Origin of the sequence: Treponema primitia ZAS-1 (genome assembly GCF_000297095.1) — a bacterium.
Taxonomy (GTDB): Bacteria; Spirochaetota; Spirochaetia; order Treponematales; family Breznakiellaceae; genus Termitinema; species Termitinema primitia_A.
Genome location: NZ_AEEA01000058.1, coordinates 171,181 through 227,377, shown reverse-complemented (window position 1 = coordinate 227,377; position 56,197 = coordinate 171,181). Strand labels below are relative to the sequence as shown.

Genomic DNA, 56,197 nt, shown 5'->3' with positions numbered 1-56,197 from the left:
CCCCTGGAGGCCCTTTTTAAACAGAGCGGGGCCTTCATGGACCCCGGCGCCCGGGAAGATCCCCTGGACACCGCGAAGCTTTGGTCCTTCGTTCCCGATCCCGCCCTGGCTGCGAAGATTGCCGCCGGAGAAAAGCCGGTCCCGGTTCCGGGGCTGATCCTTGGGACGGTTCAGGAGACCCCGAGCATAGTCTGCAAGATCATGGTTCCCCCAAACATCCACGGGGAGGGCCTTACGGAACTGGTTAAGGCCGGCGACTACAACTGTAACACCGTTATTGCGCGGACCGATCACGGTGAAGAGATCCCCATGGCCCAGTGGTGGCCCGTGCGTATCCCCAGGCCCAGTGCGAAACGGCTGCCCCAGGATCAGCCCCTGGTTACGGGTCTGCGGGTCATCGATGTGTTTTTCCCCCTCTCCAAGGGCGGCACATCCGCCATACCCGGGGGCTTCGGTACCGGCAAGACCATGACCCAGCACGCCATTGCCAAGTGGTGCGACGCCGACGTGATCATCTACATCGGCTGCGGTGAGCGGGGCAACGAGATGACCGATGTGCTCACCGAGTTCCCCCACTTAACCGATCCCCGCAGCGGTCGTTCTCTGATGGAACGCACCATCCTTATCGCCAATACTTCTAACATGCCCGTGGCTGCCCGGGAGGTTTCCATTTACACCGGGGTAACCCTGGCGGAATTTTACCGGGACATGGGGTACCATGTGGCGATCATGGCGGATTCCACCAGCCGCTGGGCGGAGGCTCTGCGGGAACTGTCGGGGCGCATGGAAGAAATGCCCGCCGAGGAAGGCTTCCCCGCATATCTCCCCACCAGGCTTGCGGAATTTTACGAGCGGGCCGGCCGGGTACAGACCCTCTCTGGCGTTGAAGGTTCGGTCTCCATCATCGGCGCGGTGTCTCCCCCGGGGGGCGATTTTTCCGAGCCCGTAACCCAGCACACCAAGCGTTTCATCCGCTGCTTCTGGGCCCTGGATCGGGACCTGGCCAACGCCCGGCATTACCCGGCCATCAGTTGGATAGACAGTTATTCTGAGTACGCCGAGGAAGTTGGCCCCTGGTGGGAAAAGGTAAACCCCCTCTGGGCTAGGGTACGCCAGGAAGCCCTGGACCTGCTTAAAAAGGAACAGCGGCTTTCAGAAATAGTGCGGCTCATCGGCCCCGACGCTCTGCCGGACGATCAGCGGCTCGTCCTGGTAACGGCGGATATCATTAAGGACGGGTTCCTTCAGCAGAATTCTTTTGACGAAGTGGATATGTACTGTATTCCCGCAAAACAGGTGCGGCTCCTGGAACTGGTCATGGACTTTTTTGAAAAAGCCCAGGTCTGTATCAAGCTGGGCGCCCCGTTGATTAAAATTAGTTCCCTTACCGGCGGGGATAATCCCATGCCCCTCCGGGAACGGCTTTCCCGGCTTAAGGGTGATGTAAAAAACGAAGACAGCGGTAAGCTGTCGGATTTTGAACAGGAAATGCGGAGCGCCCTGGAAAACCTGGAACGGAGCTACCGGACAAAGGAGACGCTGTGAGAGGTGTTGAATACCGGGGCTTAACCCGGATAGAGGGCCCCGTGGTGATCACCGAGCGGAGCCGTGACGTGGGCTTTAACGAGGTGGTGGCGGTTTACGACCGTGACGAAGGCCGCCGTTTAGGCCGTGTGGTAGACATGAGCGAAGACTGGACGGCTATCCAGATATTCGGCAGTAATACTGGCCTTTCCGCCGCGGACTCCCGGGTAGAATTCCTGGGGAAGCCCATGCAGCTGCGGGTAGGGCCGGGGCTCCTGGGGCGCATCTTTAACGGCCTGGGTGAACCCATAGACGGCTACGGAAACATTTTCTCCTCCACCTGCCTGGATGTGAACGGTCTCCCCATCAACCCCTACGCCCGGACCTATCCCCGGGACTTTATCCAGACCGGGATTTCGTCCATCGATGGCATGAACACCCTGATCCGCGGGCAGAAGCTTCCGATTTTTTCCGGCAACGGACTCCCCCATAACCGCTTGGCCGCACAAATAGTGCGTCAGGCAAAGATCCTGAACCTCGGCGGCGGCGGCGCTCCGGAGCCCTTCGTGGTAGTCTTCTGCGCCATGGGTGTTAAGTACGATGTGGCCCGGTTCTTCCTGGACGACTTTGAGCGTACCGGTGTTCTTGCCAACGTAGCAGTATTCCTGTCATTGGCGGACGCCCCCTCCCTGGAGCGGCTCGTGGCCCCCAAGTGCGCCCTTACCGCCGCGGAATATCTAGCCTACGACCGGAACATGCACGTTCTGGTGGTGATGACCGACATGACCAACTACTGCGAAGCCCTCCGTGAGGTAAGTTCCATCCGTGGTGAAGTTCCCAGCCGCAAAGGCTACCCGGGCTATCTCTACTCCGATTTGGCGAGCCTCTACGAGCGGGCAGGAAAGATAAGCGGTTCCTCCGGCTCCATCACCCAGATCCCCATCCTCACCATGCCAAACGATGATATCAGCCACCCCATTCCGGATCTTTCGGGGTACATCACCGAAGGGCAGATCGTGCTGGACCGGGAACTCACCCAGCGGGGGGTCTATCCGCCGGTGGCGGGGCTCCCCAGCCTTTCCCGGCTCATGAAGGACGGCATCGGCCCTGGCATGACCCGGGAGGATCACAAGGATGTGTCCAGCCAGCTCTTCGCCGCCTATTCCAAGGTCAAGCAGGTCCGCAATCTTTCGTCGATCATCGGCGAAGAAGAACTATCCGACGCGGACAAACGCTACCTTCAGTTTGGTGAACGGCTGGAACAGGATTTCCTCACCCAGGGCGAATTCGAGGACCGCAGCATCGATCAGACCCTGGACCTTGGCTGGAAAGTATTAGCCAGCCTGCCTCGGGAGGACCTCCTGCGGATAAAAAAGGAATACATCGAAAAGTATATGAACCCCTTCACCGCCGGCGCCGTGCTTTCCCCCGCCTCCGAAGACTGGGGCAGCGGGGGGCTGTAGAAGTATCCACCTGCTTCTTGATGATTCCCTGGCTAAGCGGTATAATCTGATATGCAGGTTTTCGATAATATCAATAAGGCTGTCAAAGATGACTTAGCCGTTACAATCGAAAAAGGCAGCCGTCTTTCGATAGCCGCCGCCTGTTTCTCTATCTATGCCTACCAAGTCCTGAAGAAACAGCTTGATGCTGTTGATGAAATGCGCTTTATTTTCACCTCCCCCGCCTTTGTGACCGAAAAGGCAGCAAAAACGAAGCGGGAGTTTTATATACCCCGTCTTAACCGCGAGCGCAGCCTCTACGGCACTGAATTTGAAGTAAAGCTCCGCAATGAATTATCCCAAAAAGCTATTGCCCGTGAATGTGCCGATTGGATTCGCCAAAAAGTTACTTTTATGTCCAATACCACGAACGAGAATATGGGCGGTTTTTTGAATATCGCCTCAGATTCCGCAGCGTTGACCTATATGCCGCTCTCCGGTTTTACAACCGTAGACATTGGCTGTGAGCGCGGTAATAACGCCTATAATATGGTAACCCGCCTGGATGCGCCTGCAAGCACCCAGTTTATCAGCCTTTTTGATCAGATATGGAATGACAAATCAAAAATGCAGGATGTAACCGAAGAAGTAATCGACAGCATCACCGCTGCGTATAACGAAAACTCCGCAGACTTTTTGTATTTTTTTACCCTCTATAATATTTTTAATGAGTTCCTCGAAGATGTCTCCGAAGACATATTGCCAAACGAAGCGACGGGTTTTAAAAATAGCAAAATATGGAATATGCTGTATAGCTTCCAAAAAGACGCTGCTCTTGCCATAATCAGCAAACTCGAAAAATACAATGGCTGTATCCTTGCGGATAGCGTTGGACTTGGCAAAACCTTTTCCGCTCTCGCGGTTATTAAATACTATGAAAACCGCAATCGTTCCGTCCTGGTGCTTTGTCCCAAAAAGCTTGCGGATAACTGGAATACCTTTAAAGACAACTATGTAAATAACCCTATCGCCGCAGACCGTCTGCGCTATGATGTGCTGTACCATACCGACCTTTCCCGTACCCACGGGAAATCAAATGGCCTGGATTTGGACAGGCTGAATTGGGGCAATTACGACCTTGTGGTAATTGATGAATCCCACAACTTTAGAAACGGCGGTGAAGTCTACGGCGAAGACGAAAAAGATAATCGCTACAACCATTTATTGAAACAGGTAATTCGCGCCGGTATCAAGACCAAGGTACTCATGCTGTCGGCAACCCCGGTAAATAACCGCTTTACCGATTTACGCAATCAACTACAGCTGGCTTATGAAGGCAATCCAGCCCTGATTAATGAAAAACTCGCCACCTCAAAACCAATTGACGATATTTTCCGTCATGCCCAGGCCATGTTCAATCAATGGAGCAAAATGGATCCCGGACAAAGGACGACGACCACACTCCTGCGTATGCTTGATTTTGACTTCTTTGAGGTACTTGACAGCGTAACCATAGCCCGTTCCCGGAAGCATATCGAAAAGTATTACGACATGGCCGAAATCGGCCGCTTCCCTGAAAGGCTTAAGCCCATATCCCTGCGTCCTAATTTGACCGACCTGCCCAGCGCAATCAATTACAACCAGATTTATGCGGAATTGATGAAACTTAAGCTCTCCGTCTATGTTCCCACCGGTTTTATACTTGAAAGCAAACTCAGCAAATATGTTAACGCCGATATCAATATTAACCGTGCCGGACGCGAACAGGGTATCCGCCGCCTGATGAGTATCAACCTGCTCAAACGCCTTGAAAGTTCCGTTTATGCATTCCGCCTTACCCTTGGCCGTATTAGAAAATTGATTGAAAACACCATTGCGGAAATTGACAACTACAAAAATGGCGAAAGTAAAATCATTGAAACAATCGAAATTGAAGTTGATTCTGATTTTGATGCGGATGACCAGAACACAGACTATTTTAACGGAGAGCGCAAACAAAAAATTGACCTTGCCGATATGGACTATATTACCTGGCGCACGGAAATTGTTAAGGATGCGGAGATTTTAGAATTACTTGGGTTGATGATCGCAGATATCACGCCTGAACACGACACAAAACTACAAACCCTCCTGAGCATAATTTCAGACAAGATTGAGCAGCCCATAAACGACGGCAACAAAAAAATTCTGATTTTCTCTGCCTTTTCCGATACAACGGATTATCTCTATGATAATGTAAGCGTTTATATTAAGAACAAATTCGGCCTTGATACCGCCATGATAACCGGGTCTATTGATGGCAAGACAACAATTCCAAAATTTCGTGCTACGCTGAATAATGTGCTTACCTGTTTCTCCCCCTTATCAAAGGATAAGCATTTACTCATGCCGAAGGACGTCACCGCAATTGACGTGCTTATCGGCACGGACTGTATCTCCGAAGGCCAGAACTTACAGGACTGCGACTATTGTGTAAATTACGACATACACTGGAATCCTGTCCGCATTATTCAGCGTTTTGGCCGCATTGACCGTATCGGCAGTCACAATGCGGTTATTCAGCTTGTGAACTTCTGGCCCGACCTGGATTTGGACGAATACCTCAGCCTTAAAAGCCGTGTGGAAACCCGTATGCGAATTTCTGTAATGACCTCCACCGGTGACGACGACTTAATCAACGCCGAAGAAAAAGGGGATCTCGAATACCGCAAGGCACAATTAAAGCGTTTACAGGAAGAAGTTGTTGACATTGAAGAAATGCAGGACGGTATCTCCATTATGGACTTGGGGCTGAACGAGTTCCGCCTTGACCTGCTTGAATACATCAAAAACCACGGCGATTTGGATAAAACCCCCTTCGGTCTCCATGCCGTTGTTCCTTCATCACCGGACGCGCCGACAGGGGTAGTGTACGTTTTAAAAAACATCAACGGCGGCGTAAATATAGGCAATCAAAACCGCCTCCACCCCTTCTATATGGTGTATATCGCCGATGATGGCGGGATTGTTTGTGACCACCTTTCCCCCAAAGAAATGCTCGACAAAATGCGCTGCCTATGTAAAGGTAAAGACAAGCCCCTGGAAACTTTGTGCAAAGCCTTCAATAAAGATACCAAAGACGGCAAGGATATGCGGCGATACTCCGAACTGTTAGGCGATGCGATAAAGTCCATCATTGATGTAAAAGACATGAGTGAACTGGATAGTTTTTTGAACGGTGAACAGGTAAGTTTTCTGTCCAATAAAATTAACGGGCTGGACGACTTTGAGCTGATATGTTTTCTGGTGGTGAGGTAACGTTATGTTAGGATTACCCAAAACCACCGAGATGAACCGCCAATTGCCAAAGAAAGCAATTTTTGACAAGTTCAAGCCGAACACCCAGGACAGACAGCGCTTCGATGCTGAAATCAGGCGGCTCGCTATTATCCACGAAATATCACCCACAACGGTGAATATAGCAGCCGGAGAAGCGGTCAGTGCATTTTATGTGGTTTTGGTAAGCTTAAGAAATTCGGTGTGTGATAATAAGAACCTGGTTTTACTCTCAAAATTGATACCGCAGAATATGCTGTTTGTGCTGGAATATGATGATAAAGCGCAGCTTGCGGTATTCCGGGCTGGCAAGGTGCTTGAATCAGAGGAGAAGCCGCTTGGGGAATGGGATATTAAGCTTTCAGGGCTGAATCTTGACAGTGTATGGGATAACATTATCGTGCAAATCGGAGGGCTTGAGGTTTCCGATGGTAAGACACTTGATGAACAGATAGCCGCTGATGAGGAGCGTACAAAATTAACCCGGCGTATAGAGCAGATTGAAAAGCAGGCGCGGAGCGAGATGCAGCCGAGGCGCAAATGGGAACTGGCGGAGGAAGTGAAGAGGATGAAAGAAGGGATGGAAAGAATAAACATCACGCCTTCCGCAGTATTGCGGAAGGCGTTTGCGGGGGAGAGTAGGGATGCGGATTACTGAAATTGATATTCCAAAATCAGCAGAAGATGGACTTGAGGCAATAAAAATGTCTCGGTTGGAAAGTCTTGTCCTGATTGCCGGCAAAAACGGCGCAGGAAAAACACGAATACTGGACAAAATATTTTCTGTGTTTTCACAAAAACCAACTCGTGCGGCAATTGAACAATCGTTGATTAATCAAAAAAATCATGAGAGGGATATTCAGTATTACCAAAGCCAAATTGCGCTGATTGAAAATCAAATAAAATCAGTAACTAATGACACGCAACAAATAGAACTACAAGAAAGCATTGAAAACCATGAAAAGGAAATTGGACGATTAAACATAGCGATAAAAAACTGTAACGCCATTCAAAAATGGTGTCTTATAAAAACGAATACAGAAGCAGAAATATATATGCATATACCATTTGTACCTAAAAGTCTTGCAATAGCAGATAGCAATACATTCTCAAAAGCAGATTTGATCAATAATGCAATAAGTGTTACTGCTGTTGGTGTATCTACTTTGCCCCAAGGTGCATTTGCAAAAATACAAGTGATTCAAGATGTGCGCTTTAATACATCACACCCTGAATCAGACACATCAGAGGAAGAAAAGAAAAAAGCTAACGATGATTATGACAGACTTAAAGAAACAATATTTGTATTTTTGGGAACAGATATTAGCAGAACAATTAATGGTGAGGCAACCCTTTTTGGATTTCCATTAGGGCAATCTAAATTATCAGATGGGCAAAAAATACTGTTGCAACTCTGCATTGCCATTTATAGTCAAGAAGTTGCGCTCAATGAATTAATATTAGTTCTTGATGAACCTGAAAATCATTTACATCCATCTGTTATTATTGAAACCATTGAAAAAATACAAAAGTGTGTTTCAAATGGACAAATCTGGATTGCAACACATTCGGTGCCATTGCTTGCACATTTTGGCACGTCTGACTTATGGTATATAGAATCGGGAAAAGAAATAACTTATGCAGGGAAAACGCCGGAAACTGTTCTTAGAAGTTTGTTGGGAAATGAAGAAGAAATCGCAAAACTCCAAGATTTTATAAGTTTACCTGCGCAATTTGCAACAAGTAAATATGCCTTTGAAAGTCTTTTAGAGCCTCTGGCGACTATGACAAGTTTTAACGACCCGCAGTCTCGGCAGATAAAAAACGAGTTGTTATCGCTTACTACAACCGGAAAAATAAGGGTATTGGATTATGGAGCGGGTAAAGGAAGACTAATTTCCAACATCTCGGATTTGGATGTTGAGAACCAAAATAAAATAATTAAAAACCTTGATTATATTGCATATGATAAATACGATAGAGATAAAGCACTATGTGAAGAATCAATAAAACGAGTATTCGGAACATCTGATAAAAAGTATTATAATGATTTTGATGCTTTGTTTTCTGAGTTTGATAAAGAAAGTTTTGACATCGTTATCATGTGTAACGTATTGCATGAAGTTGATCCAAAAGATTGGCTAAAGTTGTTTCAGAAAGATGGTGAAATATCAAGCCTATTAAAAAAAACAGGAATTTTGGTACTTGTTGAAGACTGTCAGATGCCGGTTGGTGAAATGGCATATCAAAACGGATTTTTAGTATTAGATACGTCGCACTTAAAGGATTTGTTTTGTATAAAAGAACAAGACACAGGTTTTACTCATTCCGTGTCCCCTGAAAATGCACGACTAAAAATTCATCAGATACCTAAAAATCTATTAGTCAGGATAACTGCGGGTTCAAGAATAAAAGCAATAGAATCCGTATCCACTACGGCAAAGACAAATATTCTTGATATCCGCAAAAAAGATAAGGATTACAAGAATGGAATCTTTCATGGATTCTGGACACAGCAGTTTGCTAATGCACAACTTGATTTAGCAGAATTGGTTGGTAAAATGTGAAAGATAACATGGACAGACAATGCTTAAAAACCACAAACCTGTAAAAGGAAAACGCTGTAATGAAAGACATTAACCGGGACAATAAAAGGAGCCCAAAAAAATGACTAAATCCGAGCGCCTAAAACTACAAACTCCAGACCGTACTGACCGCAACTTCGCCGCCCTTGCGGCTTTATTCCCCAATGCCGTCACGGAAACTGTGGATGAAAACGGCGCGGTTATTCGCGCCATTGATGCGGATGTATTGCGGCAAGAAATAAATACCCATGTTGTAGAGGGCAAAGAAGAACGCTATCAGTTTACCTGGCCCGATAAAAGGAAGTCTGTCCTGCTTGCCAACGCTCCTATTGCCGCAACTTTGCGCCCCTGCTGCGAAGAAAGCGTAAATTTTGACATAACCGAAAACATTTACATTGAAGGCGATAACCTTGATGTGCTAAAACTGTTGCAGGAAACTTACCTCAATCGTGTGAAAATGATATATATCGACCCGCCATACAATACGGGTAATGATTTTGTATATGAGGACGATTTTGCCGGGGAAGCAAACGATTTTTTGATCCAAGACGGACAATACGATGATGACGGAAACCGCATGGTGAGAAATCTCGACAGCAATGGGCGCTTCCACACCGATTGGCTGAATATGATTTATCCGCGATTGCGTCTTGCTCGTGACTTATTAACGGATGATGGTGTAATATTTATTAGTATTGATGATAATGAAGTTGAAAATTTGAAGAAGATTTGTAATGAAGTGTTTGGGGCAGAAAATTTTGTAGCAAATATTGTTTGGAAACACACTCAACAGAGTAAAAATGACGAACGACATTTTTCGCGCCAATATAACTACAATGTTGTATATGCAAAGAACATTGCCAATCTCAGCAATTTCTTTTTTGAAAGAACGGAGGAAGATAATAAAAACTATTCAAATCCAGATGATGACCCTAAGGGACTATGGCGTTCTGGTGATGTTCGTAGCCCAAATTATAGAAGGACTTTATGTTTTGATATTATTGCACCTAATGGTAATATTATAAAAGCACCTGAAATTGGTTGGAGATGGTCTGAAGATACATTAAAAGAAAAGCTGGCATCAGGTGAAATAGTTTTCAAAAATGATTTTTCTGGAATAATAAGGAAAATATACCTTTGCGAGCAAAATGGACGCACACCTGAAAATCTTTGGGACGGTGATAAGTTCAGCACAACGCGTCGTGCAGCGGCAATGATTAAACAGTTATTTGACGGAAAACAAATATTTGATACACCAAAACCTGTTGAATTAGTGAAGTGTATGTTGCAATTAGTAACGGGCGAAGGCGACGTAATCCTCGACTTCTTCTCCGGCTCCGCCACAACCGCCCACGCCGTAATGCAACTCAACGCAGAAGATGACGGTAAACGAAAGTTCATCATGGTACAACTCCCCGAAGTCTGCGCCCCCGACAGCGAAGCAGCAAAAGCTGGTTACAAAAACATCTGCGAAATAGGCAAGGAGCGCATTCGCCGTGCTGGGGCAAAAATCAAATCTGATAGCCCTCTGACAACGACCGACTTAGACATCGGTTTCCGTGTCCTAAAACTCGACAGTACCAATATGAAAGATATATACTACACACCGCAGGAAATCGTTCAGCGTGACCTTGATGGTTTCGTTGACAATATCAAAAGCGACCGCACCCCGGAGGACCTGCTGTTTCAGGTAATGCTCGACTTGGGCGTTCCGCTTTCTGCCAAAATAGAGAAACGGGGCACGGTATTCTATGTCAATGATAATTATCTTGTTGCATGTTTTGAGCCCGTGGATGAAGCCCTTGTGATGGAAATTGCCCATGCAAAACCATACTATGCGGTATTCCGCGACAGCAGTTTTAAAAATGACTCAACACTGGTCAATTTTGAGCAGATTTTTAAAACCTACAGCCCAACGACTATCCGCAAGGTATTGTAATGATTGAGAAACCTCCGTATACAATCACGGAAAAGGCCGCTGATTATTTGGCTAAAATAGTGGAAACCGTAACGCGTCTTGAGTTCGGGACAGGATTCAAACGGGATATAAAACTACACAGAGAGAACCGTGTGCGCACCATCCATTCTTCCCTTGCCATCGAGGGCAATTCCCTTTCACTGGGCGAAGTAAGCGCCGTGATCGAAGGAAAAGTAGTCGCAGGAAAACAGGAAGAAATCAAAGAAGTAAAAAACGCATACGAGGCCTACGATAAGATTATGACCTTCGATCCCTATGTCATCAGTGACTTCCTGAAAGCCCATGATCTGATGACCCAGGGACTTGTCAAAGAGTCAGGTAGATTCCGCAGCGGTGATGTTGGTGTTTTTGATGGGAACAAGCCGGTGCATATTGGCGCGCGTCCGCAATTTGTCCCTCAGTTGATGGAAGAATTATTTGGATGGGCTAAAGAGTCAGAATTGCATCCCGTACTCAAGAGTGCAATCCTGCATTATGAAATCGAAACCATTCATCCCTTTGCTGACGGTAACGGGCGTATGGGGCGCTTATGGCAAACGCTTTTGCTTGCCAAATGGAACACGATTTTTGCATGGATACCCATGGAATCTGTCTTATATCAAAACAGACCGCAGTATTATCAGGCAATTGAGGATGCAAGGGAAGCCAACGATTCCGCCGTTTTCATCGAATTTACCCTTTCGGCCATTTTAGACATAATTGGCATTCAGGCAAAACGTCAATTGGATGACCCTGTAAATGACCCTGTAAATGACCCTGCAAAAGCGCTTTTGACCTGTATTAAAATGAATCCGACCTATACCTACCAGCAATATGCCGACAAACTCGGCAAATCCAATGCCACGATAAAACGGCTTGTCCAAAAACTGAAAACAGAAGGCCTCATAGTCCGTGTTGGCTCAGATAAAACCGGCCACTGGGAGATAAAGTGATAAACTTGATATTTATGCAAGTTTTACATATAATATGAGCAGTAAAATCAAGGTGGAGGAGAATGGTTTGACAATGCCCGATGAACTACAATCAATCTTGGTACAAAACGGCGGCACGGTTACCACTGCCCAGGCTAACGCCGTTGGTATCTCGAACGAGCGATTGCGGCTGCTTATAAAGTCAGGCATTCTGGAGCGAGTATCATTCGGCGTTTATGTCTTACCGAATGAATTCATTGATAAAATGTATATTGCTCAATTACAGCGGTCAAAGATCATTTACTCTCACGAGACTGCATTGTTTTTGCACGATTTAACTGACCGGGACCCTCTGAACTATTCGGTAACAGTGCCGACCGGTTATAACGCCGCAAGACTGCGGAATGACGGATTTACCGTTTTCACTATAAAACGGGAATTGCACGGACTTGGAAAAATGGAACTCACCACCATGTTTGGGCATACCGTTGCCACCTACAGCATGGAGCGGACAATCTGTGATTGCTTGCGAAGCCGCAATCAGATGGATATAGCCGTGGTGACCAATGCAGTCAAACGCTACTCATTGCGGAAAGACAAGAATCTAAACACACTGATGCGAATGGCCGAAACATTCCAGGTTGCAAAACCGCTTCAAAACTATTTGGAGGTTCTCCTATGAAAACATCCACACAGTTAAAAGCGCTTGTACGCAACCTCTCCAGGGATTCGAACATTGAAGCAGAAGTTCTTTTGCGAAACTTTATGCTTGAGCGGTTCCTGGAACGCATAGCCATTTCCGATTACAAGCAAAATTTCATTCTAAAAGGCGGAATGCTCATTGCCGCCCTTGTTGGTATAGATACGAGAACCACGATAGATATGGATGCCACCATAAAAGGGCAGACACTGACCATAACTGAGATAAACACCATTGTTGAAACTATACTCCGTATACCCATAAACGATGGGGTTGAATTTACTGTGCTCGGCATCGAAGAAATTCGGGAAGGAGCCGACTATCCCGGATACCGCGTTTCCATTAAAGCAATATTTGATAAAACACGCCAAACGTTGAAAGTTGATATTACCACCGGGGATTACATCACGCCAAAGGAAATTGAATACCAATACAAGCTGATGTTCGAAGACCGGACAATCAATATCATGACCTACAACTTGGAATCGATTTTGGCTGAAAAATTTGAAACCATAATCACGCGTGGCATTACCAATACCCGCATGAGAGATTTTTACGATGTTTATATCTTGACTACCACACGCACATTTAACAAGGCGATATTTAGGACAGCCCTCAACAAGACAGTGGAAACACGCGGCACAAAAAAACAAATGTCAGAAATCAACGAAGTTATTAAAATGATAACAGAAAGCTCTGTTATGATTAGCCTTTGGCAGAAATACCGGAAAAAATATCTTTATGCAGCAGATGTTACCTGGGAGATGACTATTATTGCAGTAAAAAATTTAGCTGGCGGCATGGAAAGCGATTATATATTGGGAGATAAAAAATGAAATTTAATTTTAAGATACAGCCCTTCCAAACAGAAGCAGTAGATAGCGTTGTGAGAGTATTCTCAGGTCAGCATAAACAAGACCGCATTAGTTATCGTCGCGATCTCGGTGTAAAGGAACAGCAGCTTCAAGGAGCGCTCTCTTACGAAACAGATGATGAAGCCGAAACGGGCTATCGTAATGCAGTAATAGAACTAAACGACTCCCAGCTTTTGCAGAATATTCGTAAAATACAGACTGAAAGCAATATTAAGCTGTCACCCTCACTCGTTAAAGAACTCGGCGCAGTGTCCCTTGATGTGGAGATGGAAACCGGTACAGGAAAAACGTATGTCTACATCAAGACCATGTTTGAACTGAACGAGCGGTATGGCTGGAGTAAGTTTATCGTCGTGGTGCCAAGTATCGCTATACGGGAGGGGGTGAACAAGTCCTTTGAAATCACTCAGGAACATTTCATGGAATTGTACAGCAAAAAAGCCAGGTTTTTTATTTATAATTCTTCAAACCTCCATCAGCTTGATGAATTTTCACAAAATTCCGGAATCAACGTGATGATAATCAATATTCAGGCCTTTGCCTCATCATTAAAGGAGGGCGCAAATAATAAAGAAAGCCGTATTATCTATTCCAAGCGCGATGAGTTCGGTTCTCGTAAGCCCATTGATGTTATTAAGGCCAATCGCCCGATAATTATTCTCGATGAACCGCAGAAAATGGGTGGAGCCGCTACACAAAATGCATTAAAAAGCAATTTCAATCCTCTGTTCTCACTGAACTATTCGGCGACCCACAAAACTTCCCATAATCTTATATATGTCCTTGACGCGCTCGACGCCTTTCAAAAGCGGCTTGTGAAAAAGATTCAGGTTAAAGGCTTTGATATTAAGAATCTACGCGGCACAGACAAATATCTGTATCTTGGCGAGATTGTTGTAGACAGCAAAAAGCCGCCACGCGCACGTTTAGAATTTGAAGTCAAGCATAGCGGCGGTATCAAGCGCGAAACCCATCTGCTGAACGCCGGTGACAGTCTTTATGTGGAATCAAAAAACCTGGAACAGTACAAGGGCTTGTCCCTCGTTGAAATTGACCCCCTTCGTGGTATAGTAACTTTCTCAAGCGGCGACACCCTTGCGGTAGGCGAAGCCTCAGGCAACGTTAATGAAAACGACATCCGCCGCATTCAAATACGCGAAACGATTCTTTCTCATTTTGAGAAAGAAGAGCAGCTTTTCCAAAGCGGAATTAAATGCTTATCCCTGTTTTTTATCGACGAAGTTGCAAAATACCGCCAGTATGATGATGACGGAAAGGAAATTCTCGGCGAGTATGGTAAAATCTTTGAAGAAGAATATCTCTCGTGCCTCAATGATCATTTGGGATTATTCCCCCCGGAATATCAGGATTATTTGCGGGGGATTACAAAGTCAGATACCCATAATGGATATTTTTCCATTGATAAGCAAGGACACTGCGTAGACAGCGCTGCTAAACGAGGCAGTGAATTTTCTGATGATATTTCTGCCTATGATCTCATCCTAAAAAATAAAGAGCGCTTACTGTCCTTTGATGAGCCCACACGGTTTATTTTTTCCCATTCTGCATTACGCGAAGGCTGGGACAACCCAAATGTATTTCAAATTTGTACGCTAAAACATTCCGATAATGCAGCCGCAAAACGCCAGGAAGTAGGGCGGGGTCTGCGATTATGCGTCAACCAATCCGGCGACAGGCAGGATATTGATGTATGCGGTGAAACCCTGGTCAAAGAAAATCCGCTTAACAACAATTTTTACAAGCAGGAGTTTCAGGATTTATGGCGGGCAATCAACCTCCGCTACGCCTATACGGTTGATTTTGATACCCCGGAGCTTATCGCAAAATCTGTTGCCGCGCTTAATGCATACCTTTATGTTACGGAACTTATGTACACGACAACCACAGGCGAGCAGACCGGGGGTGTTGATATTGCGATCACCGGAACAAGGACAAGCAAACTAAAAAGTGCCCAAGTCAGTTCCGTGAGTTATGATCTTATCGGAAAAATAGCTGAGGGTACGACACTCACTCGCCATAGTGTTGCCGCTATTCTTAAAAAACTGTCTCCGGATAAATTATACTTGTTCAGAGCGAACCCCGAGGAGTTTATCCAAAAAGTTACAGAAGAAATAAACAAACAAAAAGCAGCAGTTGTTGTGGAACATATATCGTATCAACCAAGCGCGGAACAGCCCTATACCCAGGATATTTTTAATATTAGCAAATCTTCTCAGGAATATGCAAAAGCATTTTCCGCAAAACATTCTATTCAGGATTTTGTATTTACCGACGGGACTGCCGAGCAAAGCACGGAACGCAAATTTGCAGAGAGCCTGGATACCGCCAATGAGGTCGTTGTTTATGCAAAGCTACCCCGAGGCCCAAAAGGATTTTACATACCCACACCCGTAGGCAATTATTCCCCTGATTGGGCAATCGCCTTCAAGCGCAATTCCGTAAAGCATATTTTTTTTATTGCCGAAACGAAAGGCACCATGGATAGCCTTAATTTACGCCCAATTGAACAGGCAAAAATATTCTGTGCACGAAAGCTATTCAACGAGATCTCAACCACCGGAGTGAAGTATCATGATGTTGATAGTTATCAGAGTTTGCTGGAAGTAATGCAGATGCTGTAGGGTAATCCCCAGCGCATGAGGGAGCGCCTAGCCGCAGAACTGGAGGCGGTATCCAATAAATAAGCCATAGCTGTCTCTGTTTACCGGAATTGATTTATGTGCGTTTCCTGGATAGCGGAAACTGCCTATCTTAGTATAAGCGCATTGTTTAATTGACAAGGGCGGGGGGAGGGAGGGGCATCCCCGACCGAGCACATAAGGAATTCCCTGCTGGAGGAGACCCGAAGGGGCTCCGCAAGCAGACTCTACTTGCGTGCGAGCGCCGGGGATGCCCCTCCCTCCCCCCGTCTTTGCCGATAAACTTATCTCCCCTGCTTTTTTACAAAGTCCCTAACTATTTCTCTCCCCACACTAAAGCATTTTTTCCAATCGCCTCATAACAAGACATAAATCGGGGCATCTATGTCCGAAATGCCAAAATGTGCTATACTAGGAGGTGGATGCATGGCGATTGTCTGGGATGATAATAAAAACCGGATAAACATCCAAAAGCATGGGATTGACTTCGAGCTTGCTCAGGATGTTTTTCTTGATCCCGATTGTCTACAGCGCCGTGACGACGATCACAGTGATGAGGAAGAACGCTGGCAAATCATGGGGATGGCCCAGCAGGTGTTATTTGTTGTTTGTACTGAACGTGGGGATGATACCCTACTAATAACGGCTCGTAAGGCAGAGCCAAAAGAACGGAGGATTTACTATGGCGATCGTACGAAGTACCCGAAAGGCTGGAAGTCCATTAACCCCTGAACAGATTGCGCAGCTAGACGCTCTCGCAGATCGTCCCATCTTTTATGACGATGACTGCCCGGAATTAACCGACGAGCAGCTTGCCGAGTTTCAGCCGGTCAATGGTACCTGGGAAGAACGAAATGAGCGCATGAGGAAGCGCATGGCCGCAGAACTGGGTGCGGTATCCAATAAATAAGCCATAGCTGTCTCTGTTTTCCGGAATTGTTTTATGCACATTTCCTGGATAACGAAAAATGCCTATCTTCGTATAAGCGCATTGTTTAATTGACATCGGCGGGGGGAGGGAGGGGCATCCCCGACCGAGCACATTGCGGACCTACGGTCCGAGGAATTCCCTGCCGGAGGAGACCCGAAGGGGCTCCATAGGCAGACTCTACCTGCGTGCGAGCGCCGGGGATGCCCCTCCCTCCCCCCGTCTTTGCCAATAAGGCATCTTCCCCACTTTTTCACAAAATCCCCCACTTCCCTTGTTAAAATCCCCCCAATATTATAGATTAGATTTATGAGTGATCTCCCATGGCCCGTGAACAGATAGCTCCCACCAAAAGCAACCTCCTGCGGACCAAGGAGCGTCTTGTTACCGCCGAAGAGGGCTACGATCTCCTGGAGCAGAAGCGGGAAATCCTGGTTATGGAGCTTATGCGGAAGGTGGAGCAGGTAAAGATCCTGGAACGGGATATGGACCACCGGGTAGAGACCGCCTACCCCTGCCTTAAGCGGATGTTAGTGGTTGTTGGCCGGGAACGGGCGGATCGGCTCTCCCGGAGCATTAAATATAAGTTTGATCTTCGGGAAAAACGGGTTGCGGTGGCGGGAATGAACCTTCCCAGCCTGGAAGTGTACCTTCCGGGGGCGGAATTAAAGTATTCTCCGGCGAATTCATTTGCCGAATGTGATGAAACTGTGCTAGAATTCTTCGATCTGCTGAAGATCCTTACGGAACTGGCGGCGGTTAGGACCATAGCCTGGCGTTTGGCCCGGGAGGTTCGGAAGACCCAGCGGCGGGTCAATGCCCTGGAAAAGATGGTGATCCCCACGGCAAGGGATACCAGAAAATACATCGAAGCGGCGCTTGAAGAAAAGGATCGGGATGCCTTCTTCTCAAGCAAGCTCTTAAAAAGGAAGGCCGGCAAGGAATGATAAAGCCACTCATCTCCAATCTCGTCGTAGCAGTCTCGGGTTCGGATGCGTCCATATTGGCGGCAAAGTATGCGATCATCATGGCAAAACAGTACCGATGCCATTTATGCGCGGTCTATGTGGTGGATACCGCCACTATCCGGCAGCTCACCCTGAGTAAGATTTTTATCCAGGAAGAAAGCCTGGATTATGAACGGAGCCTGGAGACTAACGGGGAACGGTACCTTTCCTTCGTGGAAGAACTGGCACGGGCCAAGGGAGTCAAGATCGAGCGGGCGATCCGCAAGGGGGCGGTGTATACCGAAATCCTTACGGTGGCGGATGAGAAAAAAGCGGATCTCATCATTTTAGGGGGCTGGGAGAAGGAGCGGAGCGCCAGGGATATCATTTCCCATTCTCACCGGGAAATCATGGTCAACGCCAAGTGTTCCGTATTTTTGGTCAAGGAACCGCTGGTGGATCAACTTTACAAGCAGGCTTAAAAATGCGAATTGTGGTTATTTCTGTACCGGCGCAAAGGAAGGGGATTCCCGATTATGTAACAGCCCTGGCTAAGGGCATGGAAGCCATGGGACACCGGGTGGACATATTGGATGCCTGGACCGGGGACGCGTACCGCCTGCCGGCCTATGAGTATATCGCCGTAGTTGCCGAAGCGGTTTCTTTGTTCGGCGGGAAAATGCCCGAAGCCCTCCACCGGGTGCTTGCCTCGGGAACCCTGGTGGGGAAAAAAAGCGCCGCCTTCCTTAAAAAAACCGGCCCCTTTACGGATAAAGCCTTGACCAACCTGATGCGGGGTATGGAAAAAGAGGGTATGTATATCAACTGGAGCGATATTATCCTCTCCGCAGCCCATGCGGAAGAATTGGGTAAGCGCATTGGATAACTATTATTCCCTCCTTGGCGTAAATCATACCGCTTCCTTTCAGGATATAAAGAAGGCTTTTCGGGAAAAGGCGAAACAGATCCACCCGGATATAGCGGGGACGGTTACTGCCCAGGGGATCCTTGCGGAAGATGAGATGCGCAGGCTCCTCAATGCCTATGAGGTGCTGTCGGACCAGAACCGCCGCAGCGAGTATGACCAGGCCTATGGTCGCTTTGTGGGGACCTACCGTTTCGATTACCGGACCTTTCTTCGGGAACAGCCCGAGGACGGTGCATCCCAGGCAAAACTTATTTTTTTCGAGCTCCTCCATTTGGAATACGAGGAGGCCCTGAAGATATGGGAAGCCCGGGGTGGCCTGGATTTTCCCTTGGAACAATACCTTGAGCGGGAAGATTGGATGGACTGCGCCTTTATCCTGGCGGAGGAACTGGACAAGCGGCAGCGGTATTACGAGGCCTTTATGCTTCTGGTGACCCTGGTCCGGGAAGAACGCCGACGGCCCTATTTTCGCCACTTCATGCCCGATGTGGAGACCTTCCTCAAGGAACTGGTCCGGCTGCGTCTGAAAACTGCGGTGGACGCCGAAACCTACCTGGAATGTATGGAGATCCTTATGGAGCTGCGTTTTCCCCCTAAGGACGAAGCCCGGTGGCTGCGTTCCATGGCGGAAACCCTGGTCCATATGGGGGATCTGCAGACTGCCCAGGGGATTTTCCGGGAAGCGCTGAGACGGGATCCCGCCCTGTCCAATGTGATGCAGCTCCGGCGGAAGCTCAACGTATAGCGAATCTAAGGACTAAATATGATTAGGTTAAAAAACGAACAACAAATCGCCGGGATACGGACATCCTGCAAACTGCTCAGTACCATGTATACGGAACTGCTGCCCCTGGTTAAGCCTGGGGTTGAGACCCTGGAAATTGACCGGTGGGTCCGGAACTGGATCAAAAAAGCCGGGGGTAAGCCTGCCTTTTTGGGGGTTGGGACAAAGAAAAACCCCTATCCTGCGGCTATCTGCATTTCCATTAACGAAGAAGTGATCCATGGTATCCCCTCCAAGCGGAAGATAGCCGAAGGGGACCTGGTATCCCTGGATTGCGGCATAGACCTGGATGGCTTTATCAGCGACCAGGCGATCACCGTGGAGGCGGGGAAGGTGAGCGATGCCGCCCATGCCCTGAACGTGACCACCCGGGAGTGCCTTTACAAAGGGATTGCCGCGGCAAAGGCGGGGGATAGGCTCCTGCAGATAGCCCGGGCGGTTCAGGGACACGCGGTGGAGCATAACTATGGGGTGGTGCAGGAATTCTGCGGCCATGGCGTAGGGCTGGCCCTCCACGAGGACCCCCAGGTGCCTAACTACCCCCACGGCCCCAACCCCCGTCTGAGCGGAGGCATGGTTATCGCCATAGAACCGATGATCAACCTGGGGACCTCCGATGTGGAGATCCTGGAAGATGGCTGGACCGTGGTAACAACTGATGGCAAGCTGTCATCCCATTGGGAGCATACCATCGCCATTTTCAGTGATCATACGGAAATTCTTACCGAGTATAACCCCGCAGCGAGCCCCAAAAAATTGTAACCATTAATGAAAAAAAAGATTATATTATTAAGAGGATCTAATAAAACATGCAATTCCATTCAACCATAGTTTATTAAAAAGGAGTATATGTATATGAACTTTTCTCAACGCTTATCATCGAAGAATTTTTTTATCTTTAACCTTGTCCTTCTGGGGGCGATCTTCGGATTTTCCCTGGCTTTTCTCTCCTTTTCCTGTTCCACCCGGTTTTCATCAAAAACCGTTAAGGCACAGGGTAATCCGGGCTATTCCGATGTGGTTATCCCCGAGGATGCCCTGAAAATTGCCGAGGGACTCCAGACGGTGTTCCGATCTGTGGCGGATAAGGTGCTGCCATCGGTGGTGGAGCTTAAGACGGTTTCCATACGCCGCCAGCAGGTTCCCAATTTTAACGGCATACCCTGGGAATTTTTCTTTGGCCCCCGGGACGGCGGCAACCAGGAACGGGAATACCGGTCCGGCGGCTTGGGTTCGGGGATCGTGGTCCGGAGGAACGGTGACACCTACTATGTGCTGACCAATAACCATGTGGTGGGGGATGCCAATGAGATCGTGGTGGCCCTCAACGACGGTAAGGAGATCCCCGCCGTATTGGTTGGAAAGGACGAGCGGAAGGATCTGGCCCTGGTGTCCTTCAGCTCCGCCGACCCGATTCCCCTGGCGGAGCTGGGGGATTCCGATGCGGTCCGTGTGGGGGACTGGTCCATCGCCGTGGGTAATCCCCTGGGCTTTATGTCCTCCGTAACCCTGGGTATCGTGAGCGCCGTGGGGCGCACCGGCGGTCCCGGCGGCAATATCAACGATTTTATCCAGACCGACACTTCCATCAACCAGGGGAATTCCGGGGGCGCCCTGGTGAATATCCGGGGGGAGGTTATTGGGATCAACACCTGGATAGCCAGCAATAGCTCCGGCGGATCCGTAGGGCTTGGGTTTGCCATTCCCATCAACAACGCGAAACGTACTATCGATGATTTCATCAATTCCGGTGAGGTTAGCTACGGTTGGCTGGGGGTTTCCCTTGCCGAAGCGGACCGGGAGACAGTCCAGGCGCTGGGCCTGGAGGGAAAGCGGGGCGCCCTGGCTACCCAGGTTTTCCTGGGTTCTCCGGCGGATAAAGCGGGCATCCAGCCCGGCGATTTTATTACCCATATCAACGGCAGGGAAATGCGGGGAGTAAACCCCCTGATGCTGGCCGTGGGGGATCTTAAACCCGGCGAGCGGGCTGACTTTACGATTTTCAGGGCCGGCGCCGCCCAGGATCTAACGGTCCGCATTGAGGCCCGGAACAACGAAACTGCGGCGGAGAACAGCAAACTTTGGCCCGGGCTTGTGGTGGCCGCCATTAACGATGCTATCAGGACCGCCTTTAACATGGATAAGGATATTCAGGGTCTGGTGGTGGTCCAGCTTGTCGACAAGAGCCCCGCCTCGGTGGTGGGTCTCCAGCGGGGGGACCGGATCATCGGCGTCAATGGCGAGAAGGTAAGTAACCTGGCCGCCTTCTACCGTACCCTTCGGGAAAAGGCCGGCAAGGAACTCTGGTTTGAGGTTATCCGGGGGGACAATACCCTGGAGACCCTGAAGTATAAGCGGTAGGAAAACGGTGAAGGGAGAACAGTAAAAAGATGGTTCGTGATTTTTTGCAGATACTTTTTACGGTTCTCCTGGTCATGGACCCCATAGGGATTATTCCGCAGTTTATTTCTTTTACCGCCGGCCTGGATAAAAAGGACAGGAATTCAATCATTACCAAATCGGTACTGATTGCCTCGATAGTAATACTCATATTTCTGTTGGCGGGAAAATTCCTGCTCCTTTTTTTCGGTATCATGCCCGGGTCCTTTTACATATCCGGCGGCATACTGTTCTTCCTGATTTCCTTTGAGATGATCTACAACAAACCGGGGACCCGCAAAATGCCCGATGATGACAGCCACGGCACTTACATCGCCCTCTTTCCCCTGGCCATACCGCTTATCGCCGGTCCCGGTCTATTGACCGTAATAATGGTGTTCATGACCAATGGGCATAGTTGGCTGTACTCCTTCACCCTTTTGTTTCCCGCAGTTATTATCGGCCTGCTCTGTACCTACCTGTCCCTCCGGGGCAGCCTCCTGATCCTGAAGCTTCTGGGAACCATGGGCATATTCGTGCTGGAAAAAATCATGGGCCTTATCCTTGCGGGTTTTGCGGTACAGTTTATCTACAACGGACTGACCGCCCTGGGAATACTGAAAGGGCCATGATCGAAAAAAATTTTACCCTCGGCAATGCAAGTTACGGGCCCGATCATGTACTTATCATCGCCGAGTTGGGGACCTCCCATGGGGGGTCCCTGGGAAAGGCCCGGGAACTGATCGATGCGGCGGCGGATTCCGGGGCGGACTGTGTCAAATTCCAGATTGTCTATGCCGATGAAATCCTCCACCCAAACACCGGTGAGGTGTCCCTCCCCGGGGGCCGCATACGGCTCTACGACCGCTTTAAGAAACTTGAACTTGATATCGGCTTTTACGGTGAGCTGAAGGACTACGCCGAGTCCCTGGGCCTCCTATTCCTGGCCAGTCCCTTCGGTATTCGGAGCGCCCGGGAACTGCGGAGCCTTAAGCCCCGTCTGTTGAAAATCGCCTCCCCGGAGCTGAACTACACGGGGCTTCTCGCGGAGCTTGCCTCCTACGGTCTCCCCGCCCTGCTTTCCACCGGTGTTTCCCGGCTTTCTGATATAGAGGCTGCCCTGGAGATTTTTCCCCCAAGCCTTGCCTGCCTCCTCCACTGCGTTACCGCCTATCCCGCTCCGGAGCGGGACTACAATCTCCGTGTTCTGCCCAATCTGGCGGCAATATTCGGCTGCCCCGTGGGTGTCAGCGACCACAGTGCGGATCCGGAACTGGTTCCCTCCCTGGCAGCGGCCATGGGCGCGGCGGTAATTGAAAAGCATTTCTGCCTGAGCCGGGATGACCCGGGCCTTGACGACCCCATAGCCCAGACTCCGGCGGACTTCAAGCGCATGGTCCGGGCGGTACGCCGGGTATCGGTTCTGGGACAAGAAGCCCTGGAGGCGATAAGCCGGGAGCGGGGGAAGGATACCGTGGAGGCCATCCTGGGGGATGGCGTTAAACAGCTGGCCCCATCGGAGCAGGCAAACTACGAGCGGACTAACCGATCCATCCACGCACTCCGGGACATACAGGCCGGGGAAACCCTGGTCCCCGGAGACTTCGCCGTCCTCCGTACCGAGAAAATACTCCGCCCGGGTCTGCACCCATGCTGGGAAACAAAGCTTGGGGGCAGAAAAACTACCCGGTTCATCCCCGCCGGGGAAGGGATTGTGTTTGAGGATCTGATCCCCTAAGAAATCCATACATTTTTTTCTTGTCCGGTTCTAAAAATATGCTATACTGGTAGGGTATGTATCGGGGAGTGCGGCAATGACGGACAAGGGATTTACCCATTTCGACGCCGGCGGTAATGCCATCATGGTTGATGTTTCCGAGAAGGATGTAAGATCCCGGACGGCCATAGCTAAGGGGGATATCACCATAAGCGGGGAAACCCTGGAGGCCATCCGCGGGGGGACCGCCAAAAAAGGTGATGTCCTGGGGGTAGCCCGTATCGCCGGGATCATGGCCGCCAAAAAGACCGCCGATATCATTCCCCTCTGCCACCCCTTAAATTTTGACCAGTGTACCATCGACTTTACTATTGTGGATGCCCCCGTTACCAGGATAGAGGCTGTTTGTTCGGTAAAGCTTTCCGGCAAAACCGGGGCGGAAATGGAAGCCCTTATGGGGGTATCGGCGGCGCTCCTTACGATTTACGATATGTGCAAAGCCCTGGACCGGGCTATGGTTATCGGCAATATCCGTCTTTGGGAAAAGTCGGGGGGCAAAAGCGGGCATTTTAAGCGGGCAGAAGGGACGGAGATCGGATCATGAACACTCAACGGATATCCGCAGTTCCTCCCATGATAGACCGGTATGGCAGGATCATCGATTATCTCCGTATCTCCGTAACGGACCGGTGCAATCTGCGCTGCGTGTACTGTATGCCCGCCGAGGGGGTGGAGTGGAAGCCCCACGGGGATATGCTTTCCTTTGAGGAGATACTCCGGCTCTGCGGGATCATGGCAGGTATGGGGATCCGCAAGGTCAAGGTTACCGGCGGGGAGCCCCTGGTACGCAAAGGGGTGGCGGGGTTTATCGCGAAGCTCAAGACTATCCCCGGGATCGAGCAGGTTACGATTACCACCAACGGCATTCTCCTGGAGGAGTTTTTCGACGAAGCCGCCGCAGACGGCGCCGGGCGCCCGGTGGACGGCGTTAATATCAGCCTGGACACCCTGGACCCGGAGCGGTTTAGCAGGCTTACCCGTACCGCCTCCGATGCATTTGTCCGCGGCCAGGGGCTTCCCGCCATACTGCGCGCCCTGGATCGCGCCCAAACCCTGGGCATCCCGGTCAAGCTGAACTGCGTGCCCCTCCGGGGCTTCAACGAGACGGATCTCGCCGGTATAGCCGCCCTGGCCCGTAACGTGAACCGGGCGGTTCGTTTTATCGAGCTCATGCCCCTGGGTTCCGCCGGTTCCCTGGAACCCATCCCCGGGGCCGAGGTGGCGGCTATGCTGGAACAGGCCTACGGCAAGCTGATCCCTTATACCGGCAGACTGGGTAACGGCCCGGCGGAGTATTATTCCCTGCCGGACTTTGCCGGTAAGATCGGCTTTATCAACGCGGTGAGCGAAGGTTTCTGCGAAACCTGTAACCGGCTGCGGCTCAGTTCCGGCGGCATCCTCAAGCCCTGCCTTTCCAGCGATACCGGCAAGGATCTCCGGGCTCTGCTCCGGGGCGGCGCTCCCGATGCGGATCTTGCGGCGGCGGTGGCGGAACTGGTGGCTCAGAAACCCCCATCCCACAATTTTTCGGCGGTTTATGAACGGGAGCGGACAAACCATGTAAGCGGCATGTACCACATCGGAGGATAGATATGGGAAAAGTATTAGCGGTGTGCATGAGCCCCGCCAAGGGGACGGCCAAGCGGAATGTAGGTCAGGCGGAACTGGTGGAAAACCACGGACTCAAGGGGGATGCCCACGCCGGCAACTGGCACCGGCAGGTAAGCCTTCTTTCCCACCAGAAGATCGAGGCCTTCCGGGCCCGGGGCGCAAAGGTGGTAGACGGCGACTTTGGGGAGAATCTCGTGGTGGACGGCATCGATTTTTCAAGCCTCCCCGTGGGAACCATTTTTCATTCCGGGGACGTTATTCTGGAAATGACCCAGATCGGAAAGGAATGTCACAATGGCTGCCAGATTTTCCAGACCATGGGGGATTGTATCATGCCCCGGGAAGGGGTTTTTGCCCGGGTTATCCACGGAGGCGTGATCAGCGCCGGGGACGAACTCAATGTCCGGTAAAGAGGGCTCCCAATATACATACCGCGCGGCAATCATCACCTCCAGCGACCGCTCTTCCCGGGGTGAGCAGGAGGACCTGAGCGGCCCCTTGATCCGGGAAATGGCTGAAGCCGCAGGTTTCCGGGTGGTGAGCTACACCCTCCTGCCGGACGAGCAGCCCCTCCTGGAGGATGAGTTAAAGCGCCTCTGCGACACCCATACTGCGGACCTGATCCTCACCACCGGGGGTACCGGGTTTTCCCCCCGAGACCTGATGCCCGAAGCCACCTTAGCGGTAGCCGAACGTCTGGTCCCCGGTATCAGCGAGGCCATGCGCTGGAACAGTCTCAGCATCACCCCCCGGGCCATGCTCAGCCGGGCCGTTTCTGCGATCCGCGCCGATACCCTGATCGTCAACCTCCCCGGCAGCCCCAAGGCGGTACGGGAGAATCTGGGGTTCATCATCGGTACACTGCGTCACGGGCTGGATATGCTGACCGGCCGGTGATTCCGTCCGATTCGTTCAGCAAATCTTCCTGCAGCTTCCCCGTTCGATCAGTTGTTGTTTTATCTTTAAAACATGATTACTTTCCTGGGCGCTTTCCAGAATATTAAAGATCATCTCCGCACTGAACTTCCCCAGGAGCGCCGGGTTTGTCCGCATGGTGGTAATGGGGGCCACAAAGGGTTCGTTATAGTCCAGGACTTCACCGGCGGCGATGATACTGATATCAGCGGGGCTGGAAAACCCTAAATCCTTCAGGATAGCCAGACAGTGGGCGGAAAGATAATCATCGATAAAAAATACGGCGGTGGGCCGTTCGCCCTGGGGTTTTGTAAGCAGGGACCGGAAGCTGTTTTTTATTCCCTCTGAATCCTGGATATCCAGATGCAGCCTGTTCTCTTCGGGAAAGGTAACGCCGAATTCCTGTATGGCCTTGTAAAATCCCAAAAACCGGTCACTCAGGGTCATGGGCAGCTGGTAGATATCGAATTCAGCATAGATGATATTCCGGTGACCCAGGTTGATAAGATGGGATGCCGCATCATAGCTCCCCTGAAAATTATCCGCGCAAATGGTATGAAATTTTGATTGAAACTGGCTGTTGATGATTACCGCCACCGGAATGGACGCGTCCTCAAGGCGGGCAAAAAGGCTTTCCCGCCCAAAGTGCATGGAGAACACCGCTGTGGCGCCCGAGGCAATTACTTTATTGAAGATTTCATCGTCCTGCATATCGTAGGTTATGGGTATAAGCAGGGTAAGGTAGTTGTTTTTTTCCAGATGGGACTGGAGTTCCACCGTCACCTGCCGGAGCATATTCCAGGTATGGGCCAGGTTGTGATCAAAATGAAACAGGATCACGATCTTAAAGGCCTTTTCGGCGGGTGTGGCGGGATATTTTTTGTAGCCCAGCTCTTTTGCCGTTGCCCGGACCTTTTCCCGCACGGAAGCGGAAATTTTTCCCTTATGGGAAAGTACCAGGGATACGGTAGACAGGGAAACACCGGCTAAATGGGCAATATCCTGTAGTGTTGGTTTCACTTTTCAGCCCCTTGGTTTTGTATTCTATCACAGGTTAGTAAATTTTTCAAAGCCTTTTTAATAAAAATTTTACCTATTTATTTGTAATTTTTAATAAAATTTTTATTGACAGATCAATTGACAAGGGTGTATACTGCCTCTGATGTCTATGATGTATTATTTTTATGGACCTTAGTTTATTAAATTGGAGGATTTTTATGAAAATTGGATTGAAATGTAGATTAGCCCTTGTTTTTGGATTAATCGCGCTTTTGGGAACATCAGCTTGGGCAGGAGGCGGATCGCAGGCCGAAAAGTCGGATAAGATTACCCTGGGTATGGTTTCCATCGATGTGAACGATTCGGGTAATGCCCGGGCCATCAACGGAGCAACTGCCCGGGCCAAAGAATTGGGCTGGGATGTTATTACCATTGATGCCCACGGTAATGCGGATGAGGCAAATTCGGCTATTCAGAATCTTGCGTTACGGGGCACCCAGATTATTATCGATCTGGTATTCCCGGTTACTTCCCTTGGTTCAGGCTTACGGGCGGCGGAACAATCCGGCGCGGTGGTAGGAACCTGGGGCGGTGGTCTTGGCAGTACGGTGGCGGTAACCAATGGAAGCGGCGGCCTTTTAGCGGAACCTATCGTTGCGCAGATGGTAAAAGATCTGGGAGGCAAGGGATCGATCCTGGCCCTCACCTATCATACCGGGCAGGTTGCCCGTGAACGGGAATTGGTGCTGGATAGTGTCCTCAAGGATTATCCCGATATCAAGGTAACTAAGAACGAAGTCCGTATCCCCGGATACCTCCAGGACGGGGCGGAATTCGCCTCCGCATGGCTGGCCGCCCATCCCCGGGGTAGTGAACCCCTGGCTATTTGGGGTTCCTGGGACGATCCTGCCCTGGGCGCAATTGCCAGTATGAAACAGCAGGGCCGGGATGACGTAAAGGTTTATGGGCAGAATGGGAACATTGATGCCATCGTGGCCGTAGAAAGCGGCTGGATGACCGCTACCGCTTGGGAAGCCTCCGAAGAAGAGGGAAAAGTGCTGGTGGATACCCTGAAGCAAGCCCTGGAAGCGGGTAAATCCTGGACACCTAAGGCGGCGGAAGTTCCTGCAGTAGTGGTGAGCACCCAGAATGTGGCGGACTTTATCCGCCAACATCCGGAAGCGGCGGGAAGGTAAGTTCTTAAGAATCACGAAATGATGAGGGGCTTTCATTTGAAAGCCCCTCCTATTTGTAAATACTGATCAGCCGGGAGCCCGTATGTCACAGGAAAAAGAAGAAAATACTGTCATCCCTGGCAGTACTTTTAACGGAACATCGTTGTTAAAAATTACCGGTCTTAGTAAGAGTTTTGGCGGTGTACAGGCCCTGAACAATGTGAGTTTGGAGGTACATCCCGGGGAAGTTCACGGGCTTATCGGTTCAAACGGCGCAGGAAAATCAACTTTAATTAAGATCCTCTCCGGGGATATTCAACGGGATTCCGGGGATATCCTGCTGGATGGCAGGGCCTATACGGTCCATAATCCCCAGGAAGCGTATAAACAGGGCTTGAGTTTTATCCACCAGGAATTGGCGCTGATCCCCAAATTCTCAATTTTGCAAAACCTGACCCTGGGGATGAAAAAGGAAAGCCGCCTCGGTTTAATCGACTGGCGGGCTGCCAGGAAAAGTGTGGCCAATGTGGTGGAGCGGGTGGGACTTAAACAGCCCCTGGGTACTATTGTTGATACCCTAAGTGTGGCGGATCAGTGGCTTATTTCCATCGCCCACGCCCTGATGCACCAATGCAAAATCATTTCCATGGACGAACCCACGGCGTCCCTTTCCGCCGAAGAATCTGAAAATCTTTTTAAGGTGATGCAGGAATTAACCGGTGAGGGTGTGGCTATCCTCTATGTATCCCACCGGCTTGACGAGATTCTCAGGCTCTGCGACGGCATATCGGTGTTTAAGGACGGGAACTGTGTTCTGAGCACCAACCGGGAGCGGGCAACAAAAAAACTGCTCATTGAAGCTATTGTGGGCGGTGAAATGGCCGATAGTTCCGTTGAAGCAAAAACAGATCTGGTTGACCGGCCGGTAATTCTGGAAGCCAGGAAACTCCGCAGCGGGTCCCGGGTAAAGGATGTCAGCTTAAAACTCCACGCCGGGGAAGTACTCGGCATCGGCGGCTTAGTTGGTTCGGGCAGGACCGAGCTGGCTAATGTCATATTCGGGGTTGATCGGCCGAATAGCGGGGAAATGTTCCTTGATGGCGCCCCCTTTAGACCGAAAAGCCCCGGGGACGCCATCAAAAATGGTATAGCCCTGGTGCCGGAGGAACGGAGAACCCAGGGGCTGGTTCTTAAGGATACCATAGATTTTAATTTAAGCCTGACTAACCTCAGGGCCCTAAGGCTGCATAAAAATATTCTTTTTATTAATACTAAAAAATCCACTGCCATGTCTGCTTCCATCGTAGAAAAGCTGTCTATTAAAACACCGTCGATTCATACCCCGGTCCTTGATTTGAGCGGAGGGAATCAGCAAAAGGTGGTTATTGGAAAATGGCTTTCCCGGCCGATGAAGGTGATCATATTTGACGAACCTTCCCGGGGGGTAGATGTGGGCGCCCGCTCTGAGATTCATTCAAAAATACGCCAGCTTGCCCAGGAGGGCGCTTCTATCATTGTCATATCGTCGGATAATGAGGAACTACCCAGGGTCTGCGACCGGGTGTTGATCATGTCCTACGGAAGTATCTCCGCTGAATTAACCGGGAGTGAAATAACGAAGGAAGCGATATTGTATCATAGTTATGAGCGTGTAAACGCTGCGGGATAATCTTAATTAAAGGTGAGTAGTATGGCTGACATTGCACAGACAAAACAGACAAAGCGCAACTCCAGGCGCAGCGCCTTCCTGGTGGTAAGCAAATTCGGAACCATAATCGGTATGGTCATCATGTTTCTGGCCTTTTCCATTGCGGTTCCCCGGATATTTCCTACCCCCCTTAACATGGTAAATATCGTCAACCAGGCATCGCTTTCGGCCATTATCGCCGGGGGTCTAACCATGGCCCTTATCGTTGGCGAAATGGATCTGAGTATCGCTAACCTGGCCAGTTTTGCCGGGGTTCTGGTGACGGGGCTCATGGTAAACTACCATTTGCCCATGCCCCTGGCCATAGTGGTAGTTTTGGTGGTATGTATACTCTTAGGAATACTGAACGGCATAATCATCACCAAACTGCGGGTTAACGCGGTGGTTGCTACCCTGGGGACCGGCAGTATTATTGTGGGTCTTAACTTCGCCTATGCCCGGGGGGTTCCCATCGCCTCCGGCCTTCCCGAGGCGTTTCAGAATCTGTCCATCGGCAAAACCCTGGGGATTCCGAATAACATCCTTATCATGGTGGCGGTACTTTTTCTGCTCTGGGTTTTTCTCAATTATACCGAGTGGGGGGTACAGCTCCGGGCGACCGGGGGGAATTCCTCTGCCGCCCGTTTGTCCGGTATCCGGGTAGACCGGGTTAAGATGCTGGGTCTTTCCATCGGTTCCTTCTGCGCCGGTATCACCGGCATACTCCTGGCGTCCCTCATCGGATCCGGAACCTCCGCTGCCGCCGACGGTTACCTTATGCCGGCCTTTGCCGCAGTATTCCTGGGTTCCGCCACCCTGAAGGACGGGGATTTTCATATTGTGGGGACCCTCATTGGGGTGTTCTTTATTGCCATCGGGTTTAACGGTCTGGCAATTTTCGGCGCCCCCACCTATGTGCAGTACTTTTTCCGGGGCGGTATATTAATTATCGCCGTGGGTTTAAGTTCAATAGCCCGTATTATCGCTACTAAATAAAGGAGTGCGCTATGGAATCCTATTCGATTTGGTTGGTAGAATATGGCTACTGCAGCCAGCAGCCTACGTCCAGCGTAATTTATGGAAAGCACAATGCGGGGGTCATGCACCTTCCCTTTACGTTCCTGGTATTAAAGGGCAATGGCCACACTATTGCGGTGGATACCGGTTATTATGACGAGGGTTACGGTCATGACCTTACGGTAAAGTTTGGCATTGACGGTATGCGGCCCATCGAAAAATCCCTGGCGGACATTGGTATCCGGGGAGAAGAATTTGACACCGTGATAATCACCCATGCCCATTATGACCACATGGGGGGCTTAAAGGCGTTTCCCAATGCCCACTTCTATATTCAGAAAAAGGAACTCCTCGATTGGATTGAAGTATTGGCCATGCCAAAATACTTCTCGGGTCTCAGCGCAGCCATTGATCCCAATGATGTCAAACGAGCCCTGGATTTGATTGCCAAGGGCCAATTGACCCTGGTGGACGGGCCGGTAGAAAATCTGCTGCCCGGCATATCCCTGGTGCCGTCCTTTAACAGCCACACCTACGGCCTGCAGCTGGTAACCATTCAGCGAAGGTCCGATACTCCCGCAGACCGCTGGGTCTTTACCTCCGATGTCTGTTATTCGATTGAAAATTTCGGGGAGCCGGCTGGGGGCAGTTATCCCGGCCCTTATCAACCGGTAGGATTCGGGGTGGGCAGTATCACTGAAATGGTTCGGGCCCTGGTTACCATACAGGACCTTGCGGACCATCATCTGGATCGGCTTATCATTCCCCATGACGCAACGATGTGGAAAAATTTTAAATCCGCAGTCAAGAGCGACGGTATGCATATTGCGGAGATTCAGCTGGCAAACAACGAAAAATCCCGGCTTATATAGGCGGCCTTACGACACCTTTCCAAAGGGACAAATAGGATAGTGGCAAGCCGGGCAGGCGAGGCACAGGCCGCCGTTACCCATGCGGGTAAAGTCCCGGCGGGTCATGCGCAGCCCTGCGGCGATGCGGGGCAGGATAAGATCGAAAATCGTGGTGGCCACGTACATCACACAGCCCGGAACCCCCAGGATGGGGCTGCCGTCCTCATAGTAACCTAGTAGAAACATAACACCCGGGGTAACCGGAACGCCGTAGGTGATTATTTCGGCCCCGCTCTGTTTGATCGCCCCGGGGGTATTGTCGTCGGGATCGACGCTCATGCCGCCGGTACAGAGGATAAGGTCCGCCTTTTCCGCCCGGGCTTCGGTGATGGCCAGGGCAACATTTTCCATGCCGTCCCCGACAATGATATGTTTTTTTACCAGGATCCCGTAGCCGGCGAGTTTAGCGATAATAACCGGGGTGAAGGTATCGGTGATAAGACCCTTGGCCACCTCGCTGCCGGTGGTGATCACACAGGCGCTCCGGAGGCGGTAGGGGAGTACGGACATCAGGGGTACGGGGCCGGCCGCTTCCCGGGCCTGGTTCAACTTTTCTTCCGGGATAACCAGGGGTACCGCTTTCATACCCGCGAGCTTATCCCCGGCCTTTACCGGGCTAAGGGCATGACGGGTGGAAACTACCAGATCCGTAATATCGTTAATCGCGTTCAGTTTTTCTGTGTCGAAGTAAAAGAGCCCTTCCTCTTGGGCAAAAAATTCGATTTTTCCTTCCGTAGGGCCGGTTTGCCGGATATTATCTCCCCGGCATATCAGGGCCAGGGCTTCTGCGGCTTCATCCTCATGGAGCATCCCGGGTAGTTTTTCCCAGACATAGATCTGCTCCTTGCCCATGGAAAGGAGCATGGGGATGTCCTCCTTCCGGATTATATGTCCCTTGCGGAATTGGGGACCCTTCATTTCACCCTTTACGATGCGGGTCATGTCGTGACAAAGCACCTGCCCAACCGCATCCTCTACCCGCAATTTTTTCATACCGGAAAAAGCCATTATATGATATTATATTTGTATATTATTTATATTGTCAAGAAAATACATTCCGGGGACCGAAATTCCTTATTGGGAAGGAGAGGCGAAGATGGATGATTATATAGACCAGGCGGTGACCGAGCTTGCGGAAAAACTGCAAGACCGCCCCGATGCATCACTACTGCTGCGCCGGCTTTTTGACGGCCTCTGCGCAAAACTGCTTGAGGGGAGTTCCACCGACCATGTGGCCGCCTCCAATGTGGTAGTGGAAGTGGCGGACGATACATCGGGCAGGCTGTACCGGCGTTATCTGGAACTGGGGTATGAGGAAAACGACAACGGCATAGGGCTAAAGGGGGAAAGCATGGCAGGGGAAAGCGCCCGGATCGTGTTTCTCTCCGATAGGGCCCTGAAAAAGATGAATGACCTGCGAGGCGCCGGCCCGGATACCCCACGATGCAAAGAGGGGTGAAGTATATTGCCCAAATACTTGCTTTCTGATATAACTATATATGACTTAAAAATAAGATTTAAATAGGGGTTTACAATGAGTGTACGTGCTACAGAACGGCTTATCGGAGATGTGGTTGTGGTGACTGGGCTTTCCAATAGTCCCAAGATGGTGGTCCAGGCGGTTAATATTGACGCCAAGCAGGTAACTGCAGTTTGGTTTGCCGATGACCATTCGGGTCAGCAGGGGATATTCCCTGCAGCGGGGATTGACCGCCTTGAAGTCCCGGCGCCCTCAGCGAAGAGTTCCGGATCCGGGGCCAAGGGGAAGAAACCCGCGGCAAAAGGAAAGAAGTAAATTAAAAGGCCGCCGTAAGGGCGGCTTTTTGCTTCATAAAGCCAGTTTCTTCCACGGCCGTACCGGGGTTTCCCGGTTTTTTTGTTATTCTAGCCGCTAATTTCCAGTTCCCTCTTTCCGCCATAGGGCAGGACTGTTCCATAGTCTACCCTGACTTCAATGCCAAGTTTTTCCGACAGGTCTTTTTCGTTCGCGGCGCCGCCCTCAAAGGTTAAGCGAAGGATATCCCTGTCCAGGGCCGCCCTATAGCCCTTGATATCCGGCAGGGCAAAGAGCAGGTCATCCAGCATGTGTATGTTCAAACGGTTTTTCAGGTATTCCCGCCTGCCGCGGATTTTGCCCAGCCGTGGCAGCAGGCTGCCGCAGGGGCAGGGTTCGGTGATCAGGCTTCCGATATCCCCAGTACGGTAACGCAGGAGGGGCATGGCCTCGTTCTTAAGACTGGTGATGACGATCTCGCCTTCCTGTCCCGGCGGGAGTTCCGCGCCGCTATCATCGATGATCTCCACGATATAATCCTCCGGCCGCAGATGGTGGCCTCTCTGGGTGCACGGAACGAAATTCCCCGCACTACACTGTACCGCCAACCCGTAGCAGGTTTCGGTCATACCGTAGTGGGTAAAGACCCGGCAGCCCCATTCTTCTGCGAGGACCTTTGTAATACTGTCCGACACATAATCTGCGGAGAGGAGCACCGTTTCCGGGTGCAGATCCGGAGCGTGGCGGCAGAGCCAGAAGAGTTCCGCAGGAAGCCCCACGTAGCACAGGGATCCCGCAGCCTGCAGCGAAGTTTCCCGTACGGTCTCCGCCGCTTCCGGGCCCTGTATTACACCTTGTATTACGCAATTGACGCCGTTCCGCTCAAGTCCCCGGCGGAGTAGATCCGCCACACTCCCGGGGGTGTCCTTGGAGAGCATGGCGATGCAGGTTCCGCCCTGCCGTACCAGGGGGCGCATACCCCGGGAGAAAAAGGCGATGGTCCGTTCCATGTCCCCCTGGGTAAACCAAATCCGTTTTGGAGCGCCGGTACTGCCGGAACTTTGCAGGGTACGGATGCGGGCCACATCTCCCAGGGGTACGCAGAGCATACGTTCCCCCTGCTCAACAATGGTGTCCGCGTTTATAAACCCCCCTCCGTGTTCCCGGTAAAACGGGCTGTTCTCCCGGGCCCGGCGTACCGCTTCCTCCCGTTTTTCCTTCCGGTACTTTGCAAGGCCCTCCGGTGTAAAGGGTTCCTTCTCCAATACCGCCAGGAAGTAACCCGCCTTGAATCCCTTTGGCAGGGTGATGTTAGTATTACTGTTTTGACCATCTTCAAACAACAGGCCTGCCCACCAGGACAGCAACTCTGCGCTGTGGTCCTCAAAGCAGGATACCCGAAAACCGGCGCGGGTAACTCCGTTACTAGCGGCGGCGGTGAAACGGGCGACCAGAGTTTCCCATGTCTCGATCCGCCATGGGAGGCCGGGGAATTCCGCCGTTTCACCGGGGGCGTAAAGATCCGCCATGTATACCAGGCCGTCCGGCTTAAGCACCCGCGCCGCCTCGCTCAAGGCCGCATCAGGATCGGCGATTACCGAAAAGCTGCATTCAAAGAGGACCGCGTCAAAGGAGGCGGTTCCGAAGGGCAGGGTTTCCGCCCGTCCGGTGATTAGCCGTTCGCCTGCGCGCTCACCTGTACCGGGTTTCAGGTCAATACCCCAGGCCTCAACTCCGCCTTTTCCGTTAAGGTAGTCCACGGTCTGCCCCTCACCGCAGCCAATATCCAGTACCTTGGCGCCGGCGTTCAGAGCAGAGAGGCTCAGGAGCCGTTTTGTTAAAGTAAGTTCCCCCGGTCTCATCCCGCCTCCGCTAGGGTTTTACAAAACCTGTTAATTAATAGTATTATAACTTTGATGGCGGTAAAACTCTATATCCAAAGACACGGTTTGCCGCGCTTTGAAGATTCGGTGAAACGGTATATCGGCCGAACGGATCTGCCCCTTTCTCCCGAGGGCATGACCCAGGCTGAGGAGGCCTGCCGTAAACTTGCGGATAAGGGTATCGATGCGGTTTATACGAGTCCCCTGGCGCGGTGCAGGGATTTTGCGGGATGTATTGCGGATAAGCTGGGCCTAGAGCCGGCCATTGAGCTTCCCGGGTTGCTGGAAATCGATATGGGGAACTGGGAGTACCGGCCTATTCGGGAAATAAAAGATACGTACCCGGAAGACTATACAGCCCGGGGGCTTAACATGGCCGGTTTTGTTCCCGAAGGGGGAGAGTCCTTTCTCCGGTGTCAGACACGGGCGGTCAAGACCATTACCGCCATTGCCGCTGCGGGAGGGGATGCGCTTATCATTACCCATGCGGGTCTTATACGTTCCCTGCTCTGTTATGTAGAAGCCCACGATTTAAATGATCTGTTTTACTATGAGGTCCCCTACGGCGGTATCTTTACCCTGGGCTATGAGAACGGTTTGTTCAGGTCCATCATGGTTAACCGCTTGTAATCTTCTCTAGTATCCGCATCAAACACCGTACCGGGATCGCCTGAATCAATGTTTTTTTTGGGACCGCCGTAGGCTTCAATAGCCCCCCTCAGGCCGCCCCCGCCGGTATGGCCTATCAGTTTTAGTGCGGCCTCCGATCCTATGAGCACCGGGTGGCCGGGGCGTCCGTTAAAAAACGGGGTAACGATACTGTTGCCGGGATCTTCTGTTCCGGTGTTCTGCAGATGCTCCGCAAGGAGGCGGACCGTAGCGGGGCTGAAGAGGGGCGTATCAACCGGGGTAAAAAAGACAGCCCGTTTTCGCCGCGCCATAAAATCCAGCCCCAGGGAGGCGGAACGAAACATATCGGTGGAGGCGTAATCGCCATTGTGTATGAAGCTAAAGCCGCAGGAGCCCAGGGCCTGTTCGATTTTCTCCGCATTGTGTCCGGTGACCACGGCAATATCCTCTACCCCCGCTTCCCGCAGGGTTCCCAGTATCCGTTCAATAATAGTACTGTTTCCCAGGGGAAGTAATGGTTTGAAGGCGCCCATCCTGCTTGATAGGCCTGCCGCCACAATAACCGCGCCGAATTGTCCCGGTTCCATAACCCTAGTCCCGCTCTCTTCTCAGGGCCCGTTCCAGTATCATCTCAGCGGCTATGCTGATGGCGATCTCCGCCGGAGTTTCGGACTTTATCCGCAGTCCTATGGGTGCGTGGACCTTGTCTAAAATTTCCTGACTAAAGCCCATCTGTGAAAGCTGCTTTTTCAGGGCAGCTGTCTTAGTTTTACTGCCGATAAGTCCCACATAGGCGCATTCGTTCCGTAGTATCTGTTCCTCCACCACAGCGTCAAAGTTGTGGGTTACAATTACTACGTAATCGTTGGGGGTGATCTTTATCCTGTCCCCGATTTTGCCGAAATCCCCGATTACAAGATCATAGGCGCCGGGGAAAAGTTCACGGGTAACGTACTCCGGCCGGCTGTCAAAGACCACGCAGCGGAAACCAACGCCGCTCAGTATTGGTTCCAGAGCCTGGGCCACATGGCCTCCTCCAAAGATGAATGCCTTGCCGGCAAAATTGATGGGCTCGCTGTAAATACGCCGCTCCTTAATATCCGCCAGGACCGGCATACTTCTTGTAAGCTGTTTGATATCGCTGTCACCGAGGTCCGGTACGGACGAAGGGGTTTCGGTACCGTAGAGGGTCATGACCCAGGACGAAAGGAGAGTCAGATCCGTGATGAGCCAGAGGTTTTCGTCCCTATCCAGCCGTTCAAGACATTCCCTGAGCAAAGCGATTGTCCTTTCATCCTCACCCTGAATATACTGGAAGTAGACATCCACATCGCCGCCGCAGATCATCCCCAGATCCTCCTGGTCGTTATGACGGAGCCGGTAGGTTTTGCGCCGGGATTTTCGCTGTTCAAGTAGTTCCAGGGCCAGCTCCAGGGCTTTGAATTCCACCGCCCCGCCTCCAATGGTCCCATGGAGACGGCCGCCCTTGCCCACCAGCATACGGGCCCCGGCGCTCCGGGGGCTTGAGCCGTCTTCATCGATAATTGTAGCCAGTATCAGATCCTCGCCGCCGCTTAGTTTTTGTACCATCAGGGTACACAATTCTTTAAACGCCATTTTGCTGCCTCCGATGCAGGGGTTTGCCCCCGGCGGATGTGAGATTATACGCGCAGAAGGGCATCAGGAAGCCCTCCGGGCTGACTATATTGATATAACAGCGGGAAAGCCGCTGAAGGTCCGCGGTCCAGGCATCTTGAAAGGCCATACCGGAGATCTCGATGGTTTCCTTTTCCTGCTGTTCCGCCATGGTAACGAACTTGTCCAGGGAGTCCAGGTTGAAACCCGGTAATGTTTTTGGCGCCTTGAAACTTTTTACCGCCGACCATTGCCGGGCCACGGTACGGCGGGCAGTATCGCTGGTGGCGGAACCGGTAGATGGGCCGCAGCACCCGGTGTTGCCGGCGCTTTTACGGAGTTCCCAGCTGCCTCCCCGTACCCGGTACTTGGCGTGGAAGGAACACTGGGGATGCTCCGCCCCGCCGCTTAGAAAATCTGCGGCCCGTATACGCCCGCCGCTTTGTTCCTCCGCCAGTCTGAGCAGCCCGCTCAGGGTGATGCGGTCCGCTGCGGGGTCCCCGGAATAGCGGCCGAAGAAACTCATGGGTTGGAAATGTACCCCCCGCAGGGTGGGCATATTGGCGGCGGCAAAATCGATAATAGCCCCGATCTCAGTATCGTTAACGCCCCGGCGTACCGTTGGGGTAAGTACCACCCCAAGACCGGCTTCGGCACAGTTTTTTATGGCCGTTTTTTTTCCGCAACGATATCACGGCCCCGCAGGGCGATGCAGGCTTCGGCTTTAAGGGAATCGAACTGGAGAAACACCGTATTGAGTCCCGCCTTTGCCAGGGCCTGTAAATAAAACGGGTCCCGGGCGATACGCAGACCGTTGGTATTAAGCTGGAAAAAACTAAAGCCCCGCTCCCTGCCCATGCGGATTATTTCAGGCAGGTCGTCCCGCATGGTGGGTTCCCCCCCGGAGAGCTGTATATTGAAGGGCCCCCCTTGGCTGAGGATACGATCATACCAGTGGGATACAAGATCCAGCGAAGGATCCTTCGGCGCAGTATTGCTATCCGATGAGGCGAAACATACGGGGCAGCGGAGATCGCAGCGCTGGGTAAGTTCCAGGAGTACACAGCAGCTTGCCTGCAGGTGGTTTTCACAGAGCCCGCAGTCGTAGGGGCAGCCCTGTTCCGTTTTGCGGGCAGGCTTAACCGGTGTCTGGGCGGGGTTTTGGCGCTCCCGCCAGGCAAGGAAGTTTTCCGCTCCCTCCCAGACCGGAGTTTCAAAGCTGCCGTGTTCGGCGCAGTTTTTTACCAGTAATACTACTTCATCCCTGGTCTGGTATTGGGCGTCGATTCTCTTGAGACAGACTGGGCAGACACTCCTGGTATCCGCAAGCACCCTACCGGGGGCAAGCACCCTACCGGGGGCAAGCACCCTACCGGGTTGGGTCGACACTGTGGGCTTCGAGAATTTCGGCAATTTTAACAAAGCACTTCTCCATCATGATGGGGCAGAATCGCTGTATCTGTCCCTGATCGTTTTCGACCAAATCCCGGCAGTCCAGGGCGCCGAACTGATCTTTGAACCATGTTACGAATTCATGTACCGGGGCGCGGTATGCCTCGGGTTCGCTCTCTCCCTCGTTCCGGGGAAAATAGCTGGACAGGGTACAGGCCGCTCCGGTCAAGGTTCCGCAGGCCTTGGACGAAAACATGCCCAGGGCAAGGCCCCCCATGGCGCGGATAAGCAATGGGTCGTTTATGCCGCGCAGTTCCAATGATAACCACATCATCACCTGGCTGCAATGGTAGCCCTTCTGCAGGGCTTCATGTACCTTATCGCTTAAATCAGGCATTGCATACCTCCTGAATAGTTCATTTATCCTCCAGGGACCGTTCCACATGGAGCATACGCCCAATGGCAAGTTCCTCGGGGATGTATATGAAGCCGCACTTGGGGCAGGCGGGGAGTTCTACCGGAAAGGTGGAGCTCATATAGCCCAGGGTTACCGGATGAAGCGTTAGGGCCACACCGCATTTGGCGCAGAGTATCTCCCCGGCCGGCTTGAGCCCGGTGTCGTAGGGTTTCTGTTTTTCCTCAGCCATTGGCGGCCGCTCCGCTTGCGGGGCCGGAAATAACGGCGTTCATCCGGTGGCTGTAGGCGTTGTATACACGGAAGCCCGCTCCTTCAGGGGAGTATTCGACCCAGAAGGTGACGTTCGCCGGACGGTGGCTGGCGATGAAATGTCCGGTCTTTGGATCCAGGAGCTTAGTTTGTTCCGCCTCCGCCCGGCTTATTGCCGCCCGTATATCGCTGTGGAGTATATGGGTCCCCTCAAGCTTACGCTCCAGCTCTTCGCTGATAATCAGTTCCATCAAAGACACCTCCTCAGTTTTCACACCCCAAAAATCCTGCAGCATATCCCGCCGGAGCTTTGCGCGGTTCTCCTGGCGCAGTGACCAGGTGGGATTTTTCCAGGGCAATGCCGGCGGGTACAGTATTTCTAAAAGATGCCGGGCATCCCGTCCTTTAGCGCGGAAACGATCCCGGCAGTTAACACAGTAGGTTAACAGGGGCGCGTCCCTATTGCCCGCAAGCTGTTCCAGGGCAGTAACGGTGTGGCCATCAGATGCCGGAGCATTTGCAAAGGGCATGAGCCCCCCGTATCCGCAGCAGGGACTGTGCTCATCGTTTGCGCTCTCCTCTACCGTAATGCCCGCTTCGGCGGCTAAACCACGTACCCTTTTTTTTATTACATTATCATACCGCGCCCCGCAGGCATGGTGCAGGACCATTACCGGAGCTGTTCTGTTGAGTTCGGATTTCCCCTCAAGCTTCGGCGGACCTATTTCTCCCAGAACATCGAAGAGGCTCCGGTTTTTTATCCCCATAAGGGATAGGGTGGAAGCGCAGCTGGGACAGGCGGTGATGAGTTCGGGGCTTCCAAGCTTTTCCCAGTGATCGGTTAATTGTTTTTTTACCCCATCGAACTGCACCGTGTTTCCGCTCCAGTGGGCCATGATCCCGCAGCAGCTCAACAGTAATCCCACGCCGCCGTCTAACCGTTTAGACAGATCCGCGTAGACCCTGCGGACCAACTCCGGTTCCGATGCGGGAAGCTGGCAGCCGGGAAAAAACACCGCCGCCGATGTATTGCGTCCCCGTTGGGGCCGGGCCAGGAAAAAGGCGTCGGACATACTGTAGTTCATGTCCAGCAAGGCGAATTCGTGGGCCGATGGGGGCATCTTTCCGGAGTGCACCATTTGCCGGCGGGCAGCGAGGAAAACATCCGCCATATTCAGGCCGTTTGGGCATATAGCCTCGCACTGACCGCAGAGTGCGCAGGTGTTAATCATACCGTTGGCGTCGTGGTTGCCCATGGCGATGGAAAGGTTGTTGTATACCATCCGTACATAGCGCCGGGGGTTCAGTTTGTATTGCTGCATGAACCCGCATTTTTTTACACATTCGTTACATTCGCAGCCTATGCAGCGTCCGGCTTCAGCGGCAGCCTCAGCCTGATCGCAGCCGCCGCTCCCGGGTTTTACCGGATCCTGCAGCGCAGTTCCCCGCACCGTAATGCCGTCAAGGTTCGTGTAGAGCTTTGTTTCACAGCTTCCTTCGCGCTCACGCCCGGCATCTACCGAGACCCCCTGGAAGAGCCGGTCCATGCTTATGGCCGCGCTGATGCCATCGAAAAGATCGTAGATGGATGAATCCCCTTTGCCGATTCGCCCGGCGCGGCGTCCTGCGAGCAGACTTTTCCGGCCCGTGAGCAGGGTTGCCCCATCGGCAAGGCCGTCCAGGGGGGAAGCGCAGGCGACAAACACCGCATCGTAGCCTTTGCCGAAGAGGGCCTCCGCCTCTTCGGGTGAATCCACAGGAATACTGCGGCCATATTCTACCGTCACGGCCATCCCGGATAACACGGAGATTTCGTCTTCCAGAACCTTGGGGGGCAGTACCCCTTCGTCCAGTGTAAGCAGCCTGCCCCCCAGGCGGTCCGAGGCTTCCAGTATCGTTACGCGATACCCCTTGCGGGCAAGGGTGTTTGCCGCAGCCATGCCCCGCAGCCCCCCGCCGACAATGGCGGCCCGCTCTGTTTTTTTGGGAAGCAGAAAAGGCGCCTTTGACGGGACGCCGGAGTTCAGTGCGGCGAATTGTTCGAGCGCGCCGATTTCAACGGCGCCGCCCAGTTCCGTACGTTTACAGGGCAGGCGGCAGGGGGCGTTACAGGTACGGGCGATAAGCGGGGCCAGGGGAATAGATTTGGCGTAGAGCTGCCAGGCTTCGGCGGACTTTTCCGCCTTGATAAGGGAAGTGAAGGTCCGGACATCCAGGTGCAGGGGGCAGGCTGCCTGACAGGCGGGGGGCTCTTCCGCTGTGCACAGGGATTCAACTTCGCGGAGCAGGTTTTGATCCAAAAATGTCTCAACGGTTACTCGTACGGGCATGACCTTCTCTGTTTATATTCTATCGCTAACGGAGTAAAAAAAGAAGGGCTCACGGCGCTTATGTCCCTGAGCCCTTCGATGTCAGTACCGGTACCTATACCTTCGCAAGACCGGCTTTGATCTTTTCGGGCAGGGCGGGGATATGGGTTATCCGCACCTTACAGGCGTCGTAGATCGCGTTCAGTATCGCCGGGTGGGAACCGCAGAGCGGAACTTCGCCCACGCCGGAAGCGCCGTAGGGGCCGCTGGGCCGGAGCGCTTCGACATACTCAATAACAAAATCATCGGGTATATCTTCGATCAACGGGAGGCCGCAGCCCGCCAGGGTATTGTGTTTGGTCAGGTCCTCAAAGTCCTCGGTGAGCGCAAGGCCGATGCCCTGGGCGATGCCGCCGTATATCTGGCCGTCCACCACGGATTTGTTGATAAGCTTACCCACATCAGCAACGGTGTAGAAGGAGATTACCCGGGCTTTGCCGGTCTCGGTGTTCACCTCCACGGTTGGTATAAAGACTTCGTACATATAGTTGGAGAAGGGCGCGCCCTGGCTGGTTTCCAGATCGCAGTTGGTACACATATCTGCGGTCCAGCTTCCTTCGTAACGCAGCGGCGCCTTGGCAGCGGCCATTTCCTCGTAGGTCCGGTAGGTCCCGTCGGGTTTTTTCAAGGCGTTAAGCAGGTTCTCTGCGGCGACCCTGATGGCGTTGCCCGTGACTACGTTGGAACGGCTGCCCCCGGCGGGTCCGGAGTTGGGGGTAATGGCGGTGTCGTTCATCACCACCTTGATCTTTTCCGGGGTGAACCCCGCATGGCGGAGGGTCTCGTGGGCCATGGTGAGGGTTCCGATATCCGCGCCCTGTCCGTGGTCTTCCCAGCTGGATCCGACCTTTACGCTGCCGTCGCTTTGCAGTTCAACCCAGGCGGCGGAGGAGTCCGTGCCGTCAAGGCCGCAACCGTATACGCCGATGGCGATCCCCGCCCCGTATTTCAGCTTCCCGCCCTTGGCGTTCAGTTCCTTTACCCGTGCCTTGGCGGCGTAGTAATGCGGTTTTGCCTTGTCCATCAATTCCGGCAAAGAGAATACCTCAGGGGTCTGACCGGTAATATTGGTACACCCCGGGCGGTAGATGTTCTTGTAGCGGATCTCAAAGGGATCGACGCCGACTTTTTCCGCCAGGATATCCATCAGTATTTCTGATCCAAGCTCCGCTTCCGGTGCGCCGTAGCCGCGGAATGCGGAACCCCAGGCGTGGTTGGTAGCAACGGTGTAGTTTTCCGTGCGGATATTGGGCACATCGTAACCGGCCATGTGGTACTGGGCCAGCCGCAGGGTGAGGAGATCGCCGAACTCGGAATAGGGTCCGTGGTCGAGGATGTTCTTTCCTTCCAGGGCCAATACCTTGCCGTCCTTATCCGCCGCGACCTTCAGGTTCATGAAGGTGGGGGAACGTTTGCCGGTGTAGGTGATCATCTGGTGCATATTGTAGACCAGGGAGACCGGGCGTTTATCGCAGGCAAGACAGGCTACGCCGACCAGGGCTTCCATGGTGGGGGAGAACTTGTACCCAAAGGTACCCCCCGAGCCGTTTTGCACCAGCCGCAGCTTGTCAAGCTCAATGCCGATTCCGGCGGCGATCATGGCCGCGTGGAGGTGGATGGCGATGGACTTGGAGTGGATGGTCAGCCGGCCTTCGCTGTCGATGTATGCCTGGCCGCAGTCCGGTTCCAGGGGCAGGTGGGGCTGCCGGGAGCAGTAGGATGAAACCTCCGCTACGTTGGGCGCCTTGGCTATGATGTCCCTGGTCTCGGCGCCCTTCTTGTTGTTGATCTGGAAATATACGTTGGGGGTTCCGGGATGAATTTCGATGGCGTCATCCGCCATGGCCGCTGGGGCGCTCATATAGGCGGGGAGTAGTTCCAGGTCTACCTTCACTTTCTTCGCCGCAGCCCTGGCCTGTTCCACCGTGTCGGCGGCTACGATGGCGATGGCGTCTCCGTACTGGAATACCTTTTCGTCGCAGAGTATGGGCCGGTCCCAGCCATCACCCTTATTGGTGGGGAAGGTGATAAGACCGGTGATCCGGTTCTTGCCGCTTACATCCTTGTGGGTAATAACCTTGTAAACCCCTTCCATCTTTTCAGCTTCGCTGGTGTCGATGCCCTTAATCTTCGCGTGGGAAACTTCGGCCTGCACCAACGCTAAGTGCAGTGTTCCTGCGGGCATCTGCAGGGCCATGTCGGCGCCGAAGTCCCATTTGCCCGTAACCTTCGCCTTTGCAGAGGGGCGGTGGTAATAGGTTCCGGTGATATTGTTGCCCACCGGTTTGAAGAGCAAATCTTCCTTCTGCAGTTCGCCCCGAAGTACCTTGGCGGCGTCCATCACGGCGTCTACCAATGGCTTGTAGCCGGTACAGCGGCAGGCGTTACGATGCTTCTGGAACCAGGCGCGAACCTCGTCCCGGGTGGGGCTATGGTTTTCCGTGAGGAGTTGTTTTGCGGACAGGATAAAACCCGGAGAACAGAACCCGCACTGGGCGCATCCGTGGGCCATCCAGGCAAGCTGCAGGGGATGTAGATTTTCCGGGGTACCGATTCCCTCAATGGTTTCGATGGCGTCATCTTCCCCAAGGGTTTTAATTTTACGGGTACAGGCCCGTACCACCTTACCGCTGATAATGACCGAACAGGCGCCGCATTGACCGTTGCCGCACCCAACTTTACAGCCCGTTAAGAGGAGCTGTTTTCGCAGCGTCTCTGCCAGCGTGGACTCGCCGTCAACAATTAATGTGCGAGGCTGTCCGTTTATAGTAAGCGTCTTTTTCTCCATACTTGATACCTCTCATGACAGTTATTGTAAGCCCGCCGGAAAGGAATCGTCAAGAAAAATAATCATCGTCAATATGAAGCAAAGATAGATGTGTTTGTACTGTTTTGATGCAACTTATGATAATTTTCGCATTTATTTTTTTATCTGTTTGTTTTAGTTTTGTTTAACCCTTTGTGAAAGCCCTGGAACAACATCATAAACATACGGATTTTTAACCGCAAAGGCGTGCAAAGGAACAAATACTTATTCGCCTTTTTTCATTTGTCATCGTAATGCCCTTTACATTGATGGATCTCAAGGATGTCCTGACTAATGCGATATATTAACCTGTTAGCTTCATTAATCCGGCGACTCAAATAGCCGGAATAATTTCCTTTCAGTGGTTCCGGCTTACCGATGCCGCCGAATGGATCGCGGTCAATGTCTTTTATTAGTTGGTTTATCCTTTTTAGCATTTTTTTATCCTGCGTTTGCCAATAAAGATAATCCTCCCAACCACTTTCTGAAAAAATCTTACGCATTTTCCATTGCTTCTAATTCATCCATGGTTTTTTCTACCACTTTTCCGGTGGTAAATTCTGCTATGGATTGTTTTAGCCGTTCCATGTTTTTTTCATTGTAATAGGGATCGGAAATTTCAAAAGGAATTTTACCTTGCCGCAATGACTGGCGTACAAATATATTGACCGCTGTGGACAGGTTCATCCCGAAGCCATTAAACATAGTTTCGGCTTGTTCCTTAATATCACGATCCAGCCTTACGGTTACATTAATAGTTTCTGCCATAATGACCACCTTAATAATAAATATATCCTATATCTTCGTGCATATCAAGTTATTTGCACGAAGATATAGGATATTTAGGAGACAAAAAGATGCCTGACAGCGGAAAATGGTACCGGCCACCGAATTGGCCCACTCACTTAAGTGGCTCTAGCCAGTTTTGCCTTTATCTGTTCCAGAGTATGGCCTTGTTCCATAAGCTGGTCTCCAAAGACCTCCCCCTGTGGTGTACCCCTCCCCCCGCCCGCCGATGTCACATAGTACGAAGAAGGGGTATTTACCGGTGGGGGTCACTTGCCGGAAAGGTGACTGTCATCTTTCCGGCAAAAATGATTTTCAAGTATGCCCAGCTTGACGAAGTTGTGGCTGCAAAGGGCCGGCGCGTGGCCCAGGGGGAAACCATAGCCCTCTCGAGAAATACCGGATTGTCAACCGGGCCCCTTTTGCATTTTTCGGTTTACTACCAAGAGCGGGCGATTGATCCCCTGTCGGTTTTGCGGTAAGGGGGGAAGAGAAAGCAAAAAAGCACCCGGTTATATACGACGAAGACAACCCGGAATCTACCCCGGAAGCGCTGGAGGAATTCGCCGTCCTGGCTCGCGAACTTCGGAGCCGGAAAAGCAAACAGGACACAAAACCAGTAATTGCCCTTCGGATAGAACCGGAAGCCCTGGCAAAATACAAGGCCCTGGGGAAAGGTTATACCGGAACAATGGGGGACGTATTAAACTACATCGTCAATAACCCGGAAATTCTGGCTAAGATTTTATAGTAAACGCCTATGGCGCCTAGCGTTGCCGTTAGAGCTATGTCTCTGGGATTAGAGGATATGACTCCTAGTGGGAACGATTAGGGGTGTTTTTTGGAAAGGGTCTTTTCCACCGCATCAGCGACAACCCGCTCGATGTTGGCGGCGACAGTCTCCTGCAACTGCGCAAGGGCGTTTTCCGCCGCCATCATCGCCATTGTTATTGGGTATTCGGTATATACCTGTACAGCAGTTACTAAAGCTGTCGTAGACGTTGCTAGTGATAGCAAGTTGGTAAAGGATGCCGTTAGGGATGCAACTGGCGGACAGGATGCTGCTAAAATGGCTTCTGAAGCAATTACTATATCGCCCAAAGAACTTTATGATGCCTATGAAAGCAACGAAATTAAAGCTTATACAAACTATAAAGGCAAGGCCGTTAGGATCAGTGGCGAGGTTGGCGACATCGGAAAAGATATTTTGGATAAGGCATATATAAAGTTTAATGCCGATGCGTATGGAATGACTGGGGTACAAGTTTATTTCAAAACAGCTGAAGCAGAAAAACTTGGTGATCTGGACAAGGGACAAACAATCACCATAGTTGGAATCTGTGATGGTAAACAAATTATAAATGTTGTTATTCAAGACTCTTTTTTTGAATAATTATATCCTATTATTCCTTTGATATTGACCGGTTTAGTAATAGACCGGTTTTTTTATTACCTTTGTGAAATATCCAGAGGTTAAAACCCGGCCTATCCTGATTTCAAGGGACAATACGAAATTTTGGCAGCCCTGCCCGCCCAGCCTAAGCCCTGTTCATAGGCAACGCAGCGCCGCCGGCCGCTGTTTTATCTCCGGACTGGCCGCATACCGGGAAGGAAAGGGCAGTAAAAAAACAGGGTTACTGCAAAATTTTTCATCGAATACCTCCTAAAGGTGCCACTCCAGTATGTGATCCCCCCGGTAAATACCCCTTCTTCTTATTATGTGACATCGGCGGGCGTGGGGAGGGGTACGCCCGCCTTCATGTATATGGAATTCCTCACTGGAGGAGACCCGAAGGGGCTCCGTAAGTGAATTCTACATGCACATGAAGACGGGTGCACCACTCCCCACGCCCGTTTTGCCGACAAAGTACAAAGAAAAAGGGATATTTCCCACCCACTGGACAGAGCGCCGCTTTCTTGCTACACTAACCAAATATAAGACTTACAAGGAGTTATCATGTCCGGCCATAGTAAATGGGCGACTATTAAGCACGCAAAAGGCGCCGCCGATGCAAAACGCGGCCAAATTTTTACCAAGCTGATCAAGGAAATATCCATTGCCGCCAGGATGGGCGGGGGGAGTCCCGACGCAAATCCGCGTTTACGGACCGCTATTCTCAAGGCCCGGGGCGCTAATATGCCCAAGGATAACATCGACAGGGCCATCAAAAAGGGTACCGGCGAGTTGGAAGGGGTCAACTACGAAGAGCTGATCTACGAAGCCTATGCCCCCGGCGGGGTGGCGATCTTTATCGAGGTCCTGACGGACAATAAAAACCGGGCTGCCGCGGATATACGCAATATGCTGACCCGGGCGGGTGGGCAGCTTGCCACCTCCGGATCGGTTTCCCGGCTCTTCAAGCGCCAGGGGATCATCACCGTTGATGGGGACAAGTATACCGAAGACCAGATCATGGAGATCGCTATTGACGGCGGCGCCGAGGATGTGGCCCTTTCCGATGGGATTATCGAGATTACCACCTCCCCGGAAGACTTTGAGTCGGTGCTTACCGTGATAAACGAAAAGGGTATCGAGACCATGAGCGCCGAGGTGAGCATGGTTGCCGAAGCCGAGGTAGCCCTTGAGGGGGATGCCACCGGCAAGGTGGTCAAGCTTATCGATAGGCTGGAAGAAAACGAGGACGTGCAGAACGTGTATTCCAACCTGGAAATACCCGAAGGTTTTGAGTCGGAGTAAGAAGTCCGGGCTGCTGGCCCTAGCCGGGCAGGCGGCGCGGACCGGGAAGGTACGCCGTATCCTGGGGGTCGACCCGGGCTTGTCCTCCGTCGGCTGGGGGCTTGTGGAGATTGGGGGCAGCCGGATTCGGCATATCGCCCATGGATGTATTGAAACCAAGGCGGATCGCCCCCAGGCGGAACGCCTTTTTTCGATTTATACGGCATTTAAAGAGGTCCTGGCGGCCTATGAGCCTGCCGAATCCGCCATGGAAACCCTTTATTTCGCCAGGAATGTGTCCAGCGCCATGCCGGTGGCGGAAGCCCGGGGGGTGCTCGGTATGGCCCTGGCGGAATGGGGGCTGCGGGTACGGGAATTTACCCCCAATGCGATAAAGCAGGCCGTAACCGGGGCGGCTAGGGCGGATAAATCCCAGGTTCAGGAAATGGTCAGGTTTATCCTGGGGCTGGAGGATATCCCGAAACCGGATCACGCCGCAGACGCCCTGGCTTCGGCAATTTGCGCTGCCCACACGCTTTTTCTTGAATAAGTCGGCGAATTATCCCGAAAGACTTGAAGAAAGATGATTTCGATAGTACAGTAGATGGTAAGGAACAATGCGGTTTCAATAGGAACCGCCAGGAGTTGCAATGGCTGACCAGAATCAATTAGTTACCTTTCAGCTTGGGGAAGAATTATACGGGATTAATATAATGGACGTAAAAGAAATCGTCCGCGTCCAGGAAATCAGGGCTATTCCCAATGCTCCTGGTTATGTTGAAGGTATTTTTAATCTCCGCAGTGAGATAATTCCGATTATCAACCTCCATAAACGGTTCCACCTAAAAAGGATGATTAGCTCCGAGGAAGATGAATTGCTGTCCGGTTTTATTATCCTCGATATCGATGGGATGAAACTGGGGGTAATCATAGACCGGGTTTCCCGGGTGGTGACTATTGAGAAGGAAGAAATTCAGCCGCCGCCCCAGATGCTCAGCGGTATTGGGGCGGAGTATATAAAGGGAGTCGTCCGGCAGGATCATGGGTACCTTATCATCCTGAATATACGGGACCTCTTTAATGCTAAGGAACTACAGAAAATCGCGGATCTTAATAAACGCTAATGGACTTTAGTCCTCCGACACCCGAGGTAATTACATGAAAATTGAAGTTTACTCTCCGACCATCAGGCGGAAAGAGATGGACGCGGTTCTTACCGCCCTGGTGGAGGATAAGATCGGTCCCGGGGAACACGCCCAACATCTTGTTCAGATTGCCAAGGAACGGCTTCAGTTTGATTATTCCCTGGCCCTGCGGAGTCCCGCTATCGCTCTTTTCCTTGCCCTGCGTACCCTCAATTTAGAGCAGGGACAGGGGGTGATTATTTCCGCCCTTTCCCCAAGATATTACAAACAGGTGATCGAAGATCTCGGCCTGGTTCCCGTTTATGCGGATGTGATGCCCTCGTCGGCCTCCATGGGCCCGGAAACCATTGAGGCTGCCCGTTCCCGGCCCGGCGGGCCAGTTGCCCGGTGCATTGTTCTGCACCATACCCTGGGCTATGTGCCGGATATGGCCGGCATCCTTGGCCTGGGGCTGCCTGTTATTGAAGACCGGTCCCAGAGCTATGGCGCCCTGTCCGCCGAACGGCCCCTGGGTCCCGCCGCTGCTGAAGCCGCTGCCGCCGAGGCTGCCGCTACCCAAGCTCCGCCGGAGCCGCCCTATCCTTCCGGGGCGCTCACCATACTGGGGCTGGAAGAAAAGGACCTGCTTACCGCCGGGGGAGGGGCCCTGCTCTACGCCATGAGCCGCCGGGATGCGGGGGTACTGCGGAACTATGCGGAACTGCCCCCGGAGTACGGGTTACCGGATATGAACGCCGCCATGGCGGTGGTCCAGTTCCGGGAAGCGTCGCGGAACCTGGAAAAACGGAGGGAAATCGCCAAGCTCTATGCCCAGGCGAGTCTCCGCACCCGGCACAAGCGTTTTGTTCAAAATGATACCTTCGAATACAATAACTACGCCTTCTCCCTGGTCCTGGAGACCGGCATGAAGGATGTAAAGGCCTATGCCAAGCGGAAGGATATCGCCGTGGAAAGCGCCCTGGAGGATAGCCTTATGGGCGCCGGCCAGGTTCCTACCGAACTTTGTCCGGAATCCTATTCCCTGTCTCTCAGGACTGCCCTCTTTCCCCTCTACCCCCGGCTCAGCGGGCCGGATATAGAGAAGGTCTCCAAGCTCATTCTGACCCTTCCATAAGTAAGGATCGCAGGATGGGAGAAATCAAACGGGCATTGTTGATTGTTAACATCCTCAAAGAAAACTCCCGGTCCCTGGGCAAAACGATTGAGACGGAACTGCGCCGCCGGGATATAAAAACCCACTCCTTTTTCTTCGATGGCCAGGGTGATTTTAAACCCGATGGGGAGTACGATTGCTGTTTCAGCCTGGGCGGGGACGGCACGGTCCTCTACGCTGCCCGGACTCTGGCGCCCCTGGGGGTTCCTATTTTCCCGGTAAACCTGGGCTCCCTGGGCTTTATCGCCGCAGTCCACCCGGAGGCATGGGTACAGGTTTTTGAGGCATGGCTCCGGGGGGAGGCGGCCCTTTCCCGCCGGCTCATGTTGGAGGTTCGGGTAGAACGGCAGGGTAAAACCATAGCCCGGGATACCTGTCTGAACGATGCGGTGATTTCCGCCCTGGGGATAGCCAAGCTTTTAAGCATGGGGGTTGAATCCGTTTCGGAGCCCGGCAAGGGGGACCCCATACGCCTGGGGCATTACCGGTCCGATGGACTTATCGTGGCTACTCCCACCGGTTCCACCGCCTACTCGGTAGCCGCCGGGGGGCCCATTCTGGACCCGGAACTGGCGGCGGTGATTATCAACCCCCTTTGTCCCTTTACCCTGTCCAACCGCCCTATGGTGGTACCCGCCCACGAAACGGTGATCGTGGAACTGGAAAGCGAACAGCGGAGCGGCATACTCCTCACCGTGGATGGCCAGGTTACGGAATCCCTGGAACCCCGGGACCGGATCTTCATACGCCGGGCGCCCCGGGACGCCCTGCTCATTGCTTCGGACCGGGAGGGCTTTTACCGGGCGCTGCGTACCAAGCTCAACTGGTCCGGCGGATCCTTAACCGGCGAGGTGGGCCATGCTTGAGGAACTTAATGTTCGCAACTACGCCCTGATCGACAATCTTTCGGTATCCTTTGAGGGGGGCCTTAATATCCTCACCGGGGAAACCGGGGCGGGGAAGTCCATCATTGTGGGCGCCCTGAGTTTTCTCCTGGGCGCCAAGGCGGATATTTCGGTGATCCGCACCGGCAGCGAGGAGGCTTCGGTATCGGCGGTGGTTTCCATTCGGGAGGATAACCGGGATGTGCTGGACTGGCTTGCAAGCCGGGATATTGCAGCAGAGGATGGGCGTATCATCGTCCGGCGGAATATAAAAACTTCGGGGCGTTCTTCAATATATATACAGGATGCGCCCCTTAGCCGGAATGATCTGGAACAATGTATGGGCCTCCTCTTTGATCTCCACGGTCAGCATTCCCACGAATCCTTGCTGCATAAGGAAATACATCGAAAATATCTGGACCGCTTCGCCGGTCTTGAGAACGAGGCCGCCCAGTTTAACGGAATATTCCTGAACCTGGCGGATAAAAAGAGGACCCTGGAAACATCCGCCGCCAATGAGCGGGACCGGGACGCCCGGCTGGAGATACTTCGTTACTCTATTGAAGAAATCGACAAGGCGGCGGTGAAAAACGGGGAGAGCCGGGAACTGGAGACCGAATCCAAACGGCTGGCTTCCTTTGAAAAATTAGCGGGGCAGGTAAATACCGCCGCCGCCGCCCTGTTTGAAGATGAACCTTCGGTGTTGTCCCTAGGCCGGCGTGTCCGTACGGCAATGGATAATGCCGCCACCATTGATGGGGAACTTTCGGCCATGCAGCAGCGTATGGAGAATCTCTACTACGAGGCGGAGGATCTGGCGGAGGAATTCCGCTCCTACCGTGATGTGCTTCGCTACGAACCGGGCCGGCTGGAGGAAGTGGAGGAACGGCTCGCCCTGCTGTACCGGCTGCGGAAGAAATACGGGGGGGGGGCGGCTTCCGGGGCCGAGGAAGACGGCATACTGGCCTACAGGAATGCTGCGGAGGCGGAGATTGACGCCCTTTCCAATGCCGAGGAAAACCGGGGAAAACTGGGCGCGGAAATTGCCCTTCTGGAAAAGGACCTTGCCGGCCGGGCCTCGGCACTGGGTGCAAAACGACGTTCCGCCGCGGCTAAACTGGGGGATAGGATCAGTGTTATCCTCAAGAGCCTTGGTATGCCCAACGCTTGTTTTGAGGTAGGGGTGAATAACCGGGGGCAAGAGCAGCAAAAGACATCCATGGTAATCGGTCCCTGGGGCGCGGAGGATGTAGAATTTCTCATCTCCGCCAATGCCGGGGAGCCTTTAAAGGATCTGTCCCGTATCGCCTCCGGGGGGGAACTTTCCCGGGTGATGCTGGCAATCAAAACGGCGCTTACCGGGGAACATACCGGGGCTGTCTCCGATTCGCAGCGAATCTCTGATTCGAAGAGAATCTCCGATTCTCAGGAAACCCTGGTTTTCGATGAGATCGACACCGGTATAGGAGGAGAGGTTGCCCTGGCGGTGGGGGACTACCTCCGGAAGATCGGCGGCATTAAACAAATTTTCTGTGTAACCCATCTTGCCAGCATCGCCGTTCGGGCGGATAATCATCTGAAGGTTGAGAAAAAGACCGGGGGAGGCAGGACCACCACCGTAATTTCAGTGCTGGCCGCCGATACGCTCCGGGGGGAAATTGCCAGGATGCTGGCGGGAGACGCCGGGGGTGCGGCAGCCCTGGCCCATGCGGATGAATTGCTGAAGAAATACAAGAAATGAGGATACAATGGCGAAGACTTCCAGCATTGAACTGCGCCGGTATTTGGAACGGATCGGTGGTTTTAACGAGGCTATTAATAAACTCCTGAGCCGGGAAAAGGAAACCATGTCCCAGATCCGTCAGGATAGCGAGGAAGCGGGTATGAAACGGGTCGCCCTTGCTGAGGATATGCTCAGCCTTACTTCTAACTATATTATTGTGAACGGCATTTCCCAGGTTGTACTGGGCGCAAAAAACGAGGAAGCCCTCAACAACGCCCGAAAATCTCTTTACAAATGTATCATCTACCTGGAAAGGGTGGTGAGTAATCATGTTGACGCCCCCTTCTCGGATTACGAGGAAAAACTCGCCGGGATCGCTCCTCTGGATGCCGCTGCCCGTTACCTGCTTGTCCGCAAGATTGGGCTTGCGCTCCAGCTTGTGGAAGATGCCTATGGGGATAATACAAAATGGCGGTGGTCCTTCGTTGAACTTGAGGGGCGTTTTGCGACGGTGGCAAAAAATATCATGGATTTGAAAAAGGCGGTGGTCAATACGGATCCCCGCTCTCCGGAATATGAACCCACGGTATACCATCTGCGCTTGATAAAGAAACTGTTGGCCCAGACGGCGGACCGGTACCGGGAAAAATACGAATTATCCACAAAGAATGTTGAAGATTTTAATATGGGGATACATTTTCTTTCGGCCCTTCGCAGGCTCTACAGCGTCCTGGGACCCAGGGAAGAGACGGAGATGACCAAGAAAAAACTGGATATTTGGACTGCCAAGCTTGAAGCGGATGTTAAGAAGAATACGATGGCCCCTCCAAAAAGAATACAGGATGAAGATGACAGCGATACCGAAGAATAGGACATCCCTCTGGGAATACAAAACCATTCTTCCCTACCTTGCCCGGTACCGCAGGCAGTATATCCTGGGTTTTCTCTGTCTCCTCTTGGTAGATGCCGCCCAGGTGCTGATCCCCCAGCTTATGCGCCAGGCGGTGGATTTGATTTCCCTTGGTAGTCTTGCTGCCACCGGCAGCATTGCTGGCGCTGGCAGCAGCAATGCTGTTGGAAATCATATTTTTCTTCTCTGTCTCGGTATGGTCGGGAGTATGTTCCTTGTCTGCGGGGGGCGTTTCCTCTGGCGTTATTTTATCCATGGTTCCTCCCGGCGCATAGAGACGGAACTGCGGGGCAGGCTCTTCGATCATCTCCTTATTCTGTCCTACGATTTTTACCAGGAAAACAAAATCGGGGATCTCATGGCAAAATCCACCAGTGATGTAGGGGCGGTACGGACGGCTATCGGCATGGGACTCGTGGCCCTGGTGGACGGTACGGTTCTTGCCACAGCAATCCTGATTATTATCTTTATCCAGGATGCCCGGACCGCAGCCTTCGCGGTAATTCCCCTGCTTCCTGTTACGGTACTGATACTCCTCTTTGGGCATAGGGTGGGAAAGCAGTTCCAGAGGGCGCAGGAAACCTACTCCGCCATGAGCGATACGGTCCAGGAGACCTTTGCCGGTATCAGGGTTATCAAATCCTTTGTGAAGGAATGGTGGTTCATCAAAAAATTTGCGGACACCAATGACGATTACCGGGACGCCAATATGGTCCTGGTCAAGACCTTCGGGTTATTTTTTCCTCTCATCACCTTCCTTTCGGGACTCACCTCCCTGATCCTCCTCCTGGTGGGGGGCCGCCGGGTGGTGGAGGGTCTTATGAGCCCCGGGGAACTGGTGGCCCTGTTCAGCTATTTTCAAATGCTTATCTGGCCCCTAATGGGCGCGGGGTTCATGGTAAATATGATACAGCGGGGCGCCGTGAGTCTGGGCCGGGTGAACTCCGTACTGGAGACGAAACCCTCCATCGTTTCCCCCGCGGTGGTGAGGCGGCCGGAACCGGGGCTTGGGGTAAACGAAATTGAAATACGGAACCTGAATTTTGCCTACGGCGATGCGAATGTTCTGGAGGATATCACCCTGAACATAGGCCGGAACAGCTGGGTGGGCATCCTGGGCCGTACCGGTTCGGGAAAGACCACGCTGCTCAAAACCATGACCCGTATGGTGGATCCCCCGCCCGGTGCAGTATTTGTGCGCGGCGTGGATGTGCGGGAATGGGACCTGGAGGAACTGCGCGCCCTTTTCGCGGTGACCCCCCAGGACAGCTACCTCTTTTCGGATTCCATAGGCCGTAACATTGCTTACGGCCTTGAGGAAGCCGACGAATCCCGTATCAGGGAAAGCGCAGAACTGGCCGCCCTGGACCGGGACCTGGCGGGCTTTGCCCAGGGATGGGAAACCACCATCGGTGAGCGGGGGCTTACCCTTTCGGGTGGGCAAAAACAGCGGACCGCCATTTCCCGTTCTTTAATTATGGACGCCGAAATCCTTGTTCTGGACGATTCTCTTTCCGCGGTGGACGCGGAAACGGAAAAGCGGATACTCCGGGGTCTTCTGGAGCAACGGGAACGGAAAATCCAAGGAAGCCGTGGTTCTACTGCGGTGATAGTTTCCCACCGGGTCTCCACCCTTGCCTACACAGATATTGTGCTGGTACTGGAACAGGGCCGGATTGTAGAAAGCGGTTCCCCCCGGGAGCTGCTTGAAAAGG

Annotated in this window: 55 protein-coding genes (2 of these 55 running past the window's edge); 41 read left to right on the top strand and 14 right to left on the bottom strand. The window is 52.1% G+C overall.

Features of this window, described 5'->3' with window-relative positions:
• From TPRIMZ1_RS0111820 to TPRIMZ1_RS0111770, 11 genes are all read left to right on the top strand, one after another.
• Positions 1-1,545, top strand: the 3' portion of a protein-coding gene (locus TPRIMZ1_RS0111820; protein WP_010259710.1) for a V-type ATP synthase subunit A. It extends 270 nt beyond the left edge of the window; the window shows 1,545 of its 1,815 coding nt (coding positions 271-1,815); its start codon lies off the left edge, out of view; the stop codon is at positions 1,543-1,545.
• Positions 1,542-2,987 (top strand): V-type ATP synthase subunit B, encoded by a 1,446-nt coding sequence (locus TPRIMZ1_RS0111815; RefSeq protein ID WP_010259708.1) that lies wholly within the window; start codon positions 1,542-1,544, stop codon positions 2,985-2,987. Before TPRIMZ1_RS0111820 ends, TPRIMZ1_RS0111815 begins: the two co-directional genes overlap by 4 nt.
• 51 nt (positions 2,988-3,038) lie before the next feature.
• Entirely contained in the window at positions 3,039-6,263 is a 3,225-nt protein-coding gene (locus TPRIMZ1_RS0111810; RefSeq protein ID WP_010259707.1) for a helicase-related protein, read from the top strand.
• 4 nt (positions 6,264-6,267) lie between these two features.
• On the top strand, positions 6,268-6,939 hold the full coding sequence (locus tag TPRIMZ1_RS0111805) for a DUF4391 domain-containing protein (RefSeq protein ID WP_010259705.1): 672 nt from the start codon (positions 6,268-6,270) through the stop codon (positions 6,937-6,939).
• A complete protein-coding gene (locus TPRIMZ1_RS0111800; protein ID WP_010259703.1) occupies positions 6,926-8,848 on the top strand; it encodes an AAA family ATPase in 1,923 nt (640 codons plus the stop codon). The genes TPRIMZ1_RS0111805 and TPRIMZ1_RS0111800 overlap by 14 nt, the downstream gene beginning before the upstream one ends.
• A 100-nt stretch (positions 8,849-8,948) precedes the next feature.
• Positions 8,949-10,805 (top strand): site-specific DNA-methyltransferase, encoded by a 1,857-nt coding sequence (locus TPRIMZ1_RS0111795; protein WP_010259700.1) that lies wholly within the window; start codon positions 8,949-8,951, stop codon positions 10,803-10,805.
• A complete protein-coding gene (locus TPRIMZ1_RS0111790) occupies positions 10,805-11,776 on the top strand; it encodes a Fic family protein (RefSeq protein ID WP_010259698.1) in 972 nt (323 codons plus the stop codon). The genes TPRIMZ1_RS0111795 and TPRIMZ1_RS0111790 overlap by 1 nt, the downstream gene beginning before the upstream one ends.
• Before the next feature lie 73 nt (positions 11,777-11,849).
• Positions 11,850-12,437, top strand: coding sequence for a type IV toxin-antitoxin system AbiEi family antitoxin domain-containing protein (locus TPRIMZ1_RS0111785; RefSeq protein ID WP_010259696.1), 588 nt, complete (start codon positions 11,850-11,852; stop codon positions 12,435-12,437).
• Positions 12,434-13,291: a nucleotidyl transferase AbiEii/AbiGii toxin family protein gene (locus TPRIMZ1_RS0111780; protein WP_010259694.1), complete on the top strand. Its 858-nt coding sequence runs from the start codon at positions 12,434-12,436 to the stop codon at positions 13,289-13,291. The genes TPRIMZ1_RS0111785 and TPRIMZ1_RS0111780 overlap by 4 nt, the downstream gene beginning before the upstream one ends.
• Positions 13,288-15,972, top strand: coding sequence for a DEAD/DEAH box helicase family protein (locus TPRIMZ1_RS0111775; RefSeq protein WP_010259693.1), 2,685 nt, complete (start codon positions 13,288-13,290; stop codon positions 15,970-15,972). The genes TPRIMZ1_RS0111780 and TPRIMZ1_RS0111775 overlap by 4 nt, the downstream gene beginning before the upstream one ends.
• Positions 15,973-16,416: 444 nt before the next feature.
• Entirely contained in the window at positions 16,417-16,722 is a 306-nt protein-coding gene (locus TPRIMZ1_RS0111770) for a BrnT family toxin (RefSeq protein WP_010259690.1), read from the top strand.
• A gap of 64 nt (positions 16,723-16,786) precedes the next feature.
• On the opposite strand, the gene TPRIMZ1_RS20730 is transcribed toward TPRIMZ1_RS0111770, so the two are convergent.
• Complete coding sequence (locus tag TPRIMZ1_RS20730; protein WP_198429932.1) at positions 16,787-16,939, bottom strand: hypothetical protein; 153 nt, start codon at positions 16,937-16,939, stop codon at positions 16,787-16,789.
• A gap of 302 nt (positions 16,940-17,241) precedes the next feature.
• Between TPRIMZ1_RS20730 and TPRIMZ1_RS0111765 the strand changes: the two genes are divergently transcribed.
• The 12 genes from TPRIMZ1_RS0111765 to TPRIMZ1_RS0111710 all read left to right on the top strand — a co-directional run bounded on the left by TPRIMZ1_RS0111765 (position 17,242) and on the right by TPRIMZ1_RS0111710 (position 26,241).
• Positions 17,242-17,865 (top strand): V-type ATP synthase subunit D, encoded by a 624-nt coding sequence (locus tag TPRIMZ1_RS0111765; RefSeq protein ID WP_010259686.1) that lies wholly within the window; start codon positions 17,242-17,244, stop codon positions 17,863-17,865.
• A complete protein-coding gene (locus TPRIMZ1_RS0111760) occupies positions 17,862-18,347 on the top strand; it encodes a universal stress protein (RefSeq protein WP_010259684.1) in 486 nt (161 codons plus the stop codon). Before TPRIMZ1_RS0111765 ends, TPRIMZ1_RS0111760 begins: the two co-directional genes overlap by 4 nt.
• A 2-nt stretch (positions 18,348-18,349) precedes the next feature.
• Complete coding sequence (locus TPRIMZ1_RS0111755) at positions 18,350-18,751, top strand: hypothetical protein (protein WP_010259682.1); 402 nt, start codon at positions 18,350-18,352, stop codon at positions 18,749-18,751.
• Positions 18,720-19,538: a J domain-containing protein gene (locus tag TPRIMZ1_RS0111750; RefSeq protein WP_232616821.1), complete on the top strand. Its 819-nt coding sequence runs from the start codon at positions 18,720-18,722 to the stop codon at positions 19,536-19,538. The genes TPRIMZ1_RS0111755 and TPRIMZ1_RS0111750 overlap by 32 nt, the downstream gene beginning before the upstream one ends.
• Before the next feature lie 18 nt (positions 19,539-19,556).
• A complete protein-coding gene (map, locus tag TPRIMZ1_RS0111745) occupies positions 19,557-20,339 on the top strand; it encodes a type I methionyl aminopeptidase (protein ID WP_010259677.1) in 783 nt (260 codons plus the stop codon).
• Between the two features lie 93 nt (positions 20,340-20,432).
• The gene (locus TPRIMZ1_RS0111740) at positions 20,433-21,938 is read left to right on the top strand and encodes a Do family serine endopeptidase (RefSeq protein ID WP_010259675.1); all 1,506 of its coding nucleotides are present in this window, start codon (positions 20,433-20,435) and stop codon (positions 21,936-21,938) included.
• 29 nt (positions 21,939-21,967) lie between these two features.
• On the top strand, positions 21,968-22,588 hold the full coding sequence (locus TPRIMZ1_RS0111735) for a MarC family protein (RefSeq protein ID WP_010259673.1): 621 nt from the start codon (positions 21,968-21,970) through the stop codon (positions 22,586-22,588).
• The gene (locus tag TPRIMZ1_RS0111730; protein ID WP_010259671.1) at positions 22,585-23,694 is read left to right on the top strand and encodes an N-acetylneuraminate synthase family protein; all 1,110 of its coding nucleotides are present in this window, start codon (positions 22,585-22,587) and stop codon (positions 23,692-23,694) included. Before TPRIMZ1_RS0111735 ends, TPRIMZ1_RS0111730 begins: the two co-directional genes overlap by 4 nt.
• A gap of 76 nt (positions 23,695-23,770) precedes the next feature.
• Positions 23,771-24,277: a cyclic pyranopterin monophosphate synthase MoaC gene (gene moaC, locus TPRIMZ1_RS0111725; RefSeq protein ID WP_010259669.1), complete on the top strand. Its 507-nt coding sequence runs from the start codon at positions 23,771-23,773 to the stop codon at positions 24,275-24,277.
• A complete protein-coding gene (gene moaA / locus TPRIMZ1_RS0111720; RefSeq protein ID WP_010259667.1) occupies positions 24,274-25,323 on the top strand; it encodes a GTP 3',8-cyclase MoaA in 1,050 nt (349 codons plus the stop codon). The genes moaC and moaA overlap by 4 nt, the downstream gene beginning before the upstream one ends.
• Before the next feature lie 2 nt (positions 25,324-25,325).
• Complete coding sequence (locus TPRIMZ1_RS0111715; protein WP_010259665.1) at positions 25,326-25,754, top strand: MOSC domain-containing protein; 429 nt, start codon at positions 25,326-25,328, stop codon at positions 25,752-25,754.
• Entirely contained in the window at positions 25,744-26,241 is a 498-nt protein-coding gene (locus TPRIMZ1_RS0111710) for a MogA/MoaB family molybdenum cofactor biosynthesis protein (RefSeq protein WP_010259664.1), read from the top strand. Before TPRIMZ1_RS0111715 ends, TPRIMZ1_RS0111710 begins: the two co-directional genes overlap by 11 nt.
• A gap of 15 nt (positions 26,242-26,256) precedes the next feature.
• Here the strand turns inward: TPRIMZ1_RS0111710 and TPRIMZ1_RS0111705 are convergent, their stop codons facing one another.
• A complete protein-coding gene (locus TPRIMZ1_RS0111705; RefSeq protein ID WP_010259661.1) occupies positions 26,257-27,279 on the bottom strand; it encodes a LacI family DNA-binding transcriptional regulator in 1,023 nt (340 codons plus the stop codon).
• Between the two features lie 197 nt (positions 27,280-27,476).
• Here TPRIMZ1_RS0111705 and TPRIMZ1_RS0111700 point away from each other — a divergent pair, with 197 nt between their 5' ends.
• The 4 genes from TPRIMZ1_RS0111700 to TPRIMZ1_RS0111685 all read left to right on the top strand — a co-directional run bounded on the left by TPRIMZ1_RS0111700 (position 27,477) and on the right by TPRIMZ1_RS0111685 (position 32,009).
• The gene (locus TPRIMZ1_RS0111700) at positions 27,477-28,454 is read left to right on the top strand and encodes a sugar ABC transporter substrate-binding protein (protein WP_010259658.1); all 978 of its coding nucleotides are present in this window, start codon (positions 27,477-27,479) and stop codon (positions 28,452-28,454) included.
• Positions 28,455-28,536: 82 nt separating this feature from the next.
• Positions 28,537-30,102 carry a sugar ABC transporter ATP-binding protein gene (locus TPRIMZ1_RS0111695; RefSeq protein WP_010259655.1) on the top strand — a complete coding sequence of 522 codons (1,566 nt, stop codon included), beginning with the start codon at positions 28,537-28,539 and terminating at the stop codon, positions 30,100-30,102.
• A gap of 21 nt (positions 30,103-30,123) precedes the next feature.
• Complete coding sequence (locus TPRIMZ1_RS0111690; protein WP_010259653.1) at positions 30,124-31,116, top strand: ABC transporter permease; 993 nt, start codon at positions 30,124-30,126, stop codon at positions 31,114-31,116.
• An 11-nt stretch (positions 31,117-31,127) separates the two neighbouring features.
• Positions 31,128-32,009 carry an N-acyl homoserine lactonase family protein gene (locus TPRIMZ1_RS0111685; protein WP_010259650.1) on the top strand — a complete coding sequence of 294 codons (882 nt, stop codon included), beginning with the start codon at positions 31,128-31,130 and terminating at the stop codon, positions 32,007-32,009.
• A gap of 6 nt (positions 32,010-32,015) precedes the next feature.
• On the opposite strand, the gene TPRIMZ1_RS0111680 is transcribed toward TPRIMZ1_RS0111685, so the two are convergent.
• Complete coding sequence (locus TPRIMZ1_RS0111680; protein WP_026043683.1) at positions 32,016-33,041, bottom strand: molybdopterin-binding protein; 1,026 nt, start codon at positions 33,039-33,041, stop codon at positions 32,016-32,018.
• A 103-nt stretch (positions 33,042-33,144) separates the two neighbouring features.
• Here TPRIMZ1_RS0111680 and TPRIMZ1_RS19790 point away from each other — a divergent pair, with 103 nt between their 5' ends.
• Both TPRIMZ1_RS19790 and TPRIMZ1_RS0111670 read left to right on the top strand, forming a co-directional pair.
• Positions 33,145-33,507, top strand: coding sequence for a hypothetical protein (locus TPRIMZ1_RS19790; RefSeq protein WP_010259645.1), 363 nt, complete (start codon positions 33,145-33,147; stop codon positions 33,505-33,507).
• 75 nt (positions 33,508-33,582) lie between these two features.
• Positions 33,583-33,843 carry a hypothetical protein gene (locus TPRIMZ1_RS0111670; RefSeq protein ID WP_010259644.1) on the top strand — a complete coding sequence of 87 codons (261 nt, stop codon included), beginning with the start codon at positions 33,583-33,585 and terminating at the stop codon, positions 33,841-33,843.
• An 89-nt stretch (positions 33,844-33,932) separates the two neighbouring features.
• Here TPRIMZ1_RS0111670 and TPRIMZ1_RS19785 read toward each other — a convergent pair whose 3' ends face one another.
• The gene (locus tag TPRIMZ1_RS19785; protein ID WP_010259643.1) at positions 33,933-35,684 is read right to left on the bottom strand and encodes a DVU_1553 family AMP-dependent CoA ligase; all 1,752 of its coding nucleotides are present in this window, start codon (positions 35,682-35,684) and stop codon (positions 33,933-33,935) included.
• Positions 35,685-35,792: 108 nt separating this feature from the next.
• Between TPRIMZ1_RS19785 and TPRIMZ1_RS18890 the strand changes: the two genes are divergently transcribed.
• Positions 35,793-36,335, top strand: coding sequence for a histidine phosphatase family protein (locus tag TPRIMZ1_RS18890; protein WP_232616820.1), 543 nt, complete (start codon positions 35,793-35,795; stop codon positions 36,333-36,335).
• On the opposite strand, the gene TPRIMZ1_RS0111655 is transcribed toward TPRIMZ1_RS18890, so the two are convergent.
• The 10 genes from TPRIMZ1_RS0111655 to TPRIMZ1_RS0111615 all read right to left on the bottom strand — a co-directional run bounded on the left by TPRIMZ1_RS0111655 (position 36,290) and on the right by TPRIMZ1_RS0111615 (position 45,972).
• Complete coding sequence (locus TPRIMZ1_RS0111655; protein ID WP_010259639.1) at positions 36,290-36,922, bottom strand: nucleotidyltransferase family protein; 633 nt, start codon at positions 36,920-36,922, stop codon at positions 36,290-36,292. The two genes, TPRIMZ1_RS18890 and TPRIMZ1_RS0111655, sit on opposite strands and share 46 nt — an antisense overlap.
• 4 nt (positions 36,923-36,926) lie before the next feature.
• Entirely contained in the window at positions 36,927-37,952 is a 1,026-nt protein-coding gene (locus TPRIMZ1_RS0111650) for an XdhC family protein (RefSeq protein WP_010259638.1), read from the bottom strand.
• A complete protein-coding gene (locus TPRIMZ1_RS20725; RefSeq protein WP_010259636.1) occupies positions 37,942-38,607 on the bottom strand; it encodes a hypothetical protein in 666 nt (221 codons plus the stop codon). The genes TPRIMZ1_RS0111650 and TPRIMZ1_RS20725 overlap by 11 nt, the downstream gene beginning before the upstream one ends.
• A 26-nt stretch (positions 38,608-38,633) precedes the next feature.
• Complete coding sequence (locus tag TPRIMZ1_RS20720; RefSeq protein ID WP_198429930.1) at positions 38,634-39,359, bottom strand: radical SAM protein; 726 nt, start codon at positions 39,357-39,359, stop codon at positions 38,634-38,636.
• The gene (locus TPRIMZ1_RS0111640; RefSeq protein WP_010259634.1) at positions 39,340-39,759 is read right to left on the bottom strand and encodes a C-GCAxxG-C-C family protein; all 420 of its coding nucleotides are present in this window, start codon (positions 39,757-39,759) and stop codon (positions 39,340-39,342) included. The genes TPRIMZ1_RS20720 and TPRIMZ1_RS0111640 overlap by 20 nt, the downstream gene beginning before the upstream one ends.
• A gap of 19 nt (positions 39,760-39,778) precedes the next feature.
• Complete coding sequence (locus TPRIMZ1_RS0111635) at positions 39,779-40,009, bottom strand: DVU_1557 family redox protein (protein ID WP_010259633.1); 231 nt, start codon at positions 40,007-40,009, stop codon at positions 39,779-39,781.
• The gene (locus TPRIMZ1_RS18880; protein ID WP_010259632.1) at positions 40,002-42,359 is read right to left on the bottom strand and encodes a pyridine nucleotide-disulfide oxidoreductase/dicluster-binding protein; all 2,358 of its coding nucleotides are present in this window, start codon (positions 42,357-42,359) and stop codon (positions 40,002-40,004) included. Before TPRIMZ1_RS18880 ends, TPRIMZ1_RS0111635 begins: the two co-directional genes overlap by 8 nt.
• A gap of 94 nt (positions 42,360-42,453) precedes the next feature.
• On the bottom strand, positions 42,454-45,186 hold the full coding sequence (locus TPRIMZ1_RS0111625; RefSeq protein WP_010259629.1) for a molybdopterin-dependent aldehyde oxidoreductase: 2,733 nt from the start codon (positions 45,184-45,186) through the stop codon (positions 42,454-42,456).
• Positions 45,187-45,443: 257 nt separating this feature from the next.
• Complete coding sequence (locus TPRIMZ1_RS0111620) at positions 45,444-45,707, bottom strand: Txe/YoeB family addiction module toxin (protein WP_010259627.1); 264 nt, start codon at positions 45,705-45,707, stop codon at positions 45,444-45,446.
• Positions 45,700-45,972 (bottom strand): type II toxin-antitoxin system RelB/DinJ family antitoxin, encoded by a 273-nt coding sequence (locus TPRIMZ1_RS0111615; protein ID WP_010259625.1) that lies wholly within the window; start codon positions 45,970-45,972, stop codon positions 45,700-45,702. The genes TPRIMZ1_RS0111620 and TPRIMZ1_RS0111615 overlap by 8 nt, the downstream gene beginning before the upstream one ends.
• 302 nt (positions 45,973-46,274) lie before the next feature.
• Between TPRIMZ1_RS0111615 and TPRIMZ1_RS20505 the strand changes: the two genes are divergently transcribed.
• The 11 genes from TPRIMZ1_RS20505 to TPRIMZ1_RS0111560 all read left to right on the top strand — a co-directional run.
• Positions 46,275-46,472, top strand: coding sequence for a M23 family metallopeptidase (locus TPRIMZ1_RS20505; protein WP_010259623.1), 198 nt, complete (start codon positions 46,275-46,277; stop codon positions 46,470-46,472).
• A 32-nt stretch (positions 46,473-46,504) separates the two neighbouring features.
• Positions 46,505-46,741, top strand: coding sequence for a BrnA antitoxin family protein (locus TPRIMZ1_RS20080; protein ID WP_081503666.1), 237 nt, complete (start codon positions 46,505-46,507; stop codon positions 46,739-46,741).
• 90 nt (positions 46,742-46,831) lie between these two features.
• Complete coding sequence (locus TPRIMZ1_RS20075; protein ID WP_081503663.1) at positions 46,832-47,383, top strand: OB-fold protein; 552 nt, start codon at positions 46,832-46,834, stop codon at positions 47,381-47,383.
• Between the two features lie 564 nt (positions 47,384-47,947).
• A complete protein-coding gene (locus tag TPRIMZ1_RS0111595; protein ID WP_010259616.1) occupies positions 47,948-48,688 on the top strand; it encodes a YebC/PmpR family DNA-binding transcriptional regulator in 741 nt (246 codons plus the stop codon).
• Positions 48,675-49,217, top strand: a complete 543-nt coding sequence (ruvC, locus tag TPRIMZ1_RS0111590) for a crossover junction endodeoxyribonuclease RuvC (protein ID WP_010259614.1) — start codon at positions 48,675-48,677, stop codon at positions 49,215-49,217. The genes TPRIMZ1_RS0111595 and ruvC overlap by 14 nt, the downstream gene beginning before the upstream one ends.
• Before the next feature lie 100 nt (positions 49,218-49,317).
• The gene (locus TPRIMZ1_RS0111585; protein WP_010259611.1) at positions 49,318-49,791 is read left to right on the top strand and encodes a chemotaxis protein CheW; all 474 of its coding nucleotides are present in this window, start codon (positions 49,318-49,320) and stop codon (positions 49,789-49,791) included.
• Positions 49,792-49,825: 34 nt separating this feature from the next.
• A complete protein-coding gene (locus TPRIMZ1_RS0111580) occupies positions 49,826-50,926 on the top strand; it encodes a DegT/DnrJ/EryC1/StrS family aminotransferase (protein ID WP_026043682.1) in 1,101 nt (366 codons plus the stop codon).
• A 14-nt stretch (positions 50,927-50,940) separates the two neighbouring features.
• Positions 50,941-51,831 carry an NAD(+)/NADH kinase gene (locus TPRIMZ1_RS0111575; protein WP_010259606.1) on the top strand — a complete coding sequence of 297 codons (891 nt, stop codon included), beginning with the start codon at positions 50,941-50,943 and terminating at the stop codon, positions 51,829-51,831.
• Positions 51,824-53,590, top strand: a complete 1,767-nt coding sequence (recN, locus tag TPRIMZ1_RS0111570; protein ID WP_010259605.1) for a DNA repair protein RecN — start codon at positions 51,824-51,826, stop codon at positions 53,588-53,590. Before TPRIMZ1_RS0111575 ends, recN begins: the two co-directional genes overlap by 8 nt.
• Before the next feature lie 7 nt (positions 53,591-53,597).
• On the top strand, positions 53,598-54,443 hold the full coding sequence (locus tag TPRIMZ1_RS0111565; RefSeq protein WP_010259603.1) for a hypothetical protein: 846 nt from the start codon (positions 53,598-53,600) through the stop codon (positions 54,441-54,443).
• Positions 54,415-56,197: the 5' portion of an ABC transporter ATP-binding protein gene (locus TPRIMZ1_RS0111560; protein ID WP_026043681.1), read on the top strand. Its footprint extends 62 nt past the window's final position; 1,783 of the gene's 1,845 nt are visible here — the first part of the coding sequence; it begins with the start codon at positions 54,415-54,417; its stop codon lies off the right edge, out of view. The genes TPRIMZ1_RS0111565 and TPRIMZ1_RS0111560 overlap by 29 nt, the downstream gene beginning before the upstream one ends.

What these genes read in the sequence shown, in the direction of transcription:
- TPRIMZ1_RS0111785 (WP_010259696.1), top strand. Translation starts at nt 11,850, where the DNA reads ATGCCCGATGAACTACAATCAATCTTGGTACAAAACGGCGGCACGGTT.
- TPRIMZ1_RS0111670 (WP_010259644.1), top strand. Translation starts at nt 33,583, where the DNA reads ATGAGTGTACGTGCTACAGAACGGCTTATCGGAGATGTGGTTGTGGTG.
- TPRIMZ1_RS0111760 (WP_010259684.1), top strand. Translation starts at nt 17,862, where the DNA reads ATGATAAAGCCACTCATCTCCAATCTCGTCGTAGCAGTCTCGGGTTCG.
- TPRIMZ1_RS0111635 (WP_010259633.1), bottom strand. Translation starts at nt 40,009, where the DNA reads ATGGCTGAGGAAAAACAGAAACCCTACGACACCGGGCTCAAGCCGGCC.
- TPRIMZ1_RS0111730 (WP_010259671.1), top strand. Translation starts at nt 22,585, where the DNA reads ATGATCGAAAAAAATTTTACCCTCGGCAATGCAAGTTACGGGCCCGAT.
- TPRIMZ1_RS0111810 (WP_010259707.1), top strand. Translation starts at nt 3,039, where the DNA reads ATGCAGGTTTTCGATAATATCAATAAGGCTGTCAAAGATGACTTAGCC.
- TPRIMZ1_RS0111715 (WP_010259665.1), top strand. Translation starts at nt 25,326, where the DNA reads ATGGGAAAAGTATTAGCGGTGTGCATGAGCCCCGCCAAGGGGACGGCC.
- TPRIMZ1_RS0111800 (WP_010259703.1), top strand. Translation starts at nt 6,926, where the DNA reads ATGCGGATTACTGAAATTGATATTCCAAAATCAGCAGAAGATGGACTT.
- TPRIMZ1_RS0111770 (WP_010259690.1), top strand. Translation starts at nt 16,417, where the DNA reads ATGGCGATTGTCTGGGATGATAATAAAAACCGGATAAACATCCAAAAG.
- moaC (WP_010259669.1), top strand. Translation starts at nt 23,771, where the DNA reads ATGACGGACAAGGGATTTACCCATTTCGACGCCGGCGGTAATGCCATC.
- TPRIMZ1_RS0111700 (WP_010259658.1), top strand. Translation starts at nt 27,477, where the DNA reads ATGAAAATTGGATTGAAATGTAGATTAGCCCTTGTTTTTGGATTAATC.
- TPRIMZ1_RS0111565 (WP_010259603.1), top strand. Translation starts at nt 53,598, where the DNA reads ATGGCGAAGACTTCCAGCATTGAACTGCGCCGGTATTTGGAACGGATC.
- TPRIMZ1_RS0111790 (WP_010259698.1), top strand. Translation starts at nt 10,805, where the DNA reads ATGATTGAGAAACCTCCGTATACAATCACGGAAAAGGCCGCTGATTAT.
- TPRIMZ1_RS0111780 (WP_010259694.1), top strand. Translation starts at nt 12,434, where the DNA reads ATGAAAACATCCACACAGTTAAAAGCGCTTGTACGCAACCTCTCCAGG.
- map (WP_010259677.1), top strand. Translation starts at nt 19,557, where the DNA reads ATGATTAGGTTAAAAAACGAACAACAAATCGCCGGGATACGGACATCC.
- TPRIMZ1_RS0111710 (WP_010259664.1), top strand. Translation starts at nt 25,744, where the DNA reads ATGTCCGGTAAAGAGGGCTCCCAATATACATACCGCGCGGCAATCATC.
- TPRIMZ1_RS0111625 (WP_010259629.1), bottom strand. Translation starts at nt 45,186, where the DNA reads ATGGAGAAAAAGACGCTTACTATAAACGGACAGCCTCGCACATTAATT.
- TPRIMZ1_RS0111735 (WP_010259673.1), top strand. Translation starts at nt 21,968, where the DNA reads ATGGTTCGTGATTTTTTGCAGATACTTTTTACGGTTCTCCTGGTCATG.
- TPRIMZ1_RS0111690 (WP_010259653.1), top strand. Translation starts at nt 30,124, where the DNA reads ATGGCTGACATTGCACAGACAAAACAGACAAAGCGCAACTCCAGGCGC.
- TPRIMZ1_RS0111620 (WP_010259627.1), bottom strand. Translation starts at nt 45,707, where the DNA reads ATGCGTAAGATTTTTTCAGAAAGTGGTTGGGAGGATTATCTTTATTGG.
- TPRIMZ1_RS0111640 (WP_010259634.1), bottom strand. Translation starts at nt 39,759, where the DNA reads ATGCCTGATTTAAGCGATAAGGTACATGAAGCCCTGCAGAAGGGCTAC.
- TPRIMZ1_RS0111750 (WP_232616821.1), top strand. Translation starts at nt 18,720, where the DNA reads ATGCGGAAGAATTGGGTAAGCGCATTGGATAACTATTATTCCCTCCTT.
- TPRIMZ1_RS0111580 (WP_026043682.1), top strand. Translation starts at nt 49,826, where the DNA reads ATGAAAATTGAAGTTTACTCTCCGACCATCAGGCGGAAAGAGATGGAC.
- TPRIMZ1_RS0111680 (WP_026043683.1), bottom strand. Translation starts at nt 33,041, where the DNA reads ATGAAAAAATTGCGGGTAGAGGATGCGGTTGGGCAGGTGCTTTGTCAC.
- TPRIMZ1_RS0111755 (WP_010259682.1), top strand. Translation starts at nt 18,350, where the DNA reads ATGCGAATTGTGGTTATTTCTGTACCGGCGCAAAGGAAGGGGATTCCC.
- TPRIMZ1_RS0111765 (WP_010259686.1), top strand. Translation starts at nt 17,242, where the DNA reads ATGGCCCGTGAACAGATAGCTCCCACCAAAAGCAACCTCCTGCGGACC.
- TPRIMZ1_RS0111595 (WP_010259616.1), top strand. Translation starts at nt 47,948, where the DNA reads ATGTCCGGCCATAGTAAATGGGCGACTATTAAGCACGCAAAAGGCGCC.
- TPRIMZ1_RS0111685 (WP_010259650.1), top strand. Translation starts at nt 31,128, where the DNA reads ATGGAATCCTATTCGATTTGGTTGGTAGAATATGGCTACTGCAGCCAG.
- TPRIMZ1_RS19790 (WP_010259645.1), top strand. Translation starts at nt 33,145, where the DNA reads ATGGATGATTATATAGACCAGGCGGTGACCGAGCTTGCGGAAAAACTG.
- TPRIMZ1_RS0111655 (WP_010259639.1), bottom strand. Translation starts at nt 36,922, where the DNA reads ATGGAACCGGGACAATTCGGCGCGGTTATTGTGGCGGCAGGCCTATCA.
- moaA (WP_010259667.1), top strand. Translation starts at nt 24,274, where the DNA reads ATGAACACTCAACGGATATCCGCAGTTCCTCCCATGATAGACCGGTAT.
- TPRIMZ1_RS0111775 (WP_010259693.1), top strand. Translation starts at nt 13,288, where the DNA reads ATGAAATTTAATTTTAAGATACAGCCCTTCCAAACAGAAGCAGTAGAT.
- recN (WP_010259605.1), top strand. Translation starts at nt 51,824, where the DNA reads ATGCTTGAGGAACTTAATGTTCGCAACTACGCCCTGATCGACAATCTT.
- TPRIMZ1_RS0111805 (WP_010259705.1), top strand. Translation starts at nt 6,268, where the DNA reads ATGTTAGGATTACCCAAAACCACCGAGATGAACCGCCAATTGCCAAAG.
- TPRIMZ1_RS0111575 (WP_010259606.1), top strand. Translation starts at nt 50,941, where the DNA reads ATGGGAGAAATCAAACGGGCATTGTTGATTGTTAACATCCTCAAAGAA.
- TPRIMZ1_RS0111695 (WP_010259655.1), top strand. Translation starts at nt 28,537, where the DNA reads ATGTCACAGGAAAAAGAAGAAAATACTGTCATCCCTGGCAGTACTTTT.
- TPRIMZ1_RS0111650 (WP_010259638.1), bottom strand. Translation starts at nt 37,952, where the DNA reads ATGGCGTTTAAAGAATTGTGTACCCTGATGGTACAAAAACTAAGCGGC.
- TPRIMZ1_RS19785 (WP_010259643.1), bottom strand. Translation starts at nt 35,684, where the DNA reads ATGAGACCGGGGGAACTTACTTTAACAAAACGGCTCCTGAGCCTCTCT.
- TPRIMZ1_RS0111795 (WP_010259700.1), top strand. Translation starts at nt 8,949, where the DNA reads ATGACTAAATCCGAGCGCCTAAAACTACAAACTCCAGACCGTACTGAC.
- TPRIMZ1_RS0111585 (WP_010259611.1), top strand. Translation starts at nt 49,318, where the DNA reads ATGGCTGACCAGAATCAATTAGTTACCTTTCAGCTTGGGGAAGAATTA.
- TPRIMZ1_RS0111615 (WP_010259625.1), bottom strand. Translation starts at nt 45,972, where the DNA reads ATGGCAGAAACTATTAATGTAACCGTAAGGCTGGATCGTGATATTAAG.
- TPRIMZ1_RS18880 (WP_010259632.1), bottom strand. Translation starts at nt 42,359, where the DNA reads ATGCCCGTACGAGTAACCGTTGAGACATTTTTGGATCAAAACCTGCTC.
- TPRIMZ1_RS0111740 (WP_010259675.1), top strand. Translation starts at nt 20,433, where the DNA reads ATGAACTTTTCTCAACGCTTATCATCGAAGAATTTTTTTATCTTTAAC.